This window comes from Citricoccus sp., from assembly GCF_032154715.1.
GTDB lineage: Bacteria > Actinomycetota > Actinomycetes > Actinomycetales > Micrococcaceae > Citricoccus.
Map to the genome: position 1 here is coordinate 1 of NZ_JALDXU010000007.1, position 56,896 is coordinate 56,896.

General features: G+C 67.2%; 52 protein-coding genes (1 of these 52 cut by a window edge). 14 read left to right on the top strand and 38 right to left on the bottom strand.

Annotated elements, in window-relative coordinates; translation table 11 throughout:
• Positions 1 to 189: 189 nt before the first annotated feature.
• Positions 190 to 1,290: a cell division protein ZapE gene (gene zapE / locus RUH65_RS02300; RefSeq protein WP_313815580.1), complete on the bottom strand. Its 1,101-nt coding sequence runs from the start codon at positions 1,288 to 1,290 to the stop codon at positions 190 to 192.
• A 163-nt stretch (positions 1,291 to 1,453) separates the two neighbouring features.
• On the opposite strand from zapE, the gene RUH65_RS02305 reads away from it, so the two are divergent.
• From RUH65_RS02305 to ybaK, 3 genes are all read left to right on the top strand, one after another.
• The gene (locus RUH65_RS02305) at positions 1,454 to 2,401 is read left to right on the top strand and encodes a sulfurtransferase (protein ID WP_313815581.1); all 948 of its coding nucleotides are present in this window, start codon (positions 1,454 to 1,456) and stop codon (positions 2,399 to 2,401) included.
• Positions 2,402 to 2,560: 159 nt separating this feature from the next.
• On the top strand, positions 2,561 to 3,028 hold the full coding sequence (locus RUH65_RS02310; protein ID WP_313815582.1) for a SufE family protein: 468 nt from the start codon (positions 2,561 to 2,563) through the stop codon (positions 3,026 to 3,028).
• A gap of 43 nt (positions 3,029 to 3,071) precedes the next feature.
• Positions 3,072 to 3,587, top strand: a complete 516-nt coding sequence (gene ybaK, locus RUH65_RS02315; RefSeq protein ID WP_313815583.1) for a Cys-tRNA(Pro) deacylase — start codon at positions 3,072 to 3,074, stop codon at positions 3,585 to 3,587.
• Between the two features lie 18 nt (positions 3,588 to 3,605).
• Here the strand turns inward: ybaK and RUH65_RS02320 are convergent, their stop codons facing one another.
• The 5 genes from RUH65_RS02320 to RUH65_RS02340 all read right to left on the bottom strand — a co-directional run bounded on the left by RUH65_RS02320 (position 3,606) and on the right by RUH65_RS02340 (position 9,769).
• Positions 3,606 to 4,361, bottom strand: a complete 756-nt coding sequence (locus RUH65_RS02320; RefSeq protein WP_313815584.1) for a GPP34 family phosphoprotein — start codon at positions 4,359 to 4,361, stop codon at positions 3,606 to 3,608.
• A gap of 157 nt (positions 4,362 to 4,518) precedes the next feature.
• Complete coding sequence (gene pgsA, locus RUH65_RS02325) at positions 4,519 to 5,148, bottom strand: phosphatidylinositol phosphate synthase (protein WP_313815585.1); 630 nt, start codon at positions 5,146 to 5,148, stop codon at positions 4,519 to 4,521.
• Entirely contained in the window at positions 5,148 to 5,768 is a 621-nt protein-coding gene (locus RUH65_RS02330) for an HIT domain-containing protein (protein WP_313815586.1), read from the bottom strand. The genes pgsA and RUH65_RS02330 overlap by 1 nt, the downstream gene beginning before the upstream one ends.
• On the bottom strand, positions 5,765 to 7,789 hold the full coding sequence (gene thrS / locus RUH65_RS02335; protein ID WP_313815587.1) for a threonine--tRNA ligase: 2,025 nt from the start codon (positions 7,787 to 7,789) through the stop codon (positions 5,765 to 5,767). The genes RUH65_RS02330 and thrS overlap by 4 nt, the downstream gene beginning before the upstream one ends.
• Positions 7,790 to 7,996: 207 nt before the next feature.
• Positions 7,997 to 9,769: a DUF222 domain-containing protein gene (locus RUH65_RS02340; protein WP_313815588.1), complete on the bottom strand. Its 1,773-nt coding sequence runs from the start codon at positions 9,767 to 9,769 to the stop codon at positions 7,997 to 7,999.
• A gap of 386 nt (positions 9,770 to 10,155) precedes the next feature.
• Between RUH65_RS02340 and RUH65_RS02345 the strand changes: the two genes are divergently transcribed.
• Positions 10,156 to 10,845 carry a dihydrofolate reductase family protein gene (locus tag RUH65_RS02345; protein ID WP_313815589.1) on the top strand — a complete coding sequence of 230 codons (690 nt, stop codon included), beginning with the start codon at positions 10,156 to 10,158 and terminating at the stop codon, positions 10,843 to 10,845.
• On the opposite strand, the gene RUH65_RS02350 is transcribed toward RUH65_RS02345, so the two are convergent.
• The 6 genes from RUH65_RS02350 to RUH65_RS02375 all read right to left on the bottom strand — a co-directional run bounded on the left by RUH65_RS02350 (position 10,827) and on the right by RUH65_RS02375 (position 18,343).
• Positions 10,827 to 11,348: an SRPBCC family protein gene (locus RUH65_RS02350; RefSeq protein ID WP_313815590.1), complete on the bottom strand. Its 522-nt coding sequence runs from the start codon at positions 11,346 to 11,348 to the stop codon at positions 10,827 to 10,829. The genes RUH65_RS02345 and RUH65_RS02350 overlap by 19 nt on opposite strands.
• Positions 11,345 to 15,115, bottom strand: a complete 3,771-nt coding sequence (locus RUH65_RS02355) for a DNA polymerase III subunit alpha (protein ID WP_313815591.1) — start codon at positions 15,113 to 15,115, stop codon at positions 11,345 to 11,347. The genes RUH65_RS02350 and RUH65_RS02355 overlap by 4 nt, the downstream gene beginning before the upstream one ends.
• Positions 15,115 to 15,444: a DUF6504 family protein gene (locus RUH65_RS02360; protein ID WP_313815592.1), complete on the bottom strand. Its 330-nt coding sequence runs from the start codon at positions 15,442 to 15,444 to the stop codon at positions 15,115 to 15,117. Before RUH65_RS02360 ends, RUH65_RS02355 begins: the two co-directional genes overlap by 1 nt.
• Before the next feature lie 363 nt (positions 15,445 to 15,807).
• Positions 15,808 to 16,635, bottom strand: coding sequence for an SOS response-associated peptidase (locus RUH65_RS02365; RefSeq protein ID WP_313815593.1), 828 nt, complete (start codon positions 16,633 to 16,635; stop codon positions 15,808 to 15,810).
• A gap of 61 nt (positions 16,636 to 16,696) precedes the next feature.
• Positions 16,697 to 17,476 (bottom strand): PKD domain-containing protein, encoded by a 780-nt coding sequence (locus RUH65_RS02370; RefSeq protein WP_313815594.1) that lies wholly within the window; start codon positions 17,474 to 17,476, stop codon positions 16,697 to 16,699.
• A gap of 246 nt (positions 17,477 to 17,722) precedes the next feature.
• Complete coding sequence (locus RUH65_RS02375; RefSeq protein ID WP_313815641.1) at positions 17,723 to 18,343, bottom strand: DUF6318 family protein; 621 nt, start codon at positions 18,341 to 18,343, stop codon at positions 17,723 to 17,725.
• 459 nt (positions 18,344 to 18,802) lie between these two features.
• Between RUH65_RS02375 and RUH65_RS02380 the strand changes: the two genes are divergently transcribed.
• Genes RUH65_RS02380 through RUH65_RS02390 form a run of 3 tightly spaced genes read left to right on the top strand, consistent with a single transcriptional unit; the run spans position 18,803 to position 21,230 of the window.
• The gene (locus RUH65_RS02380) at positions 18,803 to 19,894 is read left to right on the top strand and encodes an S-(hydroxymethyl)mycothiol dehydrogenase (protein WP_313815595.1); all 1,092 of its coding nucleotides are present in this window, start codon (positions 18,803 to 18,805) and stop codon (positions 19,892 to 19,894) included.
• Positions 19,894 to 20,541 (top strand): MBL fold metallo-hydrolase, encoded by a 648-nt coding sequence (locus RUH65_RS02385; RefSeq protein WP_313815596.1) that lies wholly within the window; start codon positions 19,894 to 19,896, stop codon positions 20,539 to 20,541. Before RUH65_RS02380 ends, RUH65_RS02385 begins: the two co-directional genes overlap by 1 nt.
• 56 nt (positions 20,542 to 20,597) lie before the next feature.
• Positions 20,598 to 21,230, top strand: a complete 633-nt coding sequence (locus tag RUH65_RS02390; protein WP_313815597.1) for a uridine kinase — start codon at positions 20,598 to 20,600, stop codon at positions 21,228 to 21,230.
• A 93-nt stretch (positions 21,231 to 21,323) separates the two neighbouring features.
• Here RUH65_RS02390 and RUH65_RS02395 read toward each other — a convergent pair whose 3' ends face one another.
• The 8 genes from RUH65_RS02395 to RUH65_RS02430 all read right to left on the bottom strand — a co-directional run bounded on the left by RUH65_RS02395 (position 21,324) and on the right by RUH65_RS02430 (position 32,576).
• A complete protein-coding gene (locus RUH65_RS02395) occupies positions 21,324 to 22,115 on the bottom strand; it encodes a lipoyl protein ligase domain-containing protein (RefSeq protein ID WP_313815598.1) in 792 nt (263 codons plus the stop codon).
• Positions 22,108 to 22,974: a thioesterase family protein gene (locus tag RUH65_RS02400; RefSeq protein ID WP_313815599.1), complete on the bottom strand. Its 867-nt coding sequence runs from the start codon at positions 22,972 to 22,974 to the stop codon at positions 22,108 to 22,110. Before RUH65_RS02400 ends, RUH65_RS02395 begins: the two co-directional genes overlap by 8 nt.
• Before the next feature lie 120 nt (positions 22,975 to 23,094).
• Positions 23,095 to 26,151 carry an S-layer homology domain-containing protein gene (locus RUH65_RS02405; protein WP_313815600.1) on the bottom strand — a complete coding sequence of 1,019 codons (3,057 nt, stop codon included), beginning with the start codon at positions 26,149 to 26,151 and terminating at the stop codon, positions 23,095 to 23,097.
• Between the two features lie 265 nt (positions 26,152 to 26,416).
• Positions 26,417 to 27,391, bottom strand: a complete 975-nt coding sequence (gene nrdF, locus RUH65_RS02410) for a class 1b ribonucleoside-diphosphate reductase subunit beta (RefSeq protein ID WP_313815642.1) — start codon at positions 27,389 to 27,391, stop codon at positions 26,417 to 26,419.
• Between the two features lie 134 nt (positions 27,392 to 27,525).
• On the bottom strand, positions 27,526 to 29,694 hold the full coding sequence (gene nrdE, locus RUH65_RS02415; protein WP_313815601.1) for a class 1b ribonucleoside-diphosphate reductase subunit alpha: 2,169 nt from the start codon (positions 29,692 to 29,694) through the stop codon (positions 27,526 to 27,528).
• The gene (gene nrdI, locus RUH65_RS02420) at positions 29,691 to 30,161 is read right to left on the bottom strand and encodes a class Ib ribonucleoside-diphosphate reductase assembly flavoprotein NrdI (RefSeq protein WP_313815602.1); all 471 of its coding nucleotides are present in this window, start codon (positions 30,159 to 30,161) and stop codon (positions 29,691 to 29,693) included. The genes nrdE and nrdI overlap by 4 nt, the downstream gene beginning before the upstream one ends.
• A gap of 16 nt (positions 30,162 to 30,177) precedes the next feature.
• Entirely contained in the window at positions 30,178 to 30,423 is a 246-nt protein-coding gene (gene nrdH, locus RUH65_RS02425; RefSeq protein ID WP_313815603.1) for a glutaredoxin-like protein NrdH, read from the bottom strand.
• A 539-nt stretch (positions 30,424 to 30,962) separates the two neighbouring features.
• A complete protein-coding gene (locus tag RUH65_RS02430; protein WP_313815604.1) occupies positions 30,963 to 32,576 on the bottom strand; it encodes an NAD(P)/FAD-dependent oxidoreductase in 1,614 nt (537 codons plus the stop codon).
• Between the two features lie 130 nt (positions 32,577 to 32,706).
• Here RUH65_RS02430 and poxB point away from each other — a divergent pair, with 130 nt between their 5' ends.
• Both poxB and RUH65_RS02440 read left to right on the top strand, forming a co-directional pair.
• The gene (gene poxB / locus RUH65_RS02435) at positions 32,707 to 34,428 is read left to right on the top strand and encodes a ubiquinone-dependent pyruvate dehydrogenase (RefSeq protein WP_313815605.1); all 1,722 of its coding nucleotides are present in this window, start codon (positions 32,707 to 32,709) and stop codon (positions 34,426 to 34,428) included.
• A gap of 19 nt (positions 34,429 to 34,447) precedes the next feature.
• On the top strand, positions 34,448 to 34,702 hold the full coding sequence (locus tag RUH65_RS02440; RefSeq protein ID WP_313815606.1) for a TM2 domain-containing protein: 255 nt from the start codon (positions 34,448 to 34,450) through the stop codon (positions 34,700 to 34,702).
• 139 nt (positions 34,703 to 34,841) lie between these two features.
• Here the strand turns inward: RUH65_RS02440 and RUH65_RS02445 are convergent, their stop codons facing one another.
• Positions 34,842 to 35,234 (bottom strand): universal stress protein, encoded by a 393-nt coding sequence (locus RUH65_RS02445; RefSeq protein ID WP_313815607.1) that lies wholly within the window; start codon positions 35,232 to 35,234, stop codon positions 34,842 to 34,844.
• Between the two features lie 134 nt (positions 35,235 to 35,368).
• Between RUH65_RS02445 and RUH65_RS02450 the strand changes: the two genes are divergently transcribed.
• From RUH65_RS02450 to RUH65_RS02465, 4 genes are all read left to right on the top strand, one after another.
• Complete coding sequence (locus RUH65_RS02450; protein ID WP_313815608.1) at positions 35,369 to 36,430, top strand: tripartite tricarboxylate transporter substrate binding protein; 1,062 nt, start codon at positions 35,369 to 35,371, stop codon at positions 36,428 to 36,430.
• Positions 36,427 to 37,032, top strand: a complete 606-nt coding sequence (locus RUH65_RS02455) for a tripartite tricarboxylate transporter TctB family protein (protein WP_313815609.1) — start codon at positions 36,427 to 36,429, stop codon at positions 37,030 to 37,032. Before RUH65_RS02450 ends, RUH65_RS02455 begins: the two co-directional genes overlap by 4 nt.
• Position 37,033: 1 nt before the next feature.
• Entirely contained in the window at positions 37,034 to 38,539 is a 1,506-nt protein-coding gene (locus RUH65_RS02460; RefSeq protein ID WP_313815610.1) for a tripartite tricarboxylate transporter permease, read from the top strand.
• A gap of 210 nt (positions 38,540 to 38,749) precedes the next feature.
• Positions 38,750 to 39,805, top strand: a complete 1,056-nt coding sequence (locus tag RUH65_RS02465; RefSeq protein WP_313815611.1) for a GTP-binding protein — start codon at positions 38,750 to 38,752, stop codon at positions 39,803 to 39,805.
• Between the two features lie 13 nt (positions 39,806 to 39,818).
• Here RUH65_RS02465 and RUH65_RS02470 read toward each other — a convergent pair whose 3' ends face one another.
• The 17 genes from RUH65_RS02470 to mftA form a co-directional block, all read right to left on the bottom strand.
• A complete protein-coding gene (locus RUH65_RS02470) occupies positions 39,819 to 40,262 on the bottom strand; it encodes an aconitase X swivel domain-containing protein (RefSeq protein WP_313815612.1) in 444 nt (147 codons plus the stop codon).
• Positions 40,259 to 41,539, bottom strand: coding sequence for an aconitase X catalytic domain-containing protein (locus tag RUH65_RS02475; RefSeq protein ID WP_313815613.1), 1,281 nt, complete (start codon positions 41,537 to 41,539; stop codon positions 40,259 to 40,261). Before RUH65_RS02475 ends, RUH65_RS02470 begins: the two co-directional genes overlap by 4 nt.
• Positions 41,526 to 42,911, bottom strand: coding sequence for an FAD-dependent oxidoreductase (locus RUH65_RS02480; RefSeq protein WP_313815614.1), 1,386 nt, complete (start codon positions 42,909 to 42,911; stop codon positions 41,526 to 41,528). The genes RUH65_RS02475 and RUH65_RS02480 overlap by 14 nt, the downstream gene beginning before the upstream one ends.
• Entirely contained in the window at positions 42,911 to 44,626 is a 1,716-nt protein-coding gene (locus tag RUH65_RS02485; RefSeq protein WP_313815615.1) for a dihydroxy-acid dehydratase, read from the bottom strand. Before RUH65_RS02485 ends, RUH65_RS02480 begins: the two co-directional genes overlap by 1 nt.
• Positions 44,627 to 45,421, bottom strand: coding sequence for an ABC transporter permease (locus RUH65_RS02490; RefSeq protein WP_313815616.1), 795 nt, complete (start codon positions 45,419 to 45,421; stop codon positions 44,627 to 44,629).
• Positions 45,411 to 46,259, bottom strand: a complete 849-nt coding sequence (locus RUH65_RS02495; RefSeq protein WP_313815617.1) for an ABC transporter ATP-binding protein — start codon at positions 46,257 to 46,259, stop codon at positions 45,411 to 45,413. The genes RUH65_RS02490 and RUH65_RS02495 overlap by 11 nt, the downstream gene beginning before the upstream one ends.
• Before the next feature lie 35 nt (positions 46,260 to 46,294).
• On the bottom strand, positions 46,295 to 47,368 hold the full coding sequence (locus RUH65_RS02500) for an ABC transporter substrate-binding protein (RefSeq protein ID WP_313815618.1): 1,074 nt from the start codon (positions 47,366 to 47,368) through the stop codon (positions 46,295 to 46,297).
• A gap of 110 nt (positions 47,369 to 47,478) precedes the next feature.
• Complete coding sequence (locus RUH65_RS02505; protein WP_313815619.1) at positions 47,479 to 48,219, bottom strand: IclR family transcriptional regulator; 741 nt, start codon at positions 48,217 to 48,219, stop codon at positions 47,479 to 47,481.
• Positions 48,220 to 48,322: 103 nt separating this feature from the next.
• Positions 48,323 to 49,144 (bottom strand): mycofactocin-coupled SDR family oxidoreductase, encoded by an 822-nt coding sequence (locus tag RUH65_RS02510; RefSeq protein ID WP_313815620.1) that lies wholly within the window; start codon positions 49,142 to 49,144, stop codon positions 48,323 to 48,325.
• A 36-nt stretch (positions 49,145 to 49,180) separates the two neighbouring features.
• A complete protein-coding gene (gene mftD, locus RUH65_RS02515) occupies positions 49,181 to 50,461 on the bottom strand; it encodes a pre-mycofactocin synthase MftD (RefSeq protein ID WP_313815621.1) in 1,281 nt (426 codons plus the stop codon).
• 73 nt (positions 50,462 to 50,534) lie between these two features.
• Positions 50,535 to 51,482 (bottom strand): VWA domain-containing protein, encoded by a 948-nt coding sequence (locus RUH65_RS02520; RefSeq protein WP_313815622.1) that lies wholly within the window; start codon positions 51,480 to 51,482, stop codon positions 50,535 to 50,537.
• A 27-nt stretch (positions 51,483 to 51,509) separates the two neighbouring features.
• Positions 51,510 to 52,499, bottom strand: a complete 990-nt coding sequence (locus RUH65_RS02525) for a MoxR family ATPase (protein ID WP_313815623.1) — start codon at positions 52,497 to 52,499, stop codon at positions 51,510 to 51,512.
• Between the two features lie 7 nt (positions 52,500 to 52,506).
• Complete coding sequence (locus RUH65_RS02530) at positions 52,507 to 53,337, bottom strand: mycofactocin-coupled SDR family oxidoreductase (RefSeq protein WP_313815624.1); 831 nt, start codon at positions 53,335 to 53,337, stop codon at positions 52,507 to 52,509.
• A 78-nt stretch (positions 53,338 to 53,415) separates the two neighbouring features.
• Positions 53,416 to 54,264: a mycofactocin-coupled SDR family oxidoreductase gene (locus RUH65_RS02535; protein WP_313815625.1), complete on the bottom strand. Its 849-nt coding sequence runs from the start codon at positions 54,262 to 54,264 to the stop codon at positions 53,416 to 53,418.
• A 64-nt stretch (positions 54,265 to 54,328) separates the two neighbouring features.
• The gene (gene mftC / locus RUH65_RS02540) at positions 54,329 to 55,588 is read right to left on the bottom strand and encodes a mycofactocin radical SAM maturase (RefSeq protein WP_313815626.1); all 1,260 of its coding nucleotides are present in this window, start codon (positions 55,586 to 55,588) and stop codon (positions 54,329 to 54,331) included.
• Between the two features lie 24 nt (positions 55,589 to 55,612).
• Positions 55,613 to 55,933, bottom strand: a complete 321-nt coding sequence (mftB, locus tag RUH65_RS02545; protein ID WP_313815627.1) for a mycofactocin biosynthesis chaperone MftB — start codon at positions 55,931 to 55,933, stop codon at positions 55,613 to 55,615.
• A gap of 2 nt (positions 55,934 to 55,935) precedes the next feature.
• Positions 55,936 to 56,037: a mycofactocin precursor MftA gene (gene mftA / locus RUH65_RS02550; RefSeq protein WP_159550742.1), complete on the bottom strand. Its 102-nt coding sequence runs from the start codon at positions 56,035 to 56,037 to the stop codon at positions 55,936 to 55,938.
• A 136-nt stretch (positions 56,038 to 56,173) separates the two neighbouring features.
• Between mftA and mftR the strand changes: the two genes are divergently transcribed.
• Positions 56,174 to 56,896, top strand: the 5' portion of a protein-coding gene (gene mftR, locus RUH65_RS02555; RefSeq protein WP_313815628.1) for a mycofactocin system transcriptional regulator. Its footprint extends 24 nt past the window's final position; 723 of the gene's 747 nt are visible here — the first part of the coding sequence; it begins with the start codon at positions 56,174 to 56,176; the stop codon falls past the right edge of the window.

Here is a 56,896-nt window from a genome sequence, read left to right on the forward strand (position 1 = left end):
TAGAGCGCCACCTTGCCAAGGTGGAGGTCGCGAGTTCGAATCTCGTCATCCGCTCCACTGAAGATCAAGAGCACCACAAGATCCCCCAACGACGTCCACCGTCGTTGGGGGATCTTGTGTTCGCGGGGACGTCGCAGGGAAGCAGCTCCCACCCAACGGCTTCAGCCATGCGGCAGCCGTTCAGCCGGGTTACAGCCCCGTCTCCCCCATCTGACCCTCCCGGACCAGGGCCGTCATGCGGGACACGGTGCGGAAGTACTTCTTCATGTACCCGCCGCTCATCATCTCCTCAGTGAACAGCCGGTCGAACGGCACACCCGAGGCGATGACCGGCACGTCCTTGTCATACAGGCGGTCCGCCAGGACCACGAAGCGCAGGGCCATGGCCTGCTCGGTGATGGTCTCCACGTGGTGCAGCACCATCACGTCGACATCCTCCACGAGCTTGCGGTAGCGGCTCGGGTGCACGCGCGTCAGGTTGGCGGTGAGGCCCTCGAAGGAGTCCTCGGACACGACGGCGGCATCCGGGAAGCGATCGGCCAGCACCGTCAACAGCTGGTCGTCCTCCAGCGGATCCGGTGCCGCGGTCAGGCCACGGTGGCGGTAGTCCTCGCCGTCCACCCGGATCACGTCGAACTGATCGGCCAGGACCTGGATCTCCCGTTTGAAGTCCTGGGCCGCGAAGCGCCCGTCTCCGAGCGATCCGGGCAGGGTGTTGGACGTGGCCACCAGCTTCACCCCTGCGTCCGAGAGCTCCCGCATCAGCCGTGACATCAACACGGTGTCACCCGGATCGTCCAGCTCGAACTCATCGATGCAGACGAGGGTGTATTCCTTGAGCACGTCCACGGCCTTGCGGAAGGACAGTGCGCCGACGAGGTTGGTGTACTCGACGAAGGTGCCGAACGCCTTGGGACCCGGCGCGGCATGCCACGTGGAGGCCAGCAGGTGGGTCTTGCCCACGCCGAAGCCGCCGTCCAGGTAGATGCCGGCGGCCGGCGTCGTGCCCTTGGATTTTCCGGCCGAGCCGGACTTGCCGCCCTTGAGGAACCCGAACAGTCCCCCGCCGCTGCCCTTGCCGTTGCCCTTGCCGCCCTGAGTCCCGCCCTTGATGGAGTCGGCGAACTCGCGCAGACGGCTCACGGCCTCGGCCTGCGAGGGGTGGGCCGGGTCCGGGATGTAGGTGTCGAAGGAGACCTCACCGAACCGGTACGAGGGGTGGAAGCCGGCGAGCAGGTCCTCGGCGGACACCTGGGGGGTGCGGTCTGCGAGGTGAACGGTCTCAGCCACGGGCGGCTCCATCCTGATGGGGTGCGACGGATTGGGTCAGGCGGTACGACCCGGCCATGACGACGGTAACTCTACCGGCGGCGGCCGCCGGCCCATGTCACCCGATGTCTATGAAGGCAACCCTCACCAATTACCACCGGGGCACGTGGCGTAATGTAAGAGAATGACCACTGAATCCTCCAGTTCACCCGACTTGTCCGCTCCTGCCTCTGCTGACCCGTCCACCGACTTCTCCGGCTATGCGCATCCGGAGAAGCTCGTGTCCACCCAGTGGGTCGCCGATCACGCCCTGGGCGAGGACCACGCGAATATCGTCGTTCTTGAGTCCAACGAGGACACCCTCCTCTACTCCACCGGCCACCTTCCCGGCGCTCTCAAGATCGACTGGCACACCGAGCTGAACGATCCGGTCACCCGGGACTTCGTCGGCCCGGAGGAGTTCGCCCGCGTCCTTGGCTCCAAGGGCATCGGCCGGGACACGACCGTGGTGTTCTACGGCGACAAGTCCAACTGGTGGGCCGCCTACGCACTGTGGGTCTTCACGCTCTACGGTCACGCCGATACCCGCCTGATGGACGGCGGCCGGGACAAGTGGATCGCCGAGGGCCGGGAGACGACCCGGGAGGTCCCGTCGGTGACCGAAGTCGACTACCCCGTGATCGAGCGCGACGACTCCACCGAGCGTGCTTCCCGCGAGGACGTGCTCCACCACTTCGGCAAGCCCCTGGTGGACGTCCGCTCGCCGCTCGAGTACACCGGTGAGACCACCCACATGGCCGGCTACCCGCAGGAGGGCACCCTGCGCGGCGGCCACATCCCCACTGCCGCCTCCGTTCCGTGGGCCAAGGCCGCCAACGAGGACGGCACCTTCAAGTCCCGCGAGGAACTGGAGGAGATCTACCAGAACGACGCCGGCCTCGGCACCTCCGACGACGTGGTCGCCTACTGCCGGATCGGTGAGCGGTCATCGCACACCTGGTTCGTGCTGCGCCACCTCCTCGGCTATGAGAAGGTCCGCAACTACGACGGCTCCTGGACCGAGTGGGGCAACTCCGTGCGCCTGCCGATCGCCGTGGGTGAAGAGCGCGGCGAAGCACCGGCCGGGCGCTGACCGGTCTGGGGCAGAGATCCGGCAGAGCAGAGGTCCGGTAGGCCTCAGGCGGGCTCCTGGAGGCAGGACGGGACTAGGCTGGGGTGCGGCATAGATCGCACCCCAGCGGTGTTGAAGCGATAGACCCACCGACCACCCTGGAAGGAAACGCACTCCACGATGACCACCACCGAACTCCCCGAGAAGCTCCACGAGATCGTCGAGGACTTCCGGGCCGTCCCGGACCCGGAACGGCTGGAACTGCTGCTGGAGTTCTCCGATGAGTTGCCGGCCCTGCCCGAGCGCTATGCCGGTCACCAGGACCAGATGGAGCAGGTCACCGAGTGCCAGACGCCGTTGTTCCTCGCGGTGGAGCTGGAGCACACCGTGCCCGACGCCGGCCCCACCGCCGAGTCGATCGTCCGCCTGTTCGTCTCCGCCCCGCCGGAGGCTCCGACCTCCCGAGGCTTCGCCTCGGTGCTGTCCCAGAGCCTGAACGGCCTGCCGGCACGCGAGGTGCTGGCCGTCCCCGAGGACCTCTCGACCCGCTTGGGCCTCCAGAAGGCCCTGACTCCCCTGCGACTGCGGGGCATGTCCGCCATGCTCGGGCGCATCAAGCGCAACATCGCGGACCAGCTGGCGGCGTGAACCCGTAGCAGGACACGCATCCGCTCGTCGCTCCGGACACCACATGGCCCGCCAGAAGCCCGCCCCCACCGCGTCGACGCCCGCCTTGCGCATGCTGGACCGGGCCGGCGTCGCGCATGAGGTGTTGGAGTACCAGCACGACGAGCGATCCGGTCAGGGCTTCGGCGAGGAGGCCGCTGCGAAGCTGGGACTGGACGCCACCGTGGTGTTCAAGACCCTGATGGTGACCCTGCCGGACGATTCCCTGGCCGCCGGCGTGGTGCCCGTCGCCGGGACCCTCGATCTGCGGGCCTTGGCCTCCGCGCTCGGGGTCAAGAAGGTCACCATGGCCGATCCGGACGTGGCGCAGAGACGCACGGGCTACGTGCTGGGCGGGATCTCACCGATGGGCCAGCGGCACCACGCCGCTGTGGTCATCGACTCCTCGGCCCTGGACCGAGACCATGTGCTGGTGTCGGGAGGCCGCCGGGGGCTCGACGTGCGCATGACACCGCAGGATCTGGTGGCGGTGACGCAGGCACGCGTCGCACCGATCGCGGGCCCGCGGACCAGGTCGTAGAGATGCTCCGTCCGAGGATCAGTCGAGCGCGGAGGCCCCGCCCGTGGTCGCCGTCAGCGCCTCGGCCACGGCATTCTCGGTCGCCAGGAGCGCCTCGGACATGGACAGCTCCGTGGCGGGGCTGCCCGCCGGGGTGACCGCCGCCGCGCGGACGTGTGCCTTGTCCACGTCCGGGAACAACCGGTGCAGCAGCCGGGTGGTGCGCATCAACGAGATGAGCGGCCATGTGACGTCGTCGGCCGGCTGGCCGTCCATGAGGACACCGCGGATCCGGTCCCGCAGCTCGTGCTCGACGTGTTCGTCACGCTCCCGGTAGCGCGTCCGGTGAAAGATCCAGAGCACGGTGCTCTCGTCTTCCTCCACGATGCCCCGCTTCACCAGCGATGCCGCCACGGCGTCCCTCAGCGTCTGACGTGAGAACCGGTTGATCCACTGCTCGGCGTCCCGATGGCGGGTGAAGGCGCGGATGATGTCCCAGACCTGCTCCAGGGGCCACTCGAGCTGGGTGCTGTGCGCCCAGGCTGGCGGATTCGGATCAGCGGCGAAGACCTGCTGCGGATGCTCGATCGACCGCACCGTACTCCGCGTGACCTCGAGCCGGCCTCGGCGCGCCAACTCGACCAGTGCGGCACCGGCGATTCCCATCCCGACGGTCGGCCCGTCCAGCAGGAGCTTGCCCTTCTCATCGTCCAGGCACAGCAGGAGGAAGTACTCGGGAATGTTCAGAGGGCGGTCGGTGACAGCCTCAGTGCTGTCCTTGAAGGGCTCGCTCATCCATCCATTGTGGCGTAGAAGACACCAATTGCGCAGGGCCGAGGGATTCAAGGCAGTCCAGCCGGGTTCTGCGGGCTCCAGCGGTGCTCGGAGGCGTTCGGCAGCGTTCGGCAGCGTTCGGTGGAATGAGACAGCGGCCAGCGGCCAGCGTCCCAGGCTACTGACCGTCGTCGGGCTCGCGGACCCTGTGGGACTGCCGGTACACCGTGACCATGCGCTGGCCCACGGTGATGGCGGACGCCGCCGTCAGGAGCAGGAGGACCACGGTCAGGACCCATGGGTTCAGACCGAGACCGGTCAGACCGGCGAACACCAACGTCACCACGAGCCGCTCCGCCCGTTCAGCAATGCCGGTATTGGCGTCAAAGTCCAAGGATTCGGCCTTGGCCCGGACGTAGGACACCAACATGCCGAGTGCCAGGCTGGCGGCGGCAGCCACCCCGGCGATCCAGACGTCGCCAGCGCCGAAGAACCAGAGCATCAGTCCCAGGAAGACAGCGGCGTCTTGGACCCGGTCCAGGGTGGAGTCGAGAAAATTCCCCCACCGTCCCGTCGTTCCGGCGATCCTGGCCATGACCCCGTCCAGCACGTCCGAGAAGACGAAGAGGGTGATGACCATGGTGCCCCAGAACAGTTCTCCCATCGGGAACAGGATCAGTGCCCCCAGTACCACGCCGAGGGTCCCGATGATGGTCACGGCATCCGCCGAGACACCCCGGGCCAGGAGGAACCGGGCTGCCGGCGTGAAGATCCGGGTGAACAGGGCCCGGGCGTGGCGGTTCAGCATCAGCCGCGCTGTTCCGTGGCGGTGGTCGCCTGGTGCGTGTCGAAAGCCGCTTCCGCTTCCACCCAGGCTCCGGCCACGGCCGCGCGGACCGTATCCAGGGTCACCGTGATGTTCTTGGTCTCGGCGATGATGGGCAGGAAGTTTCCGTCTCCGCCCCACCGGGGCACGATGTGCTGGTGCAGGTGGGCGGCGATGCCAGCGCCGCCGGTCTTGCCCTGGTTCATGCCGAGGTTGAATCCGGTGGCCTTCGCCGTGGCACGCAGTGCCGTCATGCCGATCTGGGACAGCCGGGCGATCTCCAGGGTCTCGTTCACGGTGAGGTCCGTGTAGTCGGGAACATGGCGGTAGGGACACACCAAGAGGTGCCCTGCGTTGTACGGGTAGAGGTTGCACAGCACGAAGGCCGTCCGGCCCCGTGCCACGATCAGTGACTGCTCGTCGGATCGGCCCGGGGCGGCGCAGAACGGACACGTGGATTCCCCGCTGACCTGGTCCTGTCCCCCACGGACATAGGCCATCCGGTGGGGGTTCCACAGTCGTTGGAAACCGTCCGGCGTACCGGCGAGTTCGAAGTCGTCGGTGGCCGGGGTGCTGTCCCTCGGGCTCGGCACCGGGGTCACTGGGTCTCCCGGTTCCTCACGGCATTCACGATGCGTTCGACGGCTTCGCTCACGGGCACGCCGTTGTCCTGGCTGCCGTCTCGGAACCGGAAGGAGACCGCTCCTGCTTCGGCGTCCTCGCCACCGGCGATGAGCACGAACGGCACCTTCTCCTTGGAGGCGGTGCGGATCTTCTTCGGGAAGCGGTCGGAGCCGTCGTCGAGGCGGGCCCGGATGCCCTGGGCCTTGAGCTGGGTGACGACGGCGGCCAGGTAGTCGTTGAAGGCCTCAGCGACCGGGATCGCCACCACCTGCTCGGGGGCCAGCCAGGCCGGGAAGGAGCCGGCGTAGTGCTCGGTGAGCACGCCGAGGAAGCGTTCGATGGACCCGAAGAGGGCGCGGTGGATCATCACGGGGCGTTGGCGGGTACCGTCCGCGGCCTGGTACTCGAGGTCGAAGCGTTCTGGGAGGTTGAAGTCCAACTGAATGGTGGACATCTGCCAGGTGCGGCCGATGGCGTCCTTCGCCTGGACGGAGATCTTTGGACCGTAGAAGGCGGCGCCGCCCGGATCCGGAACCAGGTCAAGGCCGGAGGCGGTGGCGACCTCCTCGAGGGTGCGGGTGGCCTCCTCCCAGATGGCGTCCTCGCCGACGTACTTCTCGGGATTCTTGGTGGACAGTTCGAGGTAGAAGTCGTTGAGGCCGTAGTCCTTGAGGAGGTCCAGGACGAAGGTGAGGGTGGTGGTCAACTCCTCCTTCATCTGGTCCTTGGTGCAGTAGATGTGGGCGTCGTCCTGCGTCATCCCGCGCACGCGGGTCAGGCCGTGCACCACACCGGACTTCTCATAGCGGTACACCTGCCCGAACTCGAACAACCGCAGAGGCAGCTCACGGTAGGAGCGGCCTCTCGACGCGAAGATCAGGTTGTGCATGGGGCAGTTCATCGGCTTGAGGTAGTAGTTCTGCCCCTGCTTGGTGATCTCGCCCGTGAGCGGATCCCGCTGCTCATCGATCTGCATGGGCGGAAACATGCCGTCCGCATACCAGTCGAGGTGTCCGGAGATCTCGTAGAGGTGCTGCTTGGTGATGTGGGGGGTGTAGACGAACTCGTAACCGGCCTCGGTGTGACGCTGACGCGAGTAGTCCTCCATCTCCTTGCGGATGATGCCGCCGCGAGGGTGGAACACGGGCAGGCCGGATCCCAGCTCGTCCGGGAAGGAGAACAGGTCCATCTCGGCACCCAGTTTGCGGTGGTCGCGGCGCTCAGCCTCGGCCAGGCGCTCTTGGTATGCCTTGAGATCGTCTTTGGTGGGCCACGCGGTGCCATAGATGCGCTGCAGCTGCTTGTTCTTCTCGTTGCCCAACCAGTAGGCGGCAGCCGAACGGGTCAGCGCGAAGGCGTTGGAGATGAGCTTGGTGTTCGGCAGGTGGGGACCGCGGCAGAGGTCGCACCAGACACTGTCACCGGACTTGCGGTCCACGTTGTCGTAGATCGTGATCTCGCCGGCGCCGACCTCGATGTTCGCACCCTCGCCGACGGCGTCCGCGTCTTCCTGCTTGCCCAGCAGTTCTAGTTTGTACGGCTCATCGGCCATCGCCTGGCGGGCCTCATCCTCGGTGACCACGCGGCGTGCGAAGGTCTGGTTCGAGTTGATGATCTTCTGCATCATCTTCTCGAGGGACTTGAGGTCCTCCGGGGTGAAGGGATCCGCGACGTCGAAGTCGAAGTAGAAGCCGTCCGTGATGTAGGGGCCGATGCCCAGCTTGGCGCCCGGGCGCAGCTGCTGAACCGCCTGGGCCATGACATGGGCGGTCGAGTGCCGCAGGACGTTGAGTCCATCCTCATCCGAGATGTCCACGCCCACGACGTCCGCGCCGGCCGGTATCTGGCGGCTCAGATCCTGCAGTTGGCCGTCCACTCGCATCACGACGATGGTCTTCTGGTCGGAGAAGAGCTCTGAGCCGGTGGTACCCGAGGTCACCTCCCGCGTTTCCGCGTTGACGGTGATGGTGAGTTGTTCGTGCTGCGACGCCTCGGACACGGTCCGGTTCCTCCTCGGGTAGGGCTTCAGGGCTGATGGCATACGGTGGCCATCGCCAGCCACCGGCCATTCTAGGGCAGACATGGGCGGTTCGCCGTCTGATGGCGTGCACACCGTGGTGCCACTGGTGGCGTCCTGCAGATCAGACGACCGCGTGTCACGAGCGTGGCGGTGGCTGGTTCGGCTGGTTCGGCTGGTTCGGCTGGTTCACGCCGCATCATCGAGGTTGTCGCGACGACCCGGGCCACCCGGAACCCCGGGCCCTTGGTTCCCTGGGCTCCCTGGATCTCGGGGACGCCAGTAGTGGTTGCGGCGGGGCCGTTGTTCGGGATCGTGATAGCGGGCGGGGATGAACCAGGGCACCCCGTCTTTGACCTCGATCTCCCAGGCTCCAGCATGGACGGCGTGGTGGTGGTGTGAGCAGAGCAGGACTCCGTTCTCAACACTGGTGGGCCCGCCATGCTCCCAGAAGCGGATGTGGTGGGCTTCGCACCAGGGAGCGGGTATGGAGCAGGCAGGGGCTGCGCATCCGCCGTCCCGGGCGACGATGGCCCGTCTGAGCTTTCGGGTGAACAGCCTCTGGGCTCGCCCCACGTCCAGCACTTCTCCTGACCCTCCGAGCACGATGGGGATCAGGTCCGCATCACAGGCCTTCTGCCGAATGGTCTGTGGATCGACCGCCCCCGCATAGGCCGCCTGGGAGACCACGTGACCGGCGGCTCCCTGGCCTTTCACACTGGTGTAGTGACCCGCCAGGGACTCGTAGTCGATCGTCACCAGAACCTGGGGCCTGACTCCGCCACTGCCGGAATCCGGCAGGTCGGATCCGCCCTCTTCGGCGGTAGGGGTCGTTTGATTCGTCAAGGCCAAGGCACCGGTCAGGGCACTGATAAGTCCATCCAGTTCCCGTTGGGCCCGACTCCGGGAATCCAGCGAGTCGGCAACATCCAGGTGCTCCGCCCAAACCTCGGAACCCGAGCCGTCGTCAGAATACCTGCGAGGGTTGGAGGAGGCGGAGACGAGGGTCTTCAGCGTCTCATGTTGGCCGTCGGTCGCCAGCAGGGACCAGCGGTGCAGATTCGCGGTTCCCTTGCCGTGATAGAAGAGTCCCTGGGCCGCGTTCATCTGGGCCTCGGTGGGCTCGAGACCATCGGGGTTCACCACGGCGTCAAAGCGCTGGCGCCAGTACGCGCACACCTTCCGTAGGGCGTCCGGGTCCATCTCCCGCGCCTGGGCCGCCAACACCCGCTCGCCCTCAGCGATCAAGAGCTCGATGTGATCCTTCGGAGCTCCGGCCCGGCCCGCGTCAGCACGAGCAGACGTGAGGGCGTCCACCACCGTGTCCACGGCGACTGGATCGGCCTGGGCAGAGATCACGGTACCGGCCAGTGCGGTCATCTCGGGCTGAATCACCTGGGTTCGGTCTGGGGTCAATCGCGGCATGACTCGGATAGCGCGTCGGACGCGTTTCCTCGCCTCATGGCGGGGAACGTGGAGGACCTGCTGCAGATAGTCCACCCCGTTGCGGTAAGCACACTTACCCTCCGGAATCCCCAACATGCCACGGCGGGTGGCATGCTCCTCGAAGACGCCGTCCACATGTCCTGCCAACCCCGTTCGAGCCGCATCCACCCATCTGCCGAGCTCTTCGACCCGGGAGAGCACGACGGGCAGACATCCCGCCGGCACAGCTTCCGCGGTGGCGCCCAGGGAGTCACCTCCCAGGGATTCGTCATTCAGGGCCTTTCCACTCAGCAACTGGCTCGGGTCAGCGTCACCCTTCTCGTCGAGCACCCTGTCCGCATGGGCGTACAGACCCCACTCCTCGGAACGATCATGATCCGACCCGTCCGGGAAGCGGTCGACAGCGTCCAGCAGCCGGGGATCCGACACCCGTGACGCCAGCTCCTCCAGAAGGAGACGGGAGGCCGCCAGCAGCTCGGGCAAGTCCAGCCCTGCCAACTCGTCCTTCTCGATCACCGGTACTCCTCTCCTGTGTAGCCTGTCTCTTCCGTGTAGCCCGTCGCCCTGTGAGAGGCGTGCAGCCCACCCCCGCTGAAGGCCACCCCAGCCGTGGTCAGCGACTCAGGATGCCTCTGGGTAGCTGCCACAGCGTGCTACCACGGCCTCGTCGTGACCTCACCAACTCGCCCCCCCGCCGTCGATTTTCTAGTACATATATTCGATCATGTGGCGCAGACACGATAAGCACCTCCACCGCAGAATGTGGACGCCGTGCCGCCTTCTGTGACCTGTGCAGGAAGGGGCACGCACCGGGGATCTGGCCATCCGGCGTCGTGCGTTTCTACACTCAGGGCAACCAGCGTCCGAGTGCTGACAGCGCAGCCCAGAACCGGGAAGTAGCCATGCCATCCACCACAGATCCCCCCACCGGTGAGCCGCCTCGCCGGGGCAGGCATCCACGACTCAGGGTCCAGAATTTCTTCGTCTCGCAAGATGGCATCGCCGCAGGGGAAGACCAGAGCCTGGAACGCCCCTTCGGGCATGTGGACCCCGGCCCGCTGACCCGATGGGCGGGGGCCACGGACAGCTGGCCCAACCGGACAGAGCCTGGCGGCTCCCGGGGTGTGGACGACCATATCGTCCGCGACTTCACCCACAACATCGGGGCCGAGATCATGGGAAGTCACAAGTTCAGCCCGTTCCGGGGCCCCTGGACGAGCGAGGACTGGAGGGGCTGGTGGGGTGATGATCCGCCGTTCCGCACCCCGGTGTTCGTGCTGACCCACCACCTGCGCCCGTCCTTCTCCCTCAGCGACACGACCTTTCACTTCCTCGATGCCAGCCCGTCCGAGGCACTGAGGATCGCCATGGACGCCGCTCAGGGCAAGGATGTCCGTCTCGGCGGTGGTGTCACGACGGTGCTGGAGTTCCTCGAAGCGGGCCTCGTGGATGACCTTCACATCGCCGTGGCCCCCCATGACATCGGTTCAGGACTGCGGCTGTGGTCCAGTCCGACGGATCTTGAGGACCGCTTCCATCATGAGAGTGTCCTGAGCCCCAGTGGGATGGAGCATCACTTCTTCTGGCGTTGAGTCGCGGCGTCGGCGTCAAGAACCGCCAGCAGGTGCCGGCTACGCTGCCGGATCAGCCGGCGGAGGTAGGGCACCAGGACCAGTCTTTCGGCCAGGCGTCCGAAGAGGGGCGACGTCACGGTGATGGTATCCGTCATGGTGCTCGCCGTCTGAGCGATTCCCCCGGCCGTTGCGAGTCCGACTCCGGCGGATCCATGTACTCCGCTCGAGAATTCATGGACATGGCGGAAGGAGCGGAAGGGGCCGGTGACCTGCTCGTCGACGAACCGACGGGGGCGGTCGTGTTCAGTGATCTGGGAGGTCATGGTGAACCAGATCCCGAAGTGCCGGGCCCGCCACGTGACGGTCTCGCCGAGACCGATCTGCCCCGAGGTCACGCCGTCGATGGCCTGTTCGCCGGAGTCCGCCATCGATCCGAGATGCTCGTCAATGCTCAGGGAGAGATCGAAGAGCCGCTCGGCTGCGTGTGACGACGGGGTCACCACCGTGAATGTGCTCGTCATGGTCCGATCGTCGCACGTCCTGGGACAGATCGGGCAGATCGGTTTCCGCCCGTCGCCGAGGCACCCTCCGGAACTCCCACCGCGCCGCGCACCTTGACCGGCCAGGACCCGGTGTCATGGTGAGGGATATCGGGAAGCCGCGCGGTGGCCCCCACCGCCTGGCGCGAGCCCCCGGTGTCCTGCTGTTGGGCGGCCGATGAGGCAGCAGGTCCCCACGGCACCGGAACAGGGGGCGTACCCGCCCGGGTCCGGTCCCGGCGTAGCCAGGCCCGCCATTCGTCCCGCGTGCCATCCAGATAGTCCGGATCGGGCAGTGCCTCGGGCCGGTGCAGGTCCCAGGCGCGAATGGCCTGCAGGCTGATGGCCCGGGGACCGGTCCGGCGCGTCGTGCCCTCGATCAGCATCAGGCGGGCCGAGAACAGCATCTCACCGGTCTCATGCTGGGCCTCCGTGAAGAACGAGGCATCCACGCACCCCGTTCCATCGTCCACGGAAATGAACACCACGCGCTTGCCGCTGCGCATGGGCGGGGTCTGCGTCGCCACCCGCACCCCGGCCACCAACACCCGTGACTGAGACCGCAACCCGAGCAGATCCTCCGCCGCCGTCACCCCGAGCGCGTCCAGATACGGCCGGTGCGACTCCATCAAATGTGCGGTCGTGTCCATGGCGGTCAGATCGAGCTCGGTCCGCACCTGTTGGTCCCGACTGGGTTCCGGGAACATCGGCACGATCGCCGCCGCCTCGGTATCGGGCAGCTCCAGGGAGAGCTGACCGTCGACCTGGCGTCCCCCGGACCGTTTTCTCCGCCCCGACAGTCCTTCGAGCTGCCCACCGTGCTGCAGTTCCAGATGGTGCACCAGGTCCGTGCGTGACGCCCCGCCCGGCGGCAGGAGGCAGTCCAGGGCACCAAGTTGGGCCAGTCGTTCAAGGTTCCTCCGGGTCGGGCGGGCCCGGTCCCGCACATCGGCCAGCGAGGCATAGGGCTGCCCCGCCACGATCCTCTTGATCTCCGTCTCGCTCAGCCCGGACAACGCGTTCAGTGCGAGCCGGATCCCCCAGTGCCCCGTGGTCTTCCCCGGCCCGACGCCGGCCGGCCGGCTCCCAGCGGCCGGCGCATTCGCCGGGAAGGGCGCGGCGACGGCGTCGGGAATCTCAGGGTGGCTGGGCACCCATTCGAGCCTGAACCGATCGATGGAGGCGTTGATGTCCACGGGCAGCACCGGGATGCCCATGCGGCGGGCCTCGGCGATCATCAGCCGGCGGGGATACATGCCGGGATCGTGCTCGAAGATCCCGGCCAGGAACGCCTCGGGGTGATGGGTCTTGAGCCACGCCGAGTGGTAGGTGGGAACGGCGAACGCGGCGCCGTGGGCCTTGCAGAAGCCGAAGGAGCCGAAGGCGTGCAGCGTTCCCCAGACCTCGTCCACGACCTTCGGCGGATAGTTTCTCGCCAGCGCCGTCGACCGGAAGAACTCCTCCACCACGGCCTCCTGCGGCCCACCGATCTGACGGCGGAACTCATCGGCCTGGGCCAGCCCGCAGTTGGTCATCACGTCGAAGGTCCGCAGTACCTGTTCGTGGAACACGGTCACCCCGTGCGTCTCGGCCAGCACGGGTTCCAGGTCCGGATGGGGATACCGCGCCTGGGAGAAACCGTGGCGTTGCTCAAGGAAGGGCCGCACCATGTCCGACTGCATGGGCCCAGGCCGGAACAACGAGATGTCGATGGTCAGGTCATTGAATTCCACGGGCGCCATCTTCCCGATCAGCTCACGCTGGCCCGGTGACTCGATCTGGAAGATGCCCAGGGTGTGCGTGGTCCGGATCAGGTCGAAGGTCGGCTCGTCATCGAAGGGCACCAGTTCGAGGTCCACGGCCTCCCCCGTGGTCCGCTCGATCTCGGCCAGGGTGTAGGCGATGGTCGACTGCATCCTCACGCCGAGCACGTCGAGCTTGAGCATGCCCATGGGATCCATGTCGTGCTTGTCGAACTGACTCATCGGCAGGTCGATCCCGGAGGGCTGCAGCGGCGTCCGGTCCAGCAGGGTGGCGTCCCCGAGGATCACCCCGCACGGGTGCATGGCGATGTGCCGCGGCAGCCGGTCCAGTCGCTCGGTGAGGTCCACCAGCAGGTCCAATTGCTCCTGCCCGGCGGCCCGGCCTGATTCGACCTGTTCCGCGAAACCGCGCAATTCCGGCATCCGGTCCAGGGCCTCACGGAAGCTCGACGCCGAGAACCGCCAGAGTTGCTTGGCGATCATATCCACCTGCCCCGGTTCCATGCCGAGGGCCATCCCGGCGTCACGCACCGCTCCTCGCGCACGGTAACCGTTCTGCATGCTCATGAGCGTGGTGCGTTCAGCCCCGAAGCGCTCGAACATCGCCTGGTAGACATCGTGACGGCGGGCCGATTCCACGTCGATGTCGATGTCCGGCAGGGTCGAGCGGTCGTTGGAGAGAAAGCGTTCGAAGATCAGCTCGTGCCGCATGGGGTCCACGTTGGAGATCCGCAACAGGTAATTGACCAGCGACGAGGCCCCGGATCCACGCGCTGAGACCCGCACCCCCATCTTCTCGATCATCTCCACCACCTCGGCCACGGTCAGGAAGTAGCTGGCGAAACCGAGCCGGCTGATGATGCCCAGCTCATGCTCCAACCGCTGCTCCAGGTCCTGGCCGGCGGTCGACGACACAAAGCGGGTCCCGGTATAGAGGCCCGGAAAGCGGTCGGCAACCCTGCCGAGAGTGCGGTCCCGCAGCGCACTGACCGGGTCCCCGGTGATCCCGATGACCGAGGCCTCCGGGACGGTGGGACGCATCCAGCCCAGATCCGGACCGGGGTCCATCCGGCAGGCATCGGCGAGGGCATGGGTGTCATCCAGCAGGGCCGTGAATCCCTCGGCACTGCCGCCGGCCCGCCCCTCCGTCCCGGACCCGGCCGCCTGGCAGACCTCCAGGGCGATCTGGTGCATGGACTCTGCGGGCTTCAACCAGCCCTGCCCGTTGGGCTGCAGGTCGGTGAGGGTCTCGAGGGAGCTCAGGGCCCGGGCGGCGTCGAGGACGTCCGCGGTGGCGGCCCCGTCCGGCGTCGCATAGCGCACCGCGTTGGTCAGCACCGCCGGCACCCTGGTCTCCCGTGCGGCGCGCAGCATCTTCACGGCGTGAGCGGCTGACAGCTTCTCCCCCGGCGCAGACAGGTGGCAGACCACCTCCACCCGCAGGGATCCGGCGGGCAGCGCGGCCTTCCACTGGCGCAACAGCGCCCGGCCGGCCGTGTACTTGCGCGCGGCCATCAACTGCCCGACGTCGGATCCTGGCCCCAGCAACACGAACAGTTCCGGCGGGGCACCGTGGTGCCTGCCAGCAGACCACTCGGCCAGTTCGGCCATCGTGACGTATGGCGTTCCCCCGGCAGAGCCACCCGTGGTGTGGGCGTGCGCTGCCGAGATGAGCCGGACCAGGGCTCGGTACCCCGTGCCCTGCGCGCCGCCTCGGGCCAGCACGACCACCCGGCCGGCGGGATTCGGCCGCTGTTTACCCCAGGCCACCGCGAGGTCCACCCCGAGCACCGGGTCCAGCCCCTGTTCCAGGCAGGCGCTGACATGCTTGGCCATGCCGTAGAGCCCGTCCCGGTCAGTGCAGGCCAGCATCTCCGCGCCGTCCGCGGCGGCGGCTGCGGCCAGCTCAGCGGGCCAGGACACCCCGTAATGGGAACTGAAGGCACTGGCCACGTGCAGATGCGGAAAGCCCGGTGCGGCGCCCATCAAGCACTCTCCTTGAGGCGCACCGCGGCGCCGTCATGGATGCGGACCAGCCGCCAGCGTCCGGAGTCCACATGGTGGGAGAGGTCCAAGGTCAGCAAGGGTGCATTGCGCGCCTTCTCCAGACGCACCTGAACCCGCCAGACCTCGTGGTCCACCAGACCGGCACCGCGGCCCCGCTCGGCCCGGCGCTCCTCGGTCCACCACTTGCGCCGCTCGTACCAGCGCACCGGCTTGGCAGCCAGTACGTAGATCCGGCCGTTCCACTCCAAGCGCTCCGGGTCCCCTGCCGTGGTGCATCCAACGGCGACCGATTGAGTGAAGATTCCCATGGGACGTGATTCCTGCCCTGTTCTTGTCGTGACTTCTCATGCCGTATTTCCGCCCTCCGGCACGTAGCCGGCGGGTTCGTCCGGGAGCAGCCCGGGCCGGCGTCGTGCCCTGCCGTCTGGGAAGGAACGGCGGGCCCGAAACCGGGGCTGTCCGGTGGGGCGGTGGGAAGTGAAACGGCCGATGGGAAGACCCGGCCGCACCCCACCATGGTATTCGAACACGTGTTCTAACACCAAGAAGCAGGCTAGGGCAGGGTCCGGACACGATAGGGACCCGGGACAGGAACGGTGCACGAATCCGGGGCTGACGTGCGCCGCATGGATGTGGAACAGAGGCTGGCGACAGCCGGAGCACTCAGGCCGTCAGAGGAGGGATTCCAAGGGCTCGATGAGCTCCGGACCGTTGTTGCGGACGTTGCCGACAGCAGGGCCCACCTCCTCCAGAGTCCAGGCGGACGCGGTCCGATAGGCCTGGTCCCGCACCTGAGCCACCAGAGCCTCGGCCGCCTCCGCGGACTGAAGCTTCACGGGATCCAGCCAGGCGTTCAGGGTGTCCCGGTCCAGGGGCAGCGGAAGCCGGTCGTGCAGTCCACTGAGCTGCTCGAGCGTGCCGAGCCCCGCCTGGTTCACACCGTCCCTGCGGGCTGATTCGAGGTCGGAGGCATCGGGCGAGGGTCCCGTGAGGATGGTGCAACTCAGCAGCCACCGCCCCGGGGCGCCCTCCGGCACGGATTCGTCTTTCCACCACTCATAGAGTCCCGCGAAGTAGGTCGGCGAGCCGTCTGCGGCATGGACGTAGAAGGGACGTTTCTTGGCAGACTTAGGCGCGCCCGCGTCCGGCTTGAGCCATTCATAGTAACCGTCCACGGGAACGGCACAGCGACGGGCCTTCACCGCGGAGCGGAACGTCGGCTTCTCCGTGACGGATTCAGACCGCGCATTGAACGCCCTCGAACCGACGGACAGGTCCTTGGCCCACGGCGGGACCAGGCCCCACCGGGCCACGTGGATCTCCCGGCGTGTCCCGGTCTCAGGGCCCGACGTCGGCACGGCACGTTCCAGCACCACGGCCACGTCATCGGTGGGAGCCACATTCCAGTTCGGCGGTAACGTCAATTCCTCGTCGAGGTCCGCCCCCGAATCCGCCACCAGGTCACCGATGGCCCTGGCCATCACATACCGTCCGCACATGGTTTCAGTCTGCCGCAATCCCGCATCGGACGGTCAACCGCTGGAGATCAGTCTTCAATGGTCAATCTTCGACGAAGGGGCTGCCGCAGGCCCAGCCTTCCGGGTTCTCATGGCAGTCGTCGGCGACGTTCTTGGACGTGGAGCGCCAGATGTCCGCGGTGACCGGTTCGCTCGGGATCTCAGCGGTGCCCGGGATCGCGATCCACGGACCATCATTGACGGAGAACTGGCCCCGGTAGGACGTCGTCAGCCCCACCGGGTATTGACCGGTTTCCTCGTAGACGTGGCTGGTGGTGGTCTCCTGGTTGAACTCCACCTGCGGCCCACCCGGATATGGATTCGCCAGCTTCTCCGAGCCGTCCCCATAGTCCCAGGTCCACTGCACCGGCACCGCCTGAATCGCCACCTGCTGACCCAGCATCGTGGTGTTCAACGTCTGGTCTTCCTCGGTCGCGAAGAAGTTTGTATTGCCACGGATCAGTCCAAAGCCACCGGAGTCAGACTCAATCTTCGAGGGGGCGATGTTCAGGCTCCGGAAATCAGCCAATGTCACCACCGGCATCGGCGGAGCATCCGGAGTCCCGGAAGCGGGATCCGATACCACCGGCTCCGAAGGATCAGAACAAAACTGCTGCCCCACCCTTTCGAGAGCCTCAAAATCGTTGGCCGGGTACTGGGCCCTGACCATCCACTGACTGCCGGGCTCCGCGCAGGCGGCTTGCTCAGCTTCCATGCAGTCCAACATTGCAACGCCATCGATGTCCGTGCAGTAGAGCTGAGTGATTGTAATGATGCGATCAGGTTCCCCGGCGAAAGTTGACTCAGAGTTCTCTATGTTCACTTCCTCGGTCCCACCGGCAGCTTGCGTAGGGGTCGTTGAGGCTGAATGGGTTGGTGTACTGGTTGTCGAACCGTCAACACCGTAGTCTTGCCCATCCTCCTCAGAATCGAATCCTCCGCAAAAAGGTCCAAAACACTGATCCGAGTAGGATGTCGATGCAGACATTAACGCGAACGATGAGATCGTTAGTGCGGAAATGATAAGTACGAATATGACTCTCCATATCGCTGGGATTTTCATTCACACTCACCCCTGCGCACCGAGGCTCTCCAATCTCCAATTGCCAGTCGATTCGTCAAACAACGCCGAAAAAACCCACGGCCTATTCGTCGATCCATCTCCTGAAGCGGCAGCCTCTCCATCTGGCATGTACATCTGACCAGGAGCTTCTGAAACGAGCATTGCACCCGTTCCGCCAAGGCCTCCATTGTCGATTTTGGTAAACTGAACTTGAACCTCAGCAGGCTCATTCTCGGCCCAGCCGCCAAGTTCATATGCTTCTGACCAACGATTGGACAAGCTCTGACAGAGTTTGCAATCGGCAGTCGATACCTCTTCCATGGGGTCAACCTCTCCAGTCGCCTTGAGGTAGTACTCGGTTTCCCACCAGTATTCGACTGTGGCTTCGAGGCCTTCTTGAGTGGGTTCCCGTGCTGCCTCAGGCAACTCGGGCACCGGCACATTTTTGGCGGGAGAAGTCTCGGTGGCCGGTTCATAAGATCCGGAGGCCGACGCACTCGGCGAAGAACTCGGCGACCCGCTCGAAGAATCATCGGGCGAGGCGGATTCACTCGACACCGACGAAGCACTCGGCGCAGCGGAGGACGACTCCCCGTCTCCCCCACCCCCGGAACACGCGGTCAACATCAGCCCCAGTGCGGCCACACCGGCCGCCGCAGAATGACGCCAGGAGTGCACCCTCAGTCGCGGCGCCGACGCGCACTTTGCCAGTCGAACAGGACGATTCACCGGATCGGTCACGCAGACCCCTCCCTCAGGGCCACAGGGCCACCGACCACGAACCCGGAAACCACATTGCACTTAAATTCCCAGACGAGGCAGTACGCCGTCCCCACGGCTTGCCAACACGAATCAACATTCATCAACATCGCAGCCGGACCGATCCCGCACATCCAGCACTGCCCCACAGTCTAGACAGACCTCCATGAACCACGTCACAGATATCCACAACGCAAATCCGAGGGTCATCCGATACGTCTCACAGGGAACGTGCCGCCCAGGCCGCGTCAGATGTGATGGGATGGATCCGAAACCACCCACGAGTCGGAGCCCTGCCCCACCCCGGGCCCCGGAAGGAGCAGCACCGTGCCCCAGAAGGTCCAGGCGGTCGTCGCCACGGCGAAGGACGCCCCCGTCAGCATCGAGACCATCGTCATTCCGGATCCGGGTCCGGGTGAAGCCGTCGTCGACATCCTCACCTGCGGCGTGTGCCACACCGACCTGCACTACGTCCAGGGTGGCATCGGTGACAATTACCCCTACCTGCTCGGCCACGAGGCCACCGGTGTCGTCTCCCAGATCGGCGAGGGCGTCACGGACGTGGCCGTCGGTGACAAGGTCATCCTGAACTGGCGGGCCGTCTGCGGAGAATGCCGCGCCTGCAAGAAGGGCCAGCAGCAGTACTGCTTCAACACCCACAACGCCACCCAGAAGATGACCTTGGAGGACGGCACGGAACTGGATCCGGCCCTGGGCATCGGTGCCTTCGCCGAGAAGACCCTGGTCGCGGCCGGCCAGTGCACCAAGGTCGAGGGCGTCTCCGATGAGCAGAACGCCGCTGCCGGGCTGCTCGGATGCGGCATCATGGCCGGCATCGGCGCCGCCATCAACACCGGCGAGGCCAAGCGTGGCGAGTCCGTGGCCGTGATCGGCTGTGGCGGTGTCGGCACGGCCGCCATTGCCGGCGCCAAGCTGGCCGGGGCCACCACCATCATCGCCGTGGACCTCGATCAGCGGAAGCTGGACAAGGCGGTCGAGCTGGGAGCCACCCACACGGTCAACTCGAAGGAGAAGGACGCGGTCGAGGCCATCCAGGCCCTCACCGGAGGCTTCGGTGCCGATCTCGTCATCGACGCCGTCGGCCGCCCCGAGACCTACAAGCAGGCCTTCTACGCCCGTGACCTGGCCGGCCGCGTCGTCCTCGTCGGGGTCCCGACGCCGGAGATGCAGCTGGAACTGCCCCTCGCCGACGTCTTCGGCCGCGGTGGGTCGCTGAAGTCCTCCTGGTACGGCGACTGCCTGCCCTCCCGTGACTTCCAGATGCTGATCGACCAGTACAACCTGGGCCGCCTCGACCTGGACGCCTTCGTTACCGAGACCATCGGCCTCGGTGACATCGAGGCAGCCTTCGCCAAGATGCACTCCGGCGATGTCCTCCGCTCGGTGGTGGTGCTCTGATGGCTCGCATCAACAAGATCGTCACCTCCGGCACCTTCTCCCTGGACGGCGGCACCTGGGAGGTGGACAACAACGTGTGGATCGTCGGAGACGACGAGACCTGCGTGGTCATCGATCCCGCCCACGACGCCCTCGAGGTGCAGAAGGCCGTCAACGGGCGCCAGGTCCTGGCCATCCTGCTGACCCACGGACACGACGACCACATCCGCGCCGTCCAGATGTTCCGCTCCCTCGTGGACGCCCCCGTGCTGATGCACGAGGCCGACCGGATGCTGTGGGACACCGTCTATCCTGACCAGGCCCCTGACGGCACCATCGCTGACGGCGAGACATTCACCGTGGCCGGCATCCAGCTCACCGCGTTGCACACCCCGGGGCATTCCCCCGGTTCGGTCTGCTTCCATTCCCCGGAACTGGTCAGCGAGTCCGGAACCCAGGGCGTCGTCTTCTCCGGCGACACCCTCTTCCAGGGCGGACCAGGTGCCACCGGGCGGTCCTTCTCGGACTTCGGTACCATCGTGGAGTCGATCAAGAACCGGCTGCTGACGCTGCCGGACGAGACCACCGTCAACACCGGCCACGGTGACTCCACCACGATCGGCGCCGAAGCCCCGCACCTGCAGGAGTGGATCGACCGCGGTCACTAACCGCAGGGCCGGTTTCCCTTCAGGCGCCGCCAGTCTCTGACGGGAACACCGACTCTGTGAGTACCGCATCATCCGAACACCATTCCGGAGGCCTCGTCCTGTTGGGCGGGGCCTCCGGTTCGGGGAAGTCCTATCTGGCCCACACCTACGGCCGTCCACACCTGCTGCTGGACTCCTTCTACCGGGAGATCTCCGAGGACCACCAGGCGGACCCGGAGGGAGATCCAGAGCGGGCTCTCCCCCGCACCGCCTACGGTGAGATCGATTGGGACCACCCGCTGACGTGGAACGCCCGCGCGGCCGTCGACGCGATCATCGAGCTCACGGAGACCGGCCGCACCCGCGTTCCCGACTACTCCATCACCACGTCATCCGTCACCGGCTACGTGGACCTCGAGCTGGCCGGAGGGCCCATCGTGGCGGAGGGCATCTTCGCCGCAGAGCTTCCCCGCATCCTCACGCGACTCGGAGTCGACTTCCAGGCCTGGTACATCGACCAACATCGGCTCACGACGGCGGCCCGCCGGTTGGCGCGCGACCTCGCCGAACGCCGGAAGCCGGTTCCCTTCCTCATCCGGCGGGGATGGTCCCTCCTCCGCAAGGAACGGGAGATTCGTGACCACTACCTGGACGCCGGCTTCACCCCGGTGCCGAAGCGCGAGCTTCATCGGCGTCTCGCCGCACGCTGACGGCGCCGCGCTCACGCCGCTGGACCACAACAGTGGCCCACAGCGTTGGCCCACTGAGGCAGACCAGATGAACCAGGCGAACCACCAGGCACACTACTGAGGCGGAACCGCCTGGAGCAGGTCGGCCCATGGCCGGTCTTCGACGGGCCGGTAGGCCGCACGCAGTCCAGCGGCGAACGTCTCCACGTCCACTCCCGGCGCGGCATCGGTAGCTGCTCCCGCCGTCGCCGGATCCCAGTCCAGGCCGAGGGCCTCGTAGACGTCCACGAGCACGTCCCGGATCGGGGCAGGGTCCTCCACCACGACCGATGACGAGAACAACCAGGCCCCCTTGACGACCCGTTGCGCCGTGCCTGCCAGCTTCACCGGTCCACGCGCGGCCCCGCCCGGCCCGGGCGGCAGCGGCGTGTGCACCGAGTACTCGCCCGGGCAGTACTCCCCCGGGATCTCCCCGACGGCGGCCGGAACCCCAGCGTTCCTGAACACCTGGGCGAACATCTCGCCGAACCCGGCGAAGCGGTCCTGGAACCCCTGCATCGCGTCCTGGTCACGCTGGATGTGGTCCACCACCACACTGCCGGCGTGATAGGCCGCGGCCCGGCCCCCCGCGCGTCGGACCACGGGCGCGAAACCGTGTGCACGGCACGCCTGCTGCGCCCGAGCAAATCCGGGCAGCCGGGCGTCCCGCTGGCCGAAGGCCACGGTGGGGGCCGGTCGGTAGAGGCGGACCATCGGGGAGGTGATCACCCCGTTCTGGGCGGCGCGGAGCAGGGTGATCCCATAGTCGAGATCCTCGGCCGGACCCAGTGACGACCCTTGCCGGGTCCACTGCAGCACGACCGATGGGGCCGCGTGCCGAGCCAGCGGTTGGACCACCTCAAGCATCGAGGGAGGGGACCTTCCGCACCGTCTGGATCTGCTCGGATCGCCCGAACGGGCCCCGTTCGTCGTGGAGGACGGAGGAGGTCAGCCCGATCCCGTCCGAGCCCATGTTCGAGGTGGTCGCATAGCCCAGCCAAGGACCCACGGGATCCCTGTAGAGGTGGATCTGCAGGTCGACGTTCGGAAAGCCGTAGCCGCCTGGACCGGCGTCCACTACGGGGGCCACCCCGTTGGAGGTGTCCGCCATCCCCATCAGCCGGACGAGATCACTGGTCGGCTCCCCCGCAATCATGTCCACCGCCGTGGTGGACCAGCAGCGCCCGTGCCCCGGGGCATGATCCGGGGCCACCCGCATCTCCAGCGACTTGATGTAGCCGCCGGGCCACCGTTGTTCCATCGCCGGGAACGGCCGGCTCTGGTGCACGGGAGTGAGGGCGGAGTCGTTCGTGACGGCCACCTCGGCCGTGTCCGAGGTGACGAGGCGCCAGGCCCGGGCTACCAGGACGGCGCGGCCTTGGGCCTCCAGGGTCGACTCCACCAGTTCGATGGTCCTCCCGGGGCGCACGGTCCGGGTGGCGACCGTCAGGGGGCCGTAGTGCAGTGTCCCGAGGATCTCGAAGGACAACCGGGCCAACCGCAGCTCGGGACGCGGATCGTGGGCCAGGATCTCCGCGGTCATCAGTCCGGAGACCGGGGCCATGTGGAGCTCGTCATCACGCCACGTGCCCTGGGCATGGACCAGCGAGTCGAACTCGGAGGTGCGTACTCCGTCCGCCACTCTGGGAGGCGAGGTCCGCTGGAAGTTGGCGCCGACGTCGTGCTCCTCGAGGCCGGAACCGCCGGCCACGGTGGTGGAAGTCATGTCCTCCATCCTGCCAGAACCGTGCTGAGGTGCCCGGATGGATCACACCAGCCCGCACCAGAGCACAGGGGGGGCCCCATGCAGGGTGCGACCGTGACGGCCGCGGACGGTCCGTAGCGACTAGCCCTGATCGAACCGGTAGAGGATCCGGGCGACCTCACCGCGGGTGATGGACTGGTGCTGGCGGAAGTTGCCGTCCGTGTAACCGGTGGTGAGTCCGGCGTCCTTCATCCAGGCGATCGCGGCGTGGTGGGTGCTGCCCACGGGCACGTCCTTGAACGACTTGACCTTCGGCGTGGACCACTTCGGCTTGGCCGCCCGGTACAGGAACGACGCGAACTCGCCGCGGGTGACATTGTCATAGACGCCGAAGGCCCCACCGGCCTCACCACGTGCGACGTTCGCATCCTTGGCCCAACTGATGGCGCCGTAGAAGCTGTTGCTCTTCACCACGTCCTTGAACGGCTGCTTCGCTGCGGGGGTGTGCTTCGGCTCCATGTAGCGGTACAGGAAGGCGACCGATTCGCCGCGACTGATGCTGCGGCCCATCCTGTACGTGTTGTCCCCCGCATAGCCGGTCGACACCCCGCTCCACTTCATCCAGTCCACCGCCTGGAAGGCCGCGTCATCGGTGTCGATGTCGGAGAAGGTGGCTTCGCACCGGCTGGCCGTCGTGGCCAGGTCCCGTGTCTGCCCCGAACGGGTGAGTGCTACCGAGGTGTACGTCACCGTGGCGTTGTTCTCCAGCTCGAGCCGGATATTGGAGCCCTGGCCCACGGTGACGGCGCAGACGGTCGGGCCGCCGGCCCTGATCTGTAGGCGGCCGGCTCTCTTGCCACCGCGTTCCACGCGGATGTTGGCCGTCCCCGACGACACCTGGGCCGTGACGACGACCCGGTTCGCCTGGCCGGCGTTCTCGATCCGGATGGCCTCGCCGGTGGCGTTGGCCTGGACGCCTCCGGAGGTCCGCGTCGTGCCGTTGCCGTAGAAGATGTCACTGTCGGACCAGCTCAGGGGCGCGGTGTGCTGCCCGAGGTACCGCTGGGGACCGGCGACTCCGCCGCGGAGGGCACGGACGGCGTACTGGGCCGTCTCACCGGGGGTGTTGGACAGCAGCGTGTTCGTGCCGGTCATGGTCTTGCCGGCGATCCACGCCTGACTGGAGACGGCTCCGCCACCCTGCGGTACAGCGCGATACATGATCTGGTACTGATCCGCTCCGGAGACCGCGTTCCAGTACGCGGTGGCCTGCGTCCCCGGGCTGCTCAACCGGTAGTGGTTGGACGGCAAGGACGGAGTGCCGGGCTTCTGATTGGCCCCGGCGGCGGCCACCAGGCGGTCCACGTTCTTGCGGATGGTCGGCAACTGGGCATCCAGGTACCGCCCCGGGCAGGCCGTGGAGTTGGTGACCTTGTGCCCCAGGATCGTGGGGACGGTCACCCTGGTGCCGTCACTCCACCGGGCGGTGCCCTTGCCCCGCTGGGTCAACGTGACTGTGGACGACGGGTCCACGTCATACCGGTAGGCCTGCCAGGCGAGCACCTTCTCGATGGCCCGCACCATGGGAGCCGGGGCCGAGGCAACGTCGTAGTTGCCCATGGCGGAGATGCCGATCGTGTCCGTGTTGAACCCACCGGCCTGAGCGCCCTGGACGGGTTTCTCGATCGATCCGCGGCGACCCTGGAAGATGTTGCCGTACTTGTCCACCAGGAATTGGTAGCCGATGTCGCCCCACGCCAGGCTGCGGGCATGGTAACTGTAGATGCCGCGGATCTGGGCGTAAGCACCGGACTCGGTGTAGTTGTTCGAACCGGCCGTGTGGTGCACATACATGGCCTGGAGGTCCGTGGACGGCGTGCCCCAGTCGTTGACCCAGGACTCGTTGGCACCCCACTGCGCGCGGGTGATGACCTTCGGCTTGATCGCATCGGCCGAGGTGTTGGCTGTGGCGGTGGCCTGCGCGGTCCCGGTGATCAGTCCCTGCTGGTGATGAACGGCGGGAGTGAAGGCTGCGCCGCTGCCCGTGCCGAGGGCGGCGGCCGGTACGGCCGCTGCACTCTGGGCGGACGATGCGGACTCCTGACTGGCCAGGCCGGCCTGCTGCTCGATCTCCGCCAGGTCGCCCGAGGCGGAGGAGGCTGCCTCCAGCTTGCCGTCGGTCTCGGCCGTGCCCGGGTCGATGAGCTCGAGCTCCAGACCGGCCGGAACCTCGCCGTCCGCAGTGGTCACCCTGGCCTGGATGGCATCTCCACCGCTGGAGATCAACGGCTCGGTGCCCACGCGGTCCGCATGGGGCGCCTCATCGCCGTCGTGGATCTCCATGCTGTTCCAGTCGGTCCACTCCCCGGCCTCACGCACGCGCAGGGACACGTCCGTGACCGGGTCCGCCTCCGTGATGTCCCACGTCACGCCCGCCACGATGAAGTCCATGGTCTCCACCGGCCGGGTCAGGGCAGCGATGCGCTCCACCTCGACGTCCTGCGTGGACGAGAGGGCGACGTCGAAGACCGAGTCGGTCAGCTCCTCGGCCTCGGGGGCGGCTGGAGCGTTGGCGGCGGTGTCAGTGGCAGCCGCGGTGCCCTCAGCCTTGGCTCGCAGGTCCCGGATCACGACGTCGGAGGGCCGGGACTCGCTGTCCGTGGACTTCGGTGCGGTGCCGGACGCGGGGGCCGACGCGGCCGAGAGCGTCGAGGACATCAGCGCGACCTCGGGCTCGGTGGCCTCGGACCCAGCGGCCGCGGACTCGGTGGCGGCCTCACTGGCCGCGGGTGTCGAGGACGCCGACGGCTCCGCGATGTCAGGGGTGACCGTGCTCGAGGGAACCGGCGTGCTGTCAGGTGCCTGCGTGCTCTCAGGACTCCGTGTGTCAGGGGCTTCCGTCACGTCAGGTCCCGGTGCCACCTCAGGGGTGTCCGGCACCTCGGGGAGCGCCTCAGCGTCGATGCCACCGAGGGCAATGGACTGCTCCCCGGCACCCTCGATCTCGGAGGCCACCTCACCTGACTCGACGGCCGGGTCAACGGCACTCTCGCCGGTGGCGGTGGCCACCGACGGCGCGGCAGTGGTGTCCGGCACGACCGGCATGGCCGTGGCCGGGAGGACGGTGGTGGCGGTGAGCGTGAGAGCCAGGGCGGTGGCGGCGCCGGCCTTCAGGACAGGATGGAGCGTCCGGGACATATCAGTTTTTCCCTCAAGTGGTGCAGAGCGGTGACGTGGACGTGGGATTTCCCCTCCACGCCACAGCTAGGTTATCAAGCGTTTATTGACTTGTAATCACTTTTGTCCCTTTGGTCTCAGCTTTCACACAGAGTTCACGCGACGGTTGGCGCTGATGACAGACCAAGCCAAGACAAGACAAAGGGACACCGGGTCAGCCTCAAGGGCAGACCCGGTGTCCCTATGCGCGCCGTCAGCGGACGGCTGTCAGAGCTCGCCGTCGTGCTTAGAAGTCCCAGTCATCGTCTTCCGTGGTTTCGGCCTTGCCGATCACGTAGGAGGAGCCGGAGCCGGAGAAGAAGTCGTGGTTCTCATCCGCATTCGGGGACAGCGCCGAGAGGATGGCCGGATTCACGTCGGTGACGGCTGCGGGGAACATCCCCTCGTAGCCGAGGTTCATCAGGGCCTTGTTGGCGTTGTAGTTCAGGAACTTCTTGACGTCCTCGGCCAGACCGACGGAGTCGTAGAGGTCGTGGGTGTACTGGACCTCGTTCTCGTACAGCTCGAACAGCAGCTCGAAGGTGTAGTCCTTGAGCTCCTGCTGGCGCTCGGCGCTCTCCAGTTCCAAGCCGCGCTGGTACTTGTAGCCGATGTAGTACCCGTGCACGGCCTCGTCGCGGATGATGAGACGGATCAGGTCCGCGGTGTTGGTCAGCTTGGCGCGGGAGGACCAGTACATGGGCAGGTAGAAGCCCGAGTAGAAGAGGAAGGACTCCAGGATGGTGGAGGCCACCTTCTTCTTCAGCGGATCGTCACCGTGGTAGTAGTCCAGGATGATCCGGGCCTTCTTCTGCAGGTTGGCGTTCTCCTGGGACCAACGGAACGCATCGTCGATCTCCTTGGTGTTGGAGAGGGTGGAGAAGATCGAGGAATAGCTCTTGGCGTGCACCGACTCCATGAACGCGATGTTCGTGTAGACGGCCTCCTCGTGGGTGGTCAGCGAGTCCGCGATCAGGGACACGGCACCCACGGTGCCCTGGATGGTGTCCAGCAGGGTCAGACCGGCGAAGACCCGCATGGTGAGGGTCTTCTCGTCCTCGGACAGCGTGGCCCAGGACTGGATGTCGTTGGACAGCGGCACCTTCTCCGGGAGCCAGAAGTTGGAGGTCAGGCGGTTCCAGACCTCCACGTCCTTGTCATCCTGGATGCGGTTCCAGTTGATTGCCTCGACGGTCTCGAGGGTCTTGACAGCGTCGGCCATCATCTCAGGTGTCGTCCTCACTTCAAGGGTGCAGTGCTGTGGGTGGTTCGTGGTGTCTGATCGGGCGGGTCGCCGGGTAGGCGACCCGCCCGGCCAAGGCTAGTGGCCGGCGTCGGGTCCGGAAGCCAGACGGGTCAGAGCATGCAGCTGACGCAGCCCTCGACCTCGGTGCCTTCCAGCGCGAGCTGGCGCAACCGGATGTAGTAGATGGTCTTGATGCCCTTGCGCCAGGCGTAGATCTGGGCCTTGTTCAGGTCACGGGTGGTGGCCGTGTCCTTGAAGAACAGGGTCAGGGACAGGCCCTGGTCCACGTGCTGGGTGGCGGCGGCGTAGGTGTCGATGACCTTCTCATAGCCGATCTCGTACGCGTCGTCGTAGTACTCGAGGTTCTCGTTCGTCAGGTAGGGAGCCGGGTAGTAGACGCGGCCCAGCTTGCCCTCCTTGCGGATCTCGATCTTCGAGGCCACCGGGTGGATCGAGGCGGTCGAGTTGTTGATGTAGGAGATCGAACCGGTCGGCGGCACGGCCTGCAGGTTCTGGTTGAAGATGCCGTGCTCCATGACGGAGGCCTTCAGCTCCCGCCAGTCGGCCTGGGTGGGGATGGACACGTTGGCACCGGAGAACAGCTCAGTGACCCGCGCGGTGGCCGGCTCCCAGACCTGCTCGGTGTACTTGTCGAAGAAGGTCCCGGAGGCGTACGTGGAATCCTCGAAGCCGCCGAACGTCGAGCCGGTCTCCATCGCGATGCGGTTGGAGGACCGCAGGGCGTGGAACAGCACCGTGTAGAAGTAGATGTTCGTGAAGTCGACGCCCTCTTCGGAGCCGTAGTGCACCCGCTCGCGGGCCAGGTAGCCGTGCAGGTTCATCTGGCCCAGGCCGATGGCGTGCGAGGAGTTGTTGCCCTCGACGATGGACGGCACCGAGTTGATCTCCGACATGGTGGACACCGCGGTGAGCGCCCGGATGGCCGTCTCGATGGACTTGCCGAAGTCCGGCGAGTCCATGGTCTTGGCGATGTTCATGGACCCGAGGTTGCAGGAGATGTCCTTGCCCACAGAGGCATAGGTCAGGTCCTCGTTGAACTCCGAGGCCTCGGAGACCTGGAGGATCTCGGAGCACAGGTTGGACATGGTGATCCGGCCCTTGATCGGGTTGGCCTGGTTCACCGTGTCCTCGAACACGATGTACGGGTAGCCGGACTCGAACTGGATCTCGGCGAGGGTCTGGAAGAACTCGCGGGCGTTGATCTTGGTCTTCTTGATCCGCGCGTCGTCGACCATCTCGTAGTACTTCTCCGTCACCGAGATCTCGGTGAACGGCTTGCCGTAGACGCGCTGCACGTCATACGGGCTGAAGAGGTACATGTCCTCGTTCTTCTTGGCCAGCTCGAACGTGATGTCCGGGATGACGACGCCCAGGGACAGGGTCTTGATGCGGACCTTCTCATCCGCGTTCTCCCGCTTGGTGTCCAGGAACCGGTAGATGTCCGGGTGGTGGGCGTGCAGGTACACGGCGCCGGCGCCCTGGCGGGCACCGAGCTGGTTCGCGTAGGAGAAGGAGTCTTCGAGGAGCTTCATCACCGGGATGACGCCGGAGGACTGGTTCTCGATCTGCTTGATCGGGGCACCATGCTCGCGGATGTTGGTGAGGGACAGCGCAACGCCGCCGCCGCGCTTGGACAGCTGCAGGGAGGAGTTGATGCTGCGCGCGATCGACTCCATGTTGTCCTCGATGCGCAGCAGGAAGCAGGAGACGAGTTCGCCGCGCTGGGCCTTGCCGGCATTCAGGAAGGTCGGGGTGGCGGGCTGGAAGCGTCCGCCGACCATCTCCTCCATCAGATCGATGGCGAGCTGCTCATCACCCTGGGCCAGGTGCAGGGCCACCATGCAGACCCGGTCCTCGTAGCGTTCCAGGTAGCGCTTGCCGTCGAAGGTCTTCAGCGCGTAGGACGTGTAGAACTTGAACGCGCCCAGGAAGGTGGGGAAGCGGAACTTCAGCCGGTAGGCGCGGTCCCAGAGACCAGTCCTGAACTCGGCGGAGTACTGCTCCAGCGTCTCGGCCTCGTAGTAGTCGTGCTCCACGAGGTAGGTCAGCTTCTCATTCAGGTCGTGGAAGAAGACGGTGTTGTTGTTAACATGCTGCAGGAAGTACTGGCGGGCTGCGGCGTGGTCAGCCTCGAACTGGATCTTGCCGTCCGCACTGTAGAGGTTCAGCATGGCGTTCAGCTCGTGGTAGCCCAGGTTCTGCCATGCCGCCGGCAGCTCCTTGGCCGACCTGATCATGTCCTGCTCGGTGATTGTCATCCCCAAAACCTTTCCAGTCCTTCGCGCACGGCCGTGACATCCTCCGGCGTGCCCATGAGTTCGAATCTGTACATCAGGGGCACCTCGCACTTGCGCGCCACGATGTCCCCGGCGAGGCAGTAGGCCTCGTAGAAGTTGGTGTTCCCTGCGGCAATGACGCCCCGGATCAGCTCCCGGTTCGACGTGACGTTGAGGAATTTGATGACCTGCTTCGGCACGGCTCCCTTGCCGTCCCCCCCGCCATAGGTCGGCAGGATGAGGACGAAGGGCTCCGTGGCCAGGAGGGTCGGCTCCTTGGTGATGAGCGGCAACCGCGCCACGTCACCGTCCGGCAGCTCCAGTTTGGAGATGAACCGGTGGGTGTAGCCGGAGGCGGAGGAGAAGTAGATCAGGCGTGCGGCCGTCTGTTGTGGGGCCTGGGACCCCACAACACCTGTCGGCCTGCTGTCGCTGACCACGCTCGTCATGGTGACCTCGGGAACCTCAGGCCACCGAGACGGCAGCGGCGGTGGCCAGTTCCTCGATCTTGTCCGGACGGAAGCCGGACCAGTGCTCGGCGCCCGAGATGACGACCGGGGCCTGCATGTAGCCCAAGGACCGAACGCGCTCCAGCGCCTCGGCGTCCTGGGACATGTCCACGGTCTCGTAGGCGATGCCCTTCTTGTCCAGGGCGCGGTAGGTGGCATTGCACTGCACGCATGCCGGCTTGGAGTAAACGGTGACGGTCATGGTGATTCCCCTGTCCTCGGATACCGTGTCCGGGAGGCCGGACCGGCGGGCGTTTCTGCTCTGTGGTCTGTGTTCTTGCGTCAGGGCCGCGAAATCCGTCCAGGGCCTGTTCTACAGGTCCCGATACCGTGGATTCCGGGTCCGCCCGGACCCTCCGGCATGAAAACCTGCGCGGTCCGAACTGCTGATATCAATACTACATCTAGTGGTGACCGTATGGAACAACCACAAGATCCTGTCTTACATGGTTGAGATTAGTTTCCCCCAACTCGTCCACAGGCGGTGTGGATGAACGGACCGTGAACGCACCCGCCCGGAACGCCGGAAATACGCCGATCGACGGTGACGGTCCGGAGAACGTCCACAGGGTGTGGACGACGAGGCCCGGCGTTGTGCACAGATTCTTTTGGTCCCGCACGGCGGCGTGTCGGCACCAGGGTCGGCACCAGGGTCAGGACCAGGGACAAGATCAGGGACCAAAGACGCCGTGATGATCCATGTCCTCGGCGGATCCGGCCTGATCTACCACCCGGTCCACGTCAGGAAGCCGGGTCTGCTCCCGATGCTGCGCCGACGACCTCACTGCCGAACTGCGAGACCGCGTCCCCGATGGACCGGTGCAGGGTGGGGTAGGCCCACGGGATCCGGGCCAGCTCGGCCAGCGGTACCCGGGCGTGGACGGCCACGGTGAGCGCCCCGAGGATCTCCCCGGCGTGGGGGCCCACCACCGCCGCGCCGACGAGCACTCCCCCGCTTGTTTCTCCGGCCCCCTTCGAAGCCTCCGTCTCCTCCGCCTGAGCCACCAGGGTCAGGTGCCCTCGAACCTCGTCGATCCAGCCCCGGCTCGAGGCCCCCAGATCCACCCTCACCACGTGGACCTCCGAGGCATCGCCGCCCTGCTGCTCCACGGCTTTCCGGGCCTCACCCTCAGAGAGCCCGACGGCGGCCACCTCCGGATCCGTGTACGTCACCCGGGGTACGGCATGGCGGGGAAAGGGGCGGGGGTCCGCTGCGGCCAGGAGCTGGTCCGCCACCACCGCCGCCTGGGCCATGGACGTGTGGGTGAAGGGGCCGGCACCGGTCATGTCCCCGATGGCGTACCGGCCTGGCACGGGCTGCCCGCCCTCCGTGCGCGCGCCGTCCAGGACGCGGCACCAGTCATCCACGTCGACGGGGTCCCGCGGCGCCCGGCCGGTGGCCAGCAGCACACGGTCCACCGTCAGCCGGTCCCCCGTGGTCAGCTCCAGGTCCACGGGGCCGGCCGAGGCCGGGATACCGTGGGACGTCTCATAACGGGAGGCCTCCCCGGCCTGCACGTCCCTGATCTCCGTCCGAGTTCGGACGTCGATCCCTTCAGCCCGGAACCGCTCCGCCACCAGCTCGCCGGCCTCCGGGACCTCACCCGAGAGCAGCCGTTCACCGCGCACCATCAGGCTGACGCGGACCCCGAATCCTGCCAGTGCCTGCGCCAGTTCACACCCCACGGGACCACCACCCACGATGGCGAGGGAGGCCGGGAGCGTCTCGGCCGTCACCACGTCCCGGTGGGTCCACGTCACCGCCTCCGGCAGGCCGGGCACCGGGATCCGCACTGATTCCGAGCCGGTGTTCAGGACCACCGCACGGCGAGCCGTCCAGGTCTGGTGCGCGCCGCCGTCGTTCGGGGTGACGGTGACCTCGGTGCCGTCTGGGGCCGGGCCGGCCGCGGGGCCTCCCACGATCTCGGCCCGCCCGTGGACGAATTCCGCTCCGGTGCCGAGCAGCCTCTCCACGGCGACCCGATCGTCCCACTGGTCCGTGGCCTCCTCCCGGATCCGCCGGGCCACCCTCGCCCACGAGGCGTCCGCCCTCCGGGACTCATGCAACATCATCTTGGACGGGATGCAGCCGTAGTACGGGCATTCCCCGCCCACCAGGTGCTCGTCCACGGCCAGCACCGACCAGCCGCCGCGTGCCAACCGTGCGGCGATGTCTTCCCCGCCGGGCCCGAGCCCGATCACGATGGCGTCGACCGTCTTGGATGTCGTGGGAGCGGCGATGGACGCAGAGACCGACGTCGCGGTGGACGTGTCACCCTGGGACCCGGACGTGGGGATCGGCGTGGGGATCGATGACGGGATGGGCGTAGACGCTGGAGTGGAGGGGGAAGCCATGGGACCACCCTTCCATCAGCTCACCCCGGGTGGCGAGGGACGGGCACCCCGGCGCACGCCGAAGGCGGGGGTTCGGGCCCAGCGACCGGACACCCTCCCCCGAAGGCGTCCCCGCCCCTACGCTGAACCCATGGTCACCGTTGCCGAGAACCTCCTCCAGACCCTGTCCCTGAACGGCGTCAAGCGCATCTACGGCCTGCCCGGTGATTCGCTCAATGCCATCACGGAGTCCCTCCGGACCCACCCCGAGATGGAGTGGGTGCACGTGCGCCACGAGGAGACCGCGGCATTCGCTGCCGGGGCCGAGGCGGAGATGACCGGGAATGTGGCGGTCTGCGCGGGCAGCTGCGGACCCGGGAATCTGCACCTGATCAATGGTCTCTACGACGCCCAGCGCAGCCGCGTCCCGGTGCTCGCGATCGCCGCCCACATCCCCACGGAGGAGATCGGCACCACCTACTTCCAGGAGACGCACCCACAGGAGCTCTTTCGGGAGTGCTCCGTCTACGTGGAATACGTGGCCGACCCGAAGCAGATGCCCCGTCTGCTGGAGATCGCGCTGCGCACCGCCATCGAGCGACGCGGCGTGGCGGTCCTGGTGATCCCCGGCGATGTCGCCTCGGCCGCCGCCCACGACGACCGGCGCACCCTCGTGCGGAAGGCCCGCTCCGCCGTCGTGCCCCTGCCGGACCAATTGCAGGAGGCCGCGGACGTCCTCAACACGGCGCGGAACGTCACGATCCTGGGGGGTGCGGGGACCGCGGGAGCCCACGCGGAGGTGATGCAGCTGGCCGAGCGGCTGGCCGCACCAATCGTGCACGCGATGCGCGGCAAGGAACACCTGGAGTACGACAGTCCCTATGACGTCGGCATGACCGGCTTGCTCGGGTTCGCCAGCGGGTACAAGGCCATGTACGAGGCAGACGCCATCCTCATGCTGGGCACGGACTTCCCGTACCCGCAGTTCTATCCGGACGATGCCCGGGTGGTCCAGGTCGATCTCCGGGGCGAGCAGATCGGGCGCCGGCACCCCGTGGACGTGGCCCTGGTGGGTGGGGTGCGGGAGACGGCGGCCGCGCTGGTCCCGCTGCTGGAGCAGAAGAAGGACCAGCACCTCGCGGACGCCCGGAAGCACTATGCCAAGACGCGGGCGAAGCTGGACGACCTCGCCACCCCGGCACGGAAGGGCGCAGCGGTGCACCCGCAGTACCTGGCACGGCGGATCAGCGCCCTGGCCGCCGAGGATGCCGTGTTCATCCCGGACGTCGGCTCCCCCGTGGTCTACGCCGCCCGCTATCTCGAGATGAACGGACGACGCCGGCTGCTCGGCTCGTTCTCGCACGGCTCCATGGCGAACGCGGTCCCGCAGGCCATCGGCGTGCTGGCCCAGGACCGCGCCCGGCAGACCGTCACGCTCTCCGGCGACGGCGGGCTGACCATGCTGCTGGGCGACCTGCTCACGCTGGTGCAGATGAAGCTGCCGGCGAAGGTGGTGGTGTTCAACAACTCGTCCCTGAATTTCGTGGAGCTCGAGATGAAGGCCGCCGGGCAGCTGCCCTTCGCCACGAGCCTGGAGAACCCCGACTTCGCCGCCGTGGCCCGGGCCATGGGTATCAAGGGCATCCGGGTGGAGGACTCGGGCGACGTGGACGCGGCCCTCACTGAGGCCTTCGCGCACGACGGCCCGGCTCTCGTGGACGTGGTGACAGACCCGCAGGAACTCACCATCCCGCCGGCCATCCAGTTCGAGCAGGCCAAGGGCTTCGCGCTGTACTCCCTCCGCACCGTCCTCTCCGGCCGCGGCGACGAGCTGTTCGACCTGGCGAAGACGAACCTGCGGAGGCTGTTCTAGTTCCGGCTAGGGTGGCCGCGTGACCCGTACGCCGCCGAAGAACCTTGTCCTCACCTACGTCCTGTGTGTGGCCCTCGGGCTGGTGGGGGCGCACCGGTTCTACCTGGGGCACCGTGCGATCGGGGTGGTGTACCCGATCCTGACCGTGGCCGGCCTCGCCAGTGCCCCCTGGGGCATCGGGTTCGTGTTCGGCGGGGCCGTGATCCTGCTGTGCCTGCTCGACCTGGTGCGCCTGCCCGGAATCGTCCGGCGGGCCAACGGCGGCCTGAACTAGTCAGGCAGCCGCGGCCGTCCTCCGGCCACTCCCTTGGTGCCGTGGAACGTCAGTCCTACCGCCGCAGCCCGTCACGCAGGGCGCGGAGCACCGCGTTCGTCCGGTCCCGCGCGCCCAGCTTCAGGAGCATGGTGGAGCGTCAGGAACCCTTCGGGACCTTGACCGCGATCACGGGGACGGAGGCCCCCAGCAGGATCTCCTGCGCGTTCGAACCGAGGAGCAGCTTGCCGACCGGACTGCGGTGTTTGATGCCCACCACGATCACAGACGCGTTCAGCTCCTCGGCCACATCCAGCAGATCACCGGCGGCATCCCGTCCGCGGGCATCCGGCTGGCGGTGCGTGACGGCGAGGCCGGACAGAGCCGGATAGTCCGCCAGACCGGCGTCGGGGTCCAGGGCTCCGGACCCACCCTCGCCGCCGTCGAGGTCGAAGAGGATGAGGTCCTCCCCCCGGCGCGTGGCCTCCGCCACCGCGAAGTCCACTGCCGCCCGCCCCTCCGGGCTACCCGTTCGCCCCACCATGACCGACATGCCGACTCCCTCCGATATGCGGACGCGCCACCGCGACGCCCCCGCCCTTCGTCCACGACTGTGACTCAGGATACATTTTCCTGTAGACCAGGGGAGCACCAGCCCGTGAACCAGTCCAGAGGGGGACGTCCAGCATGGCAGCTGACCACCACGCCACACCCGGCGAACCGGCCACACCATCGGAGGAGGCCGAGGCGGCCCGGCAGCCCGCTCGCCGCCCCGGCGTCGGCATGATCGTCTATGGGGTGATCGCCGCGCTGGTGATCGGGACGGCGTCGTTCTTCTCGATCCAGGCGGCCACCGCCGGGGCGGACCTGCGCAGCAACCTCACCCTGATCGCGCCGGCGGGCGCCGGCGGCGGGTGGGACGGGTTCACCCGTTCCCAGCAGTCCGCGATGCGCGTCAACGGGATCGTCAACAACGCCCAGGTCGTCAACATCCCGGGGGCCGGCGGCACCATCGGCCTCGGCCGGTTCAGCACCATGCAGGGGCAGGCGGACACCCTCATGGCCACCGGATCGGTGATGCTCGGGGGTATTGAACTGAACAACTCGCCCGTGGACCTCTCGGACGTGCGGCCGATCGCCCGACTCTCGGACGACTTCGATGCGATCGTCGTCCCGGCCGATTCACCCTACGAGACGATCGACGATCTGGTGGCGGACTGGAAGCAGGACCCCGCCTCGTTCCCCTGGACCGGCGGTTCGGTCGGCTCCATCGATCACCTGATCATCGCTGAGCTGGCCCTGGAGGCCGGCATCGACCCGGCCGAGATCACGTATATCCCGAAGACCTCCGGCGGCGAGGCGATCCAGACGATCGCTTCCGGCACCGCCAAGGCGGCGACCTCCGGATACAACGAGTTCGCCGACCAGATCGAGGCCGGCCGGATCAGGGCCCTGGGCATCTCCAGTCCTGAGCGGCTCGACGGCGTGGACGTCCCCACCATCACCGAGCAGGGGTATGACGTGGTCATGGCCAATTGGCGCGGCATGCTGGCCGCCCCGGGCATCACCGACGAGCAGTTCGAGGAGCTCGAGGCCATCGTCACGGAGACGTCCCAGACGCCCGAGTGGCGTCAGGCCCTCGAGGACAACGAGTGGACCGACTCGTTCATGACCGGCGAGGAGTTCGAACAGTTCATCGCCGAGGACCAGGAGAAGATCGCCGCCCTGATCGAGGAGTTGGACCTGTGAGCCAGTCCCAGCGCAGCGCCCCCTCCCACCCCGTGGCCGACGCCGGCCCCTCCTCCGCCCACGGTTGGTGGCACGGACGCAGCGGCCTCTTCCTCGCCGCCTTCATGGCGGCCTTCTCCACGTACCTGCTGGTCGGCATCCTCACGATGGCGGTCCCTGACGGCGCCGATGCCCCCGGACCGCAGTTCGTCCCCCTGATCATCACGGTGGCCGGATACATCCTCTCCGTCCTGCTGGCCGTCCACTACCTCCGCACGCCCGAACCGGCGGTCACTCCCACCTTCACCGCCGAGGATGATGCGACGGAGGAGGAACGGCGCGCGGCAGAGGCCGCCGCGACCGTGCAGTACCGGACCTTCTCGGACTGGTATGCCGTGGGCTGGAGCGTCGCCGGGTTCCTGGCCTTCGCCCTGCTGCTGGACGTGCTCGGCTGGATCCTCGCAGCGGCGCTGCTGTTCTGGTGTGTGGCCCACGGGATCGGCAGCCGCCGCCACCTCTTCGACGCCAGCCTGGGGTTGCTGCTGAGCAGTTTCATCTACCTGGCCTTCGACGTCGGGCTCGGGCTGTCCCTGCCCTCCGGCCTGTTGGGCGGGGTGTTCTGAGATGGAATCCATCATGAATCTCATGGAGGGTTTCGGCTCCGCGCTCTCCCCCATGAACCTGTTGTGGGTCGTCGTCGGCTGCCTGCTCGGCACCGCGGTCGGCGTCCTGCCCGGGCTGGGCTCTTCGATGGCCGTGGCCCTGTTGTTGCCCATGACCTTCGCCCTGGACCCCACGGGCGCCTTCATCATGTTCGCCGGCGTCTACTTCGGTGGGCTCTTCGGCGATTCCACCATGGCCATCCTCATGAACACCCCGGGCCAGGCCTCCGCCATCGCCTCCACGTTCGAGGGCCATCGCATGGCGAAGGCCGGACGGGCGCCCCAGGCCCTGGCCACCGCCGCCATCGGCGCGTTCATCGGCGGCATGATCGGCTCCGTCGTCGTGGTCTTCCTGGCGCCGGCCCTGGCGGACTTCTCGGCCAACTTCGGGCCCCAGGAATTCTTCGCCCTGGCCCTGTTCGCCTTCGTGGCCACGTCCTCCGTGGTGGCCGACTCGATCTTGAAGGGCCTGTGCTCGCTGATCATCGGACTCGGCATCGCCGTGGTCGGCATCGACCAGACCTCGGGGGCCGAGCGGTTCAGCTTCGGCGTCCCGCAGCTCTTCGACGGCATCTCCCTGGTCACGGTGACCGTCGCGATCCTGGCGCTCGGCGAGGTCTTCCACATCGCCTCGAGGGTGCGCCGTGACCCGACCAATCGCGTCATCCAGGCCACGGGAAGGCCGTTCCTGTCCGGGCGGGAGTTCCGCGAGGCGCTCCCGGCCTGGCTCCGAGGCACCGGCATCGGCCTGCCCTTCGGTGTCATCCCGGCCGGTGGCGCAGATGTCCCGACCTTCGTGGCCTACGGCCTGGAGCGTCAGCTCGACCGTCGGCGCAGGAAACCACAGTTCGGCAAGGGGGCCATCCGCGGGCTCGCGGCCCCGGAGGCGGCCGGCAACGCCACCACGGGGACCGCCATGGGCGCACTGCTGTCCCTGGGCCTGCCCATCTCCGCCACCGCGGCCATCATGCTCGCCGCCTTCGAGCAGTACGGACTGCAGCCCGGACCGCTGATGTTCGACCGGTCACCCGATCTGGTCTGGGCGTTGCTGGCCAGTTTCTTCATCGCGATGGTCGTGCTGCTGATCCTCAACCTGCCCTTCGCGCCACTCTGGGCCAAGCTGCTGGCGATCCCCCGCCCCTATCTCTACGCCGGGATCACGGTCTTCTGCGGCATGGGGGTCTACGCGACCTCTGGCTCCACTTTCGACCTGCTGATGCTCTTGGGCATCGGCCTGCTGGGATTCGCGCTGCGCCGGTTCGGCGTGCCGCTGGCTCCGTTGATGATCGGCATAGTCCTCGGCCCCTTGTTCGAGACGAGCATGCGGGACGCCCTGGCCAGCTCCAACCAGAGCTACGGTGTTTTCGTCGATGGCCCGATCCCGGTGGCCATCTATGCGCTGCTGGCCCTCGCCCTGGTGATCTCCATCGTGGGCCGGGTCAGGGCGAAGGCTCGAAAGGACACCTGACCCGCGTGTCACGGTGTGACGTGGCCGGCGGCAGGAATTCGCACTCCACACGCACCTCAGTTTAGGTTAGGCTCACCTTACCGACTCGACATGAGCCGAGCCCCGTGACCACGAGCATCTCGAACAGCCCACCCACGACGCCGGAAGAGCAGTCCCAGCGGACCAGGCCACCGGCCGTGGTGCCGGGCGCGCCGAAAGGGAGAAGTCATCATGATCTCGCAGGACAACGCACGGCGTTCGGCCGGTGTGCCGGTGCTCGCCGTGGTCGGCACCCGGCCTGACGCGCGGCTGGAGTACGCGACCGAGCTGGCCCGGACCCTGGACCGGCAGCTGGTGACCTCGTTCCAGCTGCGGGCGGCCGAGGACCCCGTGTCCGAGGCCAGTCGCCTGACAGCCCGGGTTCAGACGCCGGCCGGTGCCGTGGTGGAGATCCCGGACCGGGTGTCCACGGCAGAGCTTGCCGCCGGATTGTCCTCGTCCGCGTCCGCCGCGCGGCTGGAGGGCGTGATCTGCGTGGTGGACGCCGCCCACGGCGTGCAGGACCTGTTCCGTGAGGACTACCTGGTGCCCCGCAGCGGCCATCCCTCCATGGCCACGGCCCGGTCCCTCGTGTCCATCACCCACGTGGAACACGCCTCCCTGATCGCCCTGGTCAACTGGGAGGACGTCCCCACGGACGAACTCCGCACCGTGCTGGCACTGGTCCACCACCTCAGTCCACGAGCACGGGTACGGCTGCTGGAGGATCTGACAGACATCGCCGAAACCCTGCCGGATCCGACCACGACGCCCGGCTACGACGCACGCCTGGACCGCCCCGGATGGGTCAACCTGCTGTCCAACTCGTTCGAGACCTTCATCCACCATGATCGCGTGGTGGCGCTCCATTACGACTGCGCCCGGCCGTTCCATCCAGTGCGGATGCATGAGCTGGTCCACGAGCTGATGTCCCCGGAACGGTTCGGCACCGTGGTCCGCTCCGCCGGATACTGCCGGGTGGCCAGCAGCGCCAACGTCACCGGCCACTGGAACCACGTGGGCAAGGTGATGGCGCTCAGCCCGGTCAGCCTCGACGACGACCTCGAGCTCCTGCTCGACCCGTGGGCAGACACCGATCCTCTGACCGTCGGCCAGAGTCTGGCCTTCATCGGCCTGGACCTGGACCGCGAGGAACTCGTCAGCGCCCTCGACCGGGCCGTGCTGACCGACGAGGAATTCCTGGCAGGGCCCTCCGCGTGGGCCGAGCAGGTGAAGCGGCTCCGGTGACTCCAGGGATGGACTACCCCACGATGGTGACGGTACCCGCGTCCGCATCGACCTCCACGATGTCCCCGGTGCGGATGATCTGGACCGGGTCACGGTCGAACTCGCTGACGGTGGGCACCCGGGTCACCACAGCGCCGAGCACGGCCTTGGTGGTCACCGTGGTGAACACCATGGCCGCCGGGGCCGTGCCCAGCAAGCGCGTGCTCTGGAAGAAGCCCGACCAACCGGACGAGCCCTTGGCCCCGGGGAAGACCAGGACCTTGCCCGTGAAGCACACCCCGCACAACGCGTGGCGGCGTTCGATGATGGTGCCGCGGACCGGGTCGATCCCGCCCCAGCCGGAGATGGTCTCCGGCGAGACGAGCGCTTCTGCCCGGACGACCCCGGGAACGATCCCCCGGCCCTTCAGCACCGTCCCTACTGCCCCGGCGCGGGCTTCTGCCGACGGGATACTCATGACAGCTCTCCCGTCCACGTTCCGGTGATCGCGGCCTGCACACAGTCGGCCGTGGTGCCGAACCAGGCTTCGATCCCGAGGATGGCGGGTAGATAGTGGGCCTGCTTGGCGCTGTCAGTGGCGAAGACGCGCGTGCCCGCCGGCGCCGTCCGGGACATGGCCGGACAGGAATCGGTCAACAGCCGCCCGCCGGCACGCTGGATGATCTCCGTGTAGCCGTTGCGGTCCGCCACGGCCCGCAGGGCTCGCGGCGTCATGATCCACAACTCCGTCCCGGGATGCAGGGTCCGGCCGTCCAAGAGGGCGGCGATCTCCCCCAGTTGCTCCAGGGAGGCGTGCGGACAGCCCAGCAGCACGAAGTCGACGTCCTCCGTCTCCCCCTGGTTGTTGAGCAGGTCGTACATCTGGCGTCGGTCCGACGCGGTGAACGCCACGGGGTCCGGGATCCGGTGCGGGCCGAAGGCTGCCTCCACCGAGGGCGCCTCCGGGGTGACCCCCGGCAGGTGGAAGATCTCCACACCCCCGGTGGTGGCCAGGGCCGCCCCGAGGTGCTTCAGGTCGGCCTGGGTGGGCAGGGCCAGCTCGCCCGTCAGGACCGGCCGGTCCTCCTGGACCACCTGCCCCGCGAAGTAACCGAACAGACCCCAGTCCAGGAAGGAGTCGATGGGCACGTCCGCGCGGATCAAGTGCGACCCATGACGGTTCTCGTCCAGGTGGTTGCCCCAATAGGGGATGCGTCCGGTCAGGCCGGCCGCTCCCGTCGACGCCGTGCCCTCGCAATTGGACTTGGCCCCGATGACCGAGTTCGCATAGACCACCGCTGAGGACTCCATCCAGGCGATGTGCTCACCCCGCACGGGAAGGTTGCCCACCTGGTAGGGAGTGCACGTGGCCAGAATGTTGATACCCCGGTCACTGGCGAAGGCCTCTGCGTCAGCCTGCAACTCCACCAGATGGGGGTTGTAGGGGGTCACGTTGAGGGCGTCGGCACTGAAACCGTGCTGCAGTTGGCACGTGGGGACACGCATCTGGGGGATCTCGATGTCGTCATCGCAGTCGAGGTTGATGACGGCGTACGCCTTGTTCCAGCCGCCCTCGGCGGCGATCTTCTCCTTGGCGGGGGTGGGCTGGGTTGAGGTCCCGGCCACATTGCGAACGCTGCACAGCCTCTCGGCGTCCAGCCCCTCCCCGTAGCGGACCAGCAGGTCCATGGCCGCGGCCACGGCGTCACCGTCCCGCCCGTCCCGCATGGCGCGGTCGTCGTCAGTGAGCAGCATGGAAGGACTCCTTCTCTTCTTCTCTCTCGTCATGACGGCCGCCGGCTGTCGACCCGGCCGGGACCGCGCCGTCGCCGGCCGCGTCCGGACCGATGTTGGCCCGGATGCGCTCGCGCAACTGGGCCAGGTTGATCTCGGCCACGGGACCGCCGTCGGCCAGGTCGAGCGCATGGGCCGCGGCCTCGCCCATGGCTGCACAGGGACCCATCACACGGATGCTGGACAGGGCGGCCGCATCGCCGTCCACGCACCGTCCGGCCGCCAGCAGGTTGACGGCGCCCCGGGGGGTGATGCTGCCCAGGGGCACATAGTGCACGTGCTCGCCGTCGAATTGCTCCCAGACATACCCCTCGGGTTGGTCGTGCAACTCGATGGGCCAGGACGTCCGGGCGATGGAGTCCTCGAACCGGAGTCCGGAGCGCACCTCGTGTTCGGTGAGCTGGTGCTCACCGGCGATCCATCGGGTCTGACGCCGGCCCGGAAGTCCGTAGAAGCGGACAGAGGCCTCGCCGAAGGCCGCAGGATGGTGGTCCCGGAGGAATTGGATGACGCGATCGGCCTGATCCTTGCCGCGCAGTTGGGCCTCTGCGGCTCCCACAGCCTCGAGAGGAGACTCGATGTGGGTCATGTTCAGCACCGCCGTGTCCCGACCGGGGAAGAAGAAGGCCAGCCCGTCCCGGCGGATCAGGCCGTATTCCTCGGCGTGGTCGTACACGCTCTGGGCCAGGTCCTGGGGATCCGGAGCAGCCGAGGGGACGAGTCCCTCGACGCGCACCTGCTGCGATCCCCAGATGGTCCGTTCCGGGACCCGGCATTCGAGTCCGGCCTCCCACGTCAGGGCCGCGTCTCCGGAGGCGTCGATGAAGGCGTCCGCCTCGACCTTCAGCAGCCCGTAGCGGGTCGCGAACGTCACTGACCGCAACTGGCCGGCGTCGTTGTCCACCGAGAGGATGGAGGCTCCGGTCACGGGAACCACACCCGCCTGGACGATCTCACGCTCCATCCAGCGGCCCACGGCGTGCTCGTCATAGTTCACCGTGATGGTGTGGCGGTGGTTGTAGGAGAGATCGCCCGTCTTCTCCAGAGCGGGGAACATCCGGTCGAAGAGGCCGTGCGTGAGCTGGCGGTACTCCGGTCCATTGCCGTAGACCCCGCAGAACAGTCCGATCAGGGAGTTCGCGCACTGTCCGCCGAGCATGGGCAGGGCGTCCACGAGGATCACCCGCCGGCCCAGGCCCGCCGCGGTCAGGGCGGCGGAGACGCCGGCGATACCGGCGCCCACGACGCACAGGTCTCCGCGCAATTCCTCCAGCGGTCCGGTCGGCGGTTTCGTGACGGTGTGGATCTTCACGTCGGTCAGCTTGTGGGGCATCAGGAGTCCTTGGCGTTGTGGTGGTGCTGCAGGGCGGGGGCGGATTCGGGGACCAGGGTGGCGCCGCGTTCCAGCGGGGTGACCGTCCGGGCATAAACGCCCAGCCACCCCTCGGTTCTGGCGGGCTCGCGGGCCGGCCGGATCAACCGGCGTCGCTCGAGCTCCTCGTCGGGGACCAGCAGGTCGACGGTCTTGGCCGGGATGTCGGCGCGGATCCGGTCGCCGTCGTGGACCAGTCCGAGGGGACCATCCAGGGCTCCTTCCGGCTTGACCTCACCGACGACGATGCCTTGGTTCACGAGCCCGGAGAGCTGGCCGTCGGTCACCACCGCCACCTGAGAGGTGAGTCCGGCACCGTTGAGGGCGAACACGACGTTGGAGGCCATCCCCATACCCGGTGTTCCGGAGGGACCCAGGCCGCGCAGCACCAGCACGCTGCCCGACTCGATCTGCTGCGCGTTGATGGCCGCGATGGCCGCTGCCGCGTCCTCGAAGACCTGGGCAGGGCCCTCGAAGCTGTCCTGGCGGCGTTCAGTGGCGGAGAGTTTGACGATCGAACCGGCCGGAGCCAGGGACCCGTACAGGATCTGGAGGGTGGCGTGCGCCGCGCGAGGCTCGTGCAGGGGACGGATGATGCTGGCATCCGGCTCCGGTGCCTGTTGCAGGACCTCGCCCAGCGTCCGCCCGCCGATGGTGGTGACCTCGAGGTCGAGGACGGGTTCCAGTTGCGTGAGGACGCCGAGCGCTCCCCCGGCGGCTTCCAGGTCTTCAATGCTGTCCGGGCCGCTCGGCCGGATGGCCGTGAGCGGGCCCACCTCGCGGCCGAGCTCGGCGAACAGGGAACTGATGTCCACGTCCACTCCGGATTCCACGGCGATGGCCTGCAGATGCTTGACACTGTTGATCGATCCGCTCACGGCCAGCACGGCCGCTACGGCATTGCGGAAGGCGCCCGGGACCAGGATGTCCCGTGGACGTCGCTGGGCCAGCACCGCCTCGACGATGATCCGGGCGGAGGCACGCGCGTTCTCCCACATCGCGGTGCTGTTGGCCGCCACAGGGGCCGATCCCGGCAGGCTCATGCCGAGTGCCTCGGCCATGATGTGCATGGTGTTCGCGGTTCCCATGCCGGTGCAGACGCCGGGGCCGGCGATGGCCCGGTCGCTGATCGTGCAGAGGTCCTCGATGGTGATGCCCCCGGTGGCCACGTGGCCGGCCTTCAGGAAGACCTCCTCGATGTCCGCCGGCTCGCCGTTGTCCAGGATGCCGCAGGGCTGGTATCCGCACGGCACCACGATCGTGGGCACGTTGATCCGTCCGGCCGCCATCAGCTGGCCCGGTGTCGTCTTGTCGCACGAGGCCAGGCAGATCATGCCGTCCAATTGGCCACCCTCCACGGCCGCCTCGATGTCATTGGCCAGCAGGTCCCTGCTGGACAGGACGTAGCCGCCCCGACCCCCGGCGGCCATGATGAAGTCGGTGGGTGCCACCGTCCGGATCTCGAAGCCCACGGCCCCGGCCTCCCGGATGGCCTCGACCACCTGGTCGGCGATGGCGTCGAGATGGCTGAAGCAGGGTGCGAGTTTCGAGGAAGAGTTGACCACGGCGATCTTCGGCTTGACCACATCCTCGTCGCTCAGGCCGAGTGCCTTCCATTGCGTCCGACGCGTCGCCCACCGGGGAGAGCCGACCGGGAAGTTGCTGCGCAGTTCCATTCAGCCCACGTCCTTTCGCCCATAGACGGATTCGTGCCAGGGGATCCCCACGCGCTTGAAGGAGGTCACGATGAAGTACATGATCAGGCCCACGGTGGCCAGCATCAGGATGACCGCGAACAACGCCGGTGCATTGAGCTCGTTGAGGGTCTTCACCACCATGTAGCCCAGCCCCTCGTTGCCACCCAGGTACTCCCCCACGATGGTGCCGATCACCGCCAGCACGATGGCCGTCTCCATGCCGGCGAAGACATGCGGCATCATGCTCTTGAACTCCAGGTGCCGGAAGGTCTGCCACCGGCTGGCGTTGATGCTCTGCATCAGGTCCCGGTGCCCCCGGTCCACAGAGCGCACGCCCAGCAGGACGTTGAGCATGACCGGGAAGAAGGCCAGGAGGCCGGCGATGATGACCTTGGTGGTCATGCCGAACCCGAACCAGATGACGAACAGCGGGATGAGGGCGACCTTCGGCACCACCTCCAGGGCGATGATCAGAGGTCTGACGCTGGCCTCCAGCAGCGGCAGCTTGCCCAGGAGGACTCCGACGAGAACTCCCGCCAGGGTGCCGGCGACGAAGCCGAGGACGATCTCGATGACGGTCACCCGCACGTTGTCCCAGGTGGTGGGCTGAGTGAGGAGTTCCCCGAGGTTCTCGAAGATCATGGTCGGCGGAGGCAGGATGAGCGGGGAGACGTCCAGTGCCTTGACGCTCAGCTCCCAGATCACGAACAACACCACGAGGAGTCCGGGAGTGGTGATCCATGGCAGGACCTTCAGCAGCTTCTTACGATTCATGGTCGTCCTCTTCGTTCAGTGAGGTGTGCAGGTTCCCGACCAGCCCGTGAAAGGCGGCATCCTTCTTGATCTCGAGTCCGCGTGGCCGGGCCAGGGGGACCTCGACGACGTCTTTGATGCGACCGGGGCGCGGGGTGAGGTGGACCACCCGGTCCCCCAAGGCCACGGCCTCGTCGATGTCATGGGTGACGAAGACGACGGTGGCCCGGGTGGCCAGGGCGATGCGCTGGATCTCCAGGTTCATCTTTTCCCGGGTCAGCGCGTCCAGGGCACCGAACGGCTCATCCATCAGGAGGAGCTCGGGGTTGTCACTGAGGGCCCGGGCGATGGCCACCCGCTGGCGCATGCCGCCGGACAGCTCGCGCGGATAGTTGGGCAGGAAATTCTGCAGCCCCACCAGTTCGGCCAGTTCCCGGACCCGGTCCCGCCGCTCGTTCTTCTTGACGCCGCGCAGGCGCAGGGGCAGGGCGATGTTGTCCTCGATGTTGTACCAGGGGAAGAGGTTCGAATCCTGGAACACGACGCCGAGACGGCGGATGACGGACGAGTCGACCGTCTCGTGGTGCCACAGGGCGCGGCCGCCGATCTCGACCTGACCGGCGGTGGGCGGGACCAGGCCCGCCATGATGCGCAGCAGCGTCGTCTTTCCGCAGCCGGAACGGCCGATCAGGGAGACGAACTCCTCCTTGCGGATCTCCAGGTTGATGTCCGACAGCGCGTGGGTGGTTCCTCGCTCGGTCTTGTAGGTCTTGCCGAGTCCGGAGATGCGGATCTCCGGACTTGGATCCGGCATGGCCGTCTCCGGCGATGCCACGGTGGGCTGGGTTTGCATGCTCATGGTTGCTCCTCGGGGTCCTCGGGGATGGGCGGAACTCAGGACGCCGGCAGGTAGCTGTTGTCCAGCCACTCCAACGGGTCCGCTCCGGCCTCGACCATCCCGGCGGACACGAGCTCCTCGTATCCTTCGGCCCAGTAGCCCTCATCCGTAGTGAGCAGCGGCTGGGTCCCCTTCGCCGTCCAGAGGTCCCGGCTCTGGCTCAGGGACTCCGTGGCGACAGCGTCGTCGTCCAGAGACCCGAAGGAGTACTTCGACCGCATGGTCTCGATGACCGCTTCCAGTGACTCGTCGTCGACGATCTCCTGGACGGCGTCCCTGATGGCGGCCAGGTACGCCTTGATGTGTTCCCCGTGCTCCTCCAGGGACTGCTGGGTGGCGGTGTAGATCTGGGAGTCGGCGCGCACGGCATCGCCGGCGTCGAAGGCCTGCGCCTCGCCCTCGAACTGCTGCTGGGTGACGATGGACTGGTCAATGCTGACCATGTACCCGGCGATGTCCCCACGCTTGACCAGTTCGAACGTCCCGGGACCCAGACCGACGACCTGGCGAGCGACGTCATCGGGGTTCAGCCCGGCCTGGTGCAGCATCAAGGAGAGCGACTTGTCGCTGGTACCGCCCTCGGAGGGCACCCCGATGGTCTTGCCGAGGAAGTCCTCGGGCTTCTCCAGCGGGTTCGCCGTGGAGTTGAGGATGCGGATGGACGAGCCGCGGACGATGCTGCCCACGTTGACGAGGGGCTGTCCGTCGGCAGCTGCTGTGATCAGGTCGATGGCCCCCACGCGGGTCAGGGGCCCCGCCCCGGCGACGAGCGTCTGGATGGCCTGGGGCGAGCCCTTGGTGGATTGGAACGTGACCGTCAGGCCGTGGTTCTCGAAGTGGCCGCCGGCATCGGCCAGCAGCTCGGGAGCAACCGAGAGGGTTTCCATCGGCAGGTAGCTCAGGTACGTGAACGGTGCGGTTCCACCCGCACTGGCGCCGGCGGTGCCGGAGGATGCGGTACCGCAGCTGCTGAGAAGTCCGGTCATGCCGAGTGCCGACAGCCCCAGGGTGCCGGCAAGGAAGCCGCGTCGGTTGACCTGGGATCGGGCGGGTGGGGATTGCAGGAACATCGTTGACTCCTTGTTCGGATGGATCGCCGAACACGACTCTGCCAACGGGGGGCGTCGCCGCTCTACAGAGATCTCAGCCAGTGAGATCTGAGTCACACCTGGCGCCGGAACTAGCGGTTCATCTGGATGTTCAGTGCCATGGACCTCGTGATGGCCAGGGCGGTCGTCTGCACGGCATGCGCCATGGTCTGTTCGTTCAGGCTCCCCAGGGGTGTGTTGACGGACAGGGCGGCCATGACCTGGCCATGGGTGTCACGGATCGGCGCCGCCACGGAGATGGCGTCCATGACGACCTGGCGGTCACTGACGGCAAAGCCGCGTGACCTGATCGAGGCCAGCATCCGCCGCAGTTCCGGAGGACTGGTGACGGTCAGGGGCGTCCGCTGCTCCAGACGGCTCGACAGGTAGTCCTCCTGGACCTCCACGGGCGCATGGGCCAGCAGCATGAGTCCCACCGAGGTCAGGTGCAGCGGATAGTGGCTTCCGATGTAGGGCCGGGAGTTCCGCGCACGCCAATGCGACATTCGCTCGATGAAGACGGCTTTCGCCCCCTCCCGCACGGCCAGGTGGACCGGGTGGCCGGTGATGTCCATCAGGTCCTGCATGAACGGCAGTGCCGCCTGCTGCACCCCGCCGGACCGCGGCGCATGGGCGGCGACCTCCCACAGCCACAAACCCACGTGATACCGATGCCCCTCGCCGATCTCCAGCACCCCCTCCTCGGCCAGGGAACGCATGATCCGGTGGCAGGTGGAGGCCGGCAGCCCGGTCCGGCGGCTGACCTCGGTGGCGGTCAGTTCCTCCGCGCCCCGTTCGAAGGCTCGGAGGATGGACGCCATCCTGGACAGCATGCTTCGGTGATCCTCGCCAGCCAGGGCTCCTCCTCCTCGTGTGCCTCCCATCACACGATAGTCGCCGAGGCGGATGGCCAGCATTCCGGGTCAGACGCCCAGCTCAGAAGTACTGCGTCCCCTGGTCGATGCTGAGGTGCTCCGAGGTGATGTTCGCCGCCGCCGGAGAGACGAGGAAGGCGACCGCGTCGGCGATCGCCTCAGGCTCCATCCACCCGGGTTCCATGAAGGCCTGACCCATCTGGTTGACCTTCGGGTTCTCCCGCGTGGACGCCTCGATCCGGTTCATCATGTCTCCGCCGCCCATGGGGGTGGCCACACCTCCCGGGTGCACCGAGTTCACCCGGATGCGGTGCGGACCGAGTTCGATGGCGAAGCCTCGGGTCAGGCCGACCAGAGCGTGCTTGGAGGAGGTGTAGTGGATCATCATCGGCTGCACCTTCTTGCCCGCATAGCTCGAGGTGATGACGATCGCCCCGCCCCGGCCGGCATCGATCATGTGCTGGGCTGTGGCGGTGATGGTGTTCCAGACCCCGGTCAGGTTGATGTCGATGGTGGCCTGCCAGGACTCTGGAGTGATGTCCTGCCATTTGGCCGGCTCACAGATGCCGGCGTTGGCCACCACGATGTCGAGGCTGCCGAGTTCCGTCACCGCCCGGTCGGCGGCTGCCATCAGTGCTTCGCGGTCCCGCACATCGGCCTCGAAGGCCAGGATCCGGCGGTCCAGCTCCTCCACGAGCCGGACGGTCTCCGCGAGGTCGTCCGGGGTGGCGGCGGGGTAGGGGATGAAGTCGCCGATGGGACCGGCAACGTCCACGGCGACGATGTCCGCTCCCATGCCCGCCAACTTGAGGGCATGGGCACGCCCTTGGCCGCGGGCAGCACCGGTGATGAAGGCGACTTTGCCCTCGAGTTCGTTGGACATGGTGGTGACTCCTTCTGGGGGTAGAAGCTCAGGAGGCTAGAAGCTGAGGGGTGGACGGGTGGCTGGGCCCAGGCCGCCAGCGGCCCCTTCAACGGCAGAGGATCCCAGGGCCGGGGCGCCCCAGACATGGCCCTCGTCGCCGCCGGCCGTGATGGCGAATCCCGGCGGGATGAGCAGGTCTCGGGCGGAGATCTCGGACAGGGCGGCATGGCCGTTGCCCATCATGGCCGCCTTCAGCCCGTCCTTCATGATGTCCAGCACGTTCTCCACTCCGGACTGCCCATTGGAACTCATGCCCCACAGGTAGGCCCGGCCGATCAGCACACCGCGGGCCCCGAGCGCCAGGGCCTTGTACACGTGGGAACCACGGCGGATGCCGCCGTCGAGGTACACCTCGACGTCGTGGCCGATGGCCTCCGCGACGGCGGGCAGCAGGCGGATGGTGGCCGGCGTCGTATCGAGGTTGTTGCCGCCGTGGTTGGACACGGAGACGGCGCTGACGCCGGCGTCCCGGGCGGCCTTGGCGTCGTCCACCCGGGTGATGCCCTTGACCATGAACGGTCCGTCCCACTGCCGGCGCAACCAGGCGATGTCATCCCACGAGGGGATCTCGGTCTGACGCCACCAGCCCATGGCCTCGAAGAAACCTGGAGCCGGCTCGCCCTTCGGTACGGCGTTCGGCACGGAGAGCTCCGGCGGGCGCAGTGTTCTGGCCCAGTCCAGCGCGTAGCTGAACTTGCCGCCCCGGATGATCTCCGGGGCGTACTTGAGGATGGTCTTGAGGTTCATCTCCTGCGGGATCTCGGGGCTGCCCCAGTCCCGGCCGTAGCCGTTCGTCCAGTCGAGGGTGATGATCAACCCGGCCGCCCCGGCGTCCTTGGCCCGCTGCGCGAGCGCCAGCATCTGGTCACGGCCCCCCGACCAGTACAGCTGGAAGAAGGTCCGGCCGGGGTTCTCCGGCATCACGTCCTCCATGGCCTTCGAAGAGTATGCACCGAGCCCCATGGCAGCGCCACGGTTGTTCGCCGCCCGGGCGACCGCGATCTCACCGTCGGGATGCACGGCCTGGACCCCGGTGGGTGAGATCATCACCGGCAGCTCGACGGGCACACCCATGATGGTGGTCCTGGTGTCCTGTGCGAGCGGGTTGCCCGTGATCTTGGGCGCGAAGCCGAGCTCGGCGAAGGCGTCGATGTTGTTCTGCACGGTCATGCCGCGCTCCGAACCGGCCACCAGGGCCATGTACACGGACGCCGGCAGGCGCTTCTGCGCGCGGCGCTGGGCCTCTGCCACGCTCTCGAACCACGGATTGGTCATGGTGATGCCGTCCTCACTGTTGGGTGTCGTTGGTCGCTGTTGGTCGGTGTTCGTCTTGGTGCCGCGCGGGTGTTCACGGACTCAGGATCCTGGACAGAGCCCGTGGCAGGTCCCGAAAAGTCCGCACGGTCTCCAGCCGTCCCCTCCCGTGCCGGGCCAGGGCGCGTCCGAGGTCCACGTCCTTCTCCCCCGAGGTGTCGAGCAGGACGTCCAGCCGGGGCAGGCTGGCGGCTGCGGGGCGGGGGTCCGGTCCGGCGTTGTGCACACAGTCGGACAGCAGCAGCACCCGACCCTCGGCAGCCGGAACCCTGGCCAGTTCGTCGCGCGCCAGACGCAGGGGATGCTCCACATTCGTCAGTCCACGTGCCGGGATGCGCACGAGCGTCTCGAGGATCCCTCCCGGGGTACCTCCCTGGCCCATCGGTGCGATGCGGGCGGCATCGGACCAGAAGGCGATCACGGCCAGATCGTCCCGGGCGAACTCTCCCACGATGGCACCCACGGCAGCGGCGGCCGAGCGGACCCTCTCGCCGCGCATCGAGCCGGAGACATCGAGGAGCAGCACCATCGCCCGGCGTTGCCGGATGCGCTCGCGCACCACGATGTCCGAGGATTCGGGGACCGGCTTGGCCACGAGGTTCTCCACCGTCGCCTCCAGGTCGATGTCCTCGGCACTGCCCCGGAAGGGCAGCTGCTCCAGATCGCCCAGGCCACGCCGCGCCGTCGCGCGCCGCGGCGGCTGGGGAATCGCCAAGGACAGGGCGATCTCGTGTGCCCGGCGCAGCGCCTCCCGGTCCGCGTGCTCGTCCAGGTCCTCCAGCTCGATGACCTGACTGTCCTCGCCGGTCTCCCCCGGCGCAGCCGAGCCCCGGACCCGGGCGGTGGCCGCGTCCCTTTCGGCCCCGCTGGCCGTCAGCACCTGACCTCCGCCCTCGCCGGTGGCCGGCTCGAAGACCGTCGGGGCCTGATCCAGCACCTTCGGCCTGCGACGCCGGCCCGGCGCCTTCTGCGTCCGGCGCACGATCGGAGCGTCGTCCTCGATCCGCTTTCAACCCGGCTCAGCCGCCGCGGGTCGCAGAATGAAGTGGTCCTCCCAGATCTCGCGCAGCACGCGCTCGGGCGTGGTCCCCGCTGCCTCGTCCACGTGGAGGCGCCCGGACAGGGAGACCATGGCGGCGTCGAGGAGGGCGTCGGCATAACGGCGTCGCGGGGTGTCCTCCGCGCTCACCCGCCCCTCACCCGGAGTGTCCAGGCCATGCAGGTTCAGCAATTGTGCGGCCACCAGGACCAGGTCGATGGCCCCCCGTACCGAACTGCCCTGACGGGTGTCCTCATGCTCCCGGGTGGCCCGGGTCAGGGCGACGGCGTCCGAGACCAACGCGGAGGCGAGCCGCGCTGGGACGTCCTGGCCGGCGTCGGGCCCGAGGCCGGTGCGCCATGCCACGATCCGGTGCTCCGCCGCGGCATCCTGATACCCGAGGACGAGGCGGTTGAACCGGTCATGCACTGAGGTGGACAGACGGGTGGTCCCCACATGGTCATAGGGATTCATCGATCCGATGATGCGGAAGGTCGGCTGGGCCGTGATGGTTCCGATCCGCGGGATCGTGACCTGGCGCTCCGCCATGGCCGTCAGCAGAGTGTTGAGCGTGTCATCCGGCGCACGGTTGAATTCCTCGATGTAGAGGAAGCCGCCCTCGCGCATGGCCCGCACGAGCGGGCCGTCCGTGAAATTCTCATCCCGGTACCCCTCCCGCAGGACCCGGGCGGGGTCATGACCTCCGAGGAGCTTCGACGGGGTCAGGTCCGCGTTGCCCTCGACGAGGACGAAGGGGATGCCCCATTCCTCGGCGATGGCGCGCAGGATCGTGGACTTGGACGTCCCCGGGGGGCCTTCCAGCAAAATGTCCCGCCCGGCCGCCACCGCGGCGAGGACCAGGTCGAGTTCGCGTTCACGGCCCACCACGCGGTGTCCGAGGCTCTCACGGACGCGGGCCACGTGGCTGCTGTCCCGCAGACCCGTTGATTGGGCGCTCATGTTCTTCCTACTTGATCGCCGCGCCTCCGTCGACCGGAATCTGGCCGCCGGAGACGTAGTACGACTCATCGGAGGCGAGCCACAGAACCGCGTTGGACACGTGAACGGGCTCGATCCAGGCCTTCCCGAAGGGGTTCAAACCGGCGAATGCTGATTCGGCGTCAGACGCCTTCGGTTCGTCCAGGTCCGGCCGGAAGAGCCGGTACGCGCTCTCGTTCTTGACCATGGGTGTGTCGATCGAGTTCGGATGGATGGTGTTGACCCGAATGCCGTGTGGGCCCAGCTCGTTCGCGAGCACCTTCATCAGACCGACAATGCCGTGCTTCGCAGTGGTATAGGCAGCGACGTTCGCCAGTCCCTTGAATCCGGCGAGGGAGGAGATGATGATGACGGACCCCCCTTTGCCGGCCTTGATCAGGTGCTCGGCAGCCGCGGCGTAGGTGTGCCACACGCCCGTCAGATTGATGTCCTGGATGTCGTTCCACGATGTCTCGCTGACCTCATGCGTGTTCGCTCCGAAGGTGAAGATCCCCGCATTGGCGACGATGACGTTCACGGCCCCGAGTTCGGCCACGCCATCGTTGACAGCCGACTTCAGTGCGTCGAGATCGCGCACGTCTGCGACGCGCGTGACCACGCGACGGTCCAACGCCTCCACTTGTCGCGCGGTTTCCTGAAGCTCGTCCTCTCCCGGCAGTTCGTAGAAGCCTTCAAGGCTGTCCACCGGAGCGCAGAGGTCGACCGCGATGATGTCCGCGCCCTCCTCAGCCAGCCGGACGGCGTGACTCCTGCCCTGCCCGCGGGCAGCGCCGGTGATGAAGGCGACCTTGCCTTCCATACGTCCTGTCATGGTGTATGACTCCTGTCTCGTGATGCGGTGATGGTGCCGAGAGCGGCAAAAGGTGAGGTGACGGGCTCAGAAGACGACGGACTTGAGACCGGCGCCGGCGTCCACGGGCAGCGGGACACCGGTGATGTACCGGCCCTCCTCCGAAGAGAGGAAGAGGAGCGCATTGGAGATGTCCACCGGCTCGACCCACGGGATGGGCAGGGTGTTCATGGACTGGGACGTCGCGGCGAAATCCTCGTCGGTGGGGTTCTCCAGGTCCGGCCGGAAGAGCTTCTTCGTGGCCTCGTTCATAATCATGGGGGTGTCCACCTGGGTCGGGTGGATGGAGTTCACCCGGATGCTGTGCGGGGCCAGCTCGAGGGCGAGCGTCCTCATCAGGCCGACCACTCCGTGCTTGGCCGAAACGTAGTGGGCGATGTTGCCCATGCCCTTGAGTCCGGCCAGGGAGCTGGTGAGGACGATCGAGCCGCCGTTGCCGCCGGCCTTGAGGTGTGGGATCGCAGCCTTGGCCGTGTGCCACACGCCCGTGAGGTTGATGTCAATCATGGTCTGCCAGCCGCTTTCGGACATGACGTCCGCCTCGGCCATCTCGCCGGAGATCCCGGCATTGGCCGAGACGATGTCGAGCCGTCCGAACTCGGCGAAGCCCTCGTCAGCGACCGCCTTGACGGCCGCGTAGTCGCGGACGTCGGCCTGGCGGGCGATGATGCGCCGGTCCAGGGCCTCGACCTGACGTACCGTCTCCGCCAGATCCTCGGCGGTGGGGCCCGCGTAGGGGACGTGTTCGACATCCTGGCAGATGTCGAACGTGATGATGTCAGCACCCTCCTCCGCGAGACGCACGGCGTGGCTTCTGCCCTGCCCTCGTGCTCCTCCGGAGATGAATGCGACCTTGCCTTCGAGACGTGCACCCATGATGTGACTCCGTATTCTGGTTGCTGTTCTGATTGCGGTGGGGTGATGGCGGAGGGGGATCCGGTCAGGACGAGGCGGCCGTGGAGGCGCCCGGGGGCACGAATCCGGCCAGGGGGTCGATCTCGCAGGCACTGACCGGCGGGCGTGCGGGTGCACCCATCCCGATGCTCACCGGCACCGGCAGGGACTTCGCGCGTGGGCGGGGCGGTGAGGTCCGGTGGGATCGATCGACGCTGGGCCGTGGGAACTCCAGGTCCGCCTCCCGTCCCTGGAGGAGTTCCTCGCCGAGACCGCGCACGCATTCCGGGTCTGGTCCGTCGAGGGGCAGGCCGGTGAAGAACTTCGCGGCCATGCAGCCGCCGCGGCAGGTGTCGATGAATTGGCACCCGGCGCAGGCCCCTCCCGTCTGCGGCTCGCGCAGCTCGGTGAACAGCTCGGATCCGCGCCACACGGCGGCGAAGCCGCCATCGGTCACCGTGTTGCCCGCCTTGAACTCATCATGGATCGCAAAGGGGCAGGCATAGACATCGCCGACCGGATCGATCAGGCACACCACCCGCCCGGCACCGCAGAGGTTCAGCCCGGGCAGGGTCTCGCCGTAGGCCGAGAGGTGGAAGAACGAGTCACCGGTCAGCACCCCCTCGCCGTGGGCCACCAGCCAGTCGTAGAGCTCGCGCTGCTGCTCGGGACGCGGGTGGATGTCATCCCAGACGTCCACCGCGCGTCCGGAGGGCCGCAGGCGGGTGATGCGCAGCGTGGCACCGTACTCGTCCGCCAGGGCCTTGAACTCGTCGAGCTGCGGGATGTTGTGCCGGGTCATGACCACGGAGATCTTGAATCCCTCGACGCCGGCATCCTTCAGGTTCTGCATCGCCCGGACCGCGAGGTCGAAGGAGCCCTTGCCCCGCAGGGCGTCGTTGACCTCCGCGGTGGCCCCGTCGAGGGAGATCTGCACGTCGATGTAGCCGTTGTCGGAGATCCGCTGCGCGGCCTCCGGCGTGATGCGGACCCCGTTGGTGGAGAACTTCACGCCCACATCGTGGCTGGTGGCGTACTCGACGATCTCCCAGAAGTCGGATCGGACGGTCGGCTCACCGCCGCCGATGTTGACGTAGAAGACCTGCATCCGCTGGAGTTCGTCGATGATCTCCTTGCACTGTGCGGTGGACAGCTCGTTCGGATCACGGCGTCCGGAGGCGGAGAGGCAGTGCGAACAACTGAGGTTGCAGGCGTAGGTCAGCTCCCAGGTCAGGCAGATCGGGGAATCGAGACCGCGTTCGAAGTGGTCGATGAGGGAAGGACGGCGCTCGGGGGCGAGGGTCAAGGGATACTCCCGGTGGTTGAGTCGTCAGGCGTGGTCGGTGGAGGGCAGCAGCATGTCCGTGTCGGCGAGCCGTTGCAGGGCGGACACGTATCCGGGACGGGCCTTCTCCTCGATCTCCAGGGCGGTGAACGTCGCGTCCACGCTCGGGAAGTCGGCCAGTGCGGTGACCAGGTCGACGAGTCGGGTGTCCTTGAGGAAGCTGAGGCGGCGGGTGCCGAAGTGGTAGAGCAGGGCCCCGAAGGGCTCTGGCCGCACCGCCACGCGGGGATTCAGGATCCAGGCCGTCCCGGGATCGAGGCCGAGCCCCGATCCCGGATCCACAGCCGGGTGTGTGGTGGTGGCCAAGGTCAGTAGACCCCGCACATGCCGTCGATCGAGACGTCCTCGACGAGATCGTCCGCCGTGACCTCGGGGTCAGTGCTCTGGGCGTGGGCGCTGGACTGCTCCATAGTTCCTCCCTGGAAAGTGCTGGAAGCATGTGAGCTGGATCACTCGCATGATGGGAGACTAAATGACACTGGGTGCCAATGCAATGGATCGTTGACAACCTGGTGAACAATCTTCCTAGAGGCGAGAGGACGGGCCATGACCGAGAACCACGAGACACCTGACCGAGCGCTAGGCCGTCCCCGTGCCACCACGCATGACGTGCTGGCCGAGATCGGCGTGGAGCTCTTCACCCGCCACGGGTATGAAAACGTCTCGGTCCAGCAGATCGCCGATGCGGCGGGAGTGTCCCGCCGGACTTTCTTCCGCTACTTCCCGACGAAGGCGGACCTGCCCTGGGGCGACTTCGGCCGGGAGGTGGAACGGCTGCGCGGAGAACTGGCCCTCATGCCGGATGACATTCCCCTGATGGCCGCCGTGCGCCAGGCCGTCGTGGACTTCAACCGCGTCCCGCCGGACGCCGTCGACCAGCACCGCGCCCGGCTGGGACTCCTCCTCACGGAGCCCGAGTTGATCGCCCGGTCCCTGGTGAAATTCCTGGACTGGCGGCGGGCCATCGCGGAGTTCACGGCTCGACGCCTCGATCTGGATCCCACGTCCTTTGTTCCCGAACTGGTCGGCGAGGTCGCCTTGAGCGCGGCCGTCGCCGCCTATCGGCAGTGGATCCCCTCGCCTGATGCCGATCTCTCGACCTTCATCGACACCGCCTTCGCCGCGATCGTGGACCTGGACCGGCTGGAGCAGGGAGTCGCCGCACCACTGACCGCTCGCCTCTCCACCACGGCTGTCCACGCGCGCGGACGCCCGCACGCCCAGGGACAGCATCACGGGAGGACCAGGGACACCGCGAGCATCCACGAG

Coding starts and splice junctions, on each gene's coding strand:
- RUH65_RS02305 (WP_313815581.1), top strand. CDS start 1,454: ATGACCACTGAATCCTCCAGTTCACCCGACTTGTCCGCTCCTGCCTCT.
- RUH65_RS02310 (WP_313815582.1), top strand. CDS start 2,561: ATGACCACCACCGAACTCCCCGAGAAGCTCCACGAGATCGTCGAGGAC.
- ybaK (WP_313815583.1), top strand. CDS start 3,072: ATGGCCCGCCAGAAGCCCGCCCCCACCGCGTCGACGCCCGCCTTGCGC.
- RUH65_RS02320 (WP_313815584.1), bottom strand. CDS start 4,361: ATGAGCGAGCCCTTCAAGGACAGCACTGAGGCTGTCACCGACCGCCCT.
- pgsA (WP_313815585.1), bottom strand. CDS start 5,148: ATGCTGAACCGCCACGCCCGGGCCCTGTTCACCCGGATCTTCACGCCG.
- RUH65_RS02345 (WP_313815589.1), top strand. CDS start 10,156: ATGCCATCCACCACAGATCCCCCCACCGGTGAGCCGCCTCGCCGGGGC.
- RUH65_RS02350 (WP_313815590.1), bottom strand. CDS start 11,348: ATGACGAGCACATTCACGGTGGTGACCCCGTCGTCACACGCAGCCGAG.
- RUH65_RS02355 (WP_313815591.1), bottom strand. CDS start 15,115: ATGGGCGCCGCACCGGGCTTTCCGCATCTGCACGTGGCCAGTGCCTTC.
- RUH65_RS02360 (WP_313815592.1), bottom strand. CDS start 15,444: ATGGGAATCTTCACTCAATCGGTCGCCGTTGGATGCACCACGGCAGGG.
- RUH65_RS02365 (WP_313815593.1), bottom strand. CDS start 16,635: ATGTGCGGACGGTATGTGATGGCCAGGGCCATCGGTGACCTGGTGGCG.
- RUH65_RS02375 (WP_313815641.1), bottom strand. CDS start 18,343: ATGTTGACCGCGTGTTCCGGGGGTGGGGGAGACGGGGAGTCGTCCTCC.
- RUH65_RS02385 (WP_313815596.1), top strand. CDS start 19,894: ATGGCTCGCATCAACAAGATCGTCACCTCCGGCACCTTCTCCCTGGAC.
- RUH65_RS02395 (WP_313815598.1), bottom strand. CDS start 22,115: ATGCTTGAGGTGGTCCAACCGCTGGCTCGGCACGCGGCCCCATCGGTC.
- RUH65_RS02400 (WP_313815599.1), bottom strand. CDS start 22,974: ATGACTTCCACCACCGTGGCCGGCGGTTCCGGCCTCGAGGAGCACGAC.
- RUH65_RS02405 (WP_313815600.1), bottom strand. CDS start 26,151: ATGTCCCGGACGCTCCATCCTGTCCTGAAGGCCGGCGCCGCCACCGCC.
- nrdF (WP_313815642.1), bottom strand. CDS start 27,391: ATGGCCGACGCTGTCAAGACCCTCGAGACCGTCGAGGCAATCAACTGG.
- nrdE (WP_313815601.1), bottom strand. CDS start 29,694: ATGACAATCACCGAGCAGGACATGATCAGGTCGGCCAAGGAGCTGCCG.
- nrdI (WP_313815602.1), bottom strand. CDS start 30,161: ATGACGAGCGTGGTCAGCGACAGCAGGCCGACAGGTGTTGTGGGGTCC.
- nrdH (WP_313815603.1), bottom strand. CDS start 30,423: ATGACCGTCACCGTTTACTCCAAGCCGGCATGCGTGCAGTGCAATGCC.
- RUH65_RS02430 (WP_313815604.1), bottom strand. CDS start 32,576: ATGGCTTCCCCCTCCACTCCAGCGTCTACGCCCATCCCGTCATCGATC.
- poxB (WP_313815605.1), top strand. CDS start 32,707: ATGGTCACCGTTGCCGAGAACCTCCTCCAGACCCTGTCCCTGAACGGC.
- RUH65_RS02445 (WP_313815607.1), bottom strand. CDS start 35,234: ATGTCGGTCATGGTGGGGCGAACGGGTAGCCCGGAGGGGCGGGCGGCA.
- RUH65_RS02450 (WP_313815608.1), top strand. CDS start 35,369: ATGGCAGCTGACCACCACGCCACACCCGGCGAACCGGCCACACCATCG.
- RUH65_RS02460 (WP_313815610.1), top strand. CDS start 37,034: ATGGAATCCATCATGAATCTCATGGAGGGTTTCGGCTCCGCGCTCTCC.
- RUH65_RS02465 (WP_313815611.1), top strand. CDS start 38,750: ATGATCTCGCAGGACAACGCACGGCGTTCGGCCGGTGTGCCGGTGCTC.
- RUH65_RS02470 (WP_313815612.1), bottom strand. CDS start 40,262: ATGAGTATCCCGTCGGCAGAAGCCCGCGCCGGGGCAGTAGGGACGGTG.
- RUH65_RS02475 (WP_313815613.1), bottom strand. CDS start 41,539: ATGCTGCTCACTGACGACGACCGCGCCATGCGGGACGGGCGGGACGGT.
- RUH65_RS02480 (WP_313815614.1), bottom strand. CDS start 42,911: ATGCCCCACAAGCTGACCGACGTGAAGATCCACACCGTCACGAAACCG.
- RUH65_RS02485 (WP_313815615.1), bottom strand. CDS start 44,626: ATGGAACTGCGCAGCAACTTCCCGGTCGGCTCTCCCCGGTGGGCGACG.
- RUH65_RS02490 (WP_313815616.1), bottom strand. CDS start 45,421: ATGAATCGTAAGAAGCTGCTGAAGGTCCTGCCATGGATCACCACTCCC.
- RUH65_RS02495 (WP_313815617.1), bottom strand. CDS start 46,259: ATGAGCATGCAAACCCAGCCCACCGTGGCATCGCCGGAGACGGCCATG.
- RUH65_RS02500 (WP_313815618.1), bottom strand. CDS start 47,368: ATGTTCCTGCAATCCCCACCCGCCCGATCCCAGGTCAACCGACGCGGC.
- RUH65_RS02505 (WP_313815619.1), bottom strand. CDS start 48,219: ATGCTGTCCAGGATGGCGTCCATCCTCCGAGCCTTCGAACGGGGCGCG.
- RUH65_RS02510 (WP_313815620.1), bottom strand. CDS start 49,144: ATGTCCAACGAACTCGAGGGCAAAGTCGCCTTCATCACCGGTGCTGCC.
- mftD (WP_313815621.1), bottom strand. CDS start 50,461: ATGACCAATCCGTGGTTCGAGAGCGTGGCAGAGGCCCAGCGCCGCGCG.
- RUH65_RS02525 (WP_313815623.1), bottom strand. CDS start 52,499: ATGAGCGCCCAATCAACGGGTCTGCGGGACAGCAGCCACGTGGCCCGC.
- RUH65_RS02530 (WP_313815624.1), bottom strand. CDS start 53,337: ATGGAAGGCAAGGTCGCCTTCATCACCGGCGCTGCCCGCGGGCAGGGC.
- RUH65_RS02535 (WP_313815625.1), bottom strand. CDS start 54,264: ATGGGTGCACGTCTCGAAGGCAAGGTCGCATTCATCTCCGGAGGAGCA.
- mftA (WP_159550742.1), bottom strand. CDS start 56,037: ATGGAGCAGTCCAGCGCCCACGCCCAGAGCACTGACCCCGAGGTCACG.